The organism is Methylobacterium sp. E-005, from assembly GCF_022829725.1.
Lineage (GTDB): Bacteria > Pseudomonadota > Alphaproteobacteria > Rhizobiales > Beijerinckiaceae > Methylobacterium.
The window spans coordinates 55,814-112,417 of the sequence record NZ_JAKSYG010000209.1 but is presented as its reverse complement, the minus strand read 5'-3'; the positions used below and the strand labels follow the sequence as shown (position 1 = coordinate 112,417).

General features: G+C 69.8%; 48 protein-coding genes. 24 read left to right on the top strand and 24 right to left on the bottom strand.

The features are described from left to right. Positions 1-268: 268 nt before the first annotated feature. The 3 genes from MKK88_RS24670 to MKK88_RS24660 all read left to right on the top strand — a co-directional run bounded on the left by MKK88_RS24670 (position 269) and on the right by MKK88_RS24660 (position 2,925). The gene (locus tag MKK88_RS24670) at positions 269-1,249 is read left to right on the top strand and encodes a c-type cytochrome (protein ID WP_244004448.1); all 981 of its coding nucleotides are present in this window, start codon (positions 269-271) and stop codon (positions 1,247-1,249) included. Positions 1,250-1,389: 140 nt separating this feature from the next. Then, positions 1,390-2,571 carry a multidrug effflux MFS transporter gene (locus MKK88_RS24665; protein WP_279602511.1) on the top strand — a complete coding sequence of 394 codons (1,182 nt, stop codon included), beginning with the start codon at positions 1,390-1,392 and terminating at the stop codon, positions 2,569-2,571. A 93-nt stretch (positions 2,572-2,664) separates the two neighbouring features. Next, a complete protein-coding gene (locus tag MKK88_RS24660; protein WP_244004446.1) occupies positions 2,665-2,925 on the top strand; it encodes a hypothetical protein in 261 nt (86 codons plus the stop codon). 48 nt (positions 2,926-2,973) lie between these two features. Here the strand turns inward: MKK88_RS24660 and MKK88_RS24655 are convergent, their stop codons facing one another. Next, on the bottom strand, positions 2,974-3,498 hold the full coding sequence (locus MKK88_RS24655) for a GNAT family N-acetyltransferase (protein WP_244004444.1): 525 nt from the start codon (positions 3,496-3,498) through the stop codon (positions 2,974-2,976). A 64-nt stretch (positions 3,499-3,562) separates the two neighbouring features. Beyond that, positions 3,563-4,759, bottom strand: a complete 1,197-nt coding sequence (locus tag MKK88_RS24650; RefSeq protein WP_244004442.1) for an MFS transporter — start codon at positions 4,757-4,759, stop codon at positions 3,563-3,565. 62 nt (positions 4,760-4,821) lie between these two features. Between MKK88_RS24650 and MKK88_RS24645 the strand changes: the two genes are divergently transcribed. Beyond that, positions 4,822-5,619, top strand: coding sequence for an AraC family transcriptional regulator (locus MKK88_RS24645; protein ID WP_244004440.1), 798 nt, complete (start codon positions 4,822-4,824; stop codon positions 5,617-5,619). Between the two features lie 61 nt (positions 5,620-5,680). Continuing rightward, the gene (locus MKK88_RS24640) at positions 5,681-6,292 is read left to right on the top strand and encodes an NIPSNAP family protein (protein WP_244004438.1); all 612 of its coding nucleotides are present in this window, start codon (positions 5,681-5,683) and stop codon (positions 6,290-6,292) included. 7 nt (positions 6,293-6,299) lie between these two features. On the opposite strand, the gene MKK88_RS24635 is transcribed toward MKK88_RS24640, so the two are convergent. The 8 genes from MKK88_RS24635 to MKK88_RS24600 form a co-directional block, all read right to left on the bottom strand. After that, positions 6,300-7,406: a microcin C ABC transporter permease YejB gene (locus tag MKK88_RS24635; RefSeq protein ID WP_244004436.1), complete on the bottom strand. Its 1,107-nt coding sequence runs from the start codon at positions 7,404-7,406 to the stop codon at positions 6,300-6,302. A gap of 4 nt (positions 7,407-7,410) precedes the next feature. After that, on the bottom strand, positions 7,411-9,264 hold the full coding sequence (locus MKK88_RS24630; RefSeq protein ID WP_244004434.1) for an extracellular solute-binding protein: 1,854 nt from the start codon (positions 9,262-9,264) through the stop codon (positions 7,411-7,413). Beyond that, positions 9,261-11,174, bottom strand: coding sequence for an extracellular solute-binding protein (locus MKK88_RS24625; protein ID WP_409566702.1), 1,914 nt, complete (start codon positions 11,172-11,174; stop codon positions 9,261-9,263). The genes MKK88_RS24630 and MKK88_RS24625 overlap by 4 nt, the downstream gene beginning before the upstream one ends. Positions 11,175-11,348: 174 nt before the next feature. Further along, positions 11,349-13,433 (bottom strand): hypothetical protein, encoded by a 2,085-nt coding sequence (locus MKK88_RS24620; protein WP_244004432.1) that lies wholly within the window; start codon positions 13,431-13,433, stop codon positions 11,349-11,351. A 259-nt stretch (positions 13,434-13,692) separates the two neighbouring features. Continuing rightward, positions 13,693-16,518 carry a DUF4159 domain-containing protein gene (locus MKK88_RS24615; protein ID WP_244004430.1) on the bottom strand — a complete coding sequence of 942 codons (2,826 nt, stop codon included), beginning with the start codon at positions 16,516-16,518 and terminating at the stop codon, positions 13,693-13,695. Between the two features lie 7 nt (positions 16,519-16,525). Continuing rightward, positions 16,526-17,437, bottom strand: coding sequence for a DUF58 domain-containing protein (locus MKK88_RS24610; protein ID WP_244004428.1), 912 nt, complete (start codon positions 17,435-17,437; stop codon positions 16,526-16,528). Positions 17,438-17,540: 103 nt separating this feature from the next. Further along, the gene (locus MKK88_RS24605) at positions 17,541-18,545 is read right to left on the bottom strand and encodes an AAA family ATPase (protein ID WP_244004427.1); all 1,005 of its coding nucleotides are present in this window, start codon (positions 18,543-18,545) and stop codon (positions 17,541-17,543) included. 140 nt (positions 18,546-18,685) lie between these two features. Continuing rightward, the gene (locus MKK88_RS24600) at positions 18,686-19,234 is read right to left on the bottom strand and encodes a formaldehyde-activating enzyme (protein ID WP_243922707.1); all 549 of its coding nucleotides are present in this window, start codon (positions 19,232-19,234) and stop codon (positions 18,686-18,688) included. 339 nt (positions 19,235-19,573) lie between these two features. Between MKK88_RS24600 and MKK88_RS24595 the strand changes: the two genes are divergently transcribed. The 3 genes from MKK88_RS24595 (at position 19,574) to MKK88_RS24585 (ending at position 25,018) form a co-directional block, all read left to right on the top strand. Then, entirely contained in the window at positions 19,574-22,705 is a 3,132-nt protein-coding gene (locus MKK88_RS24595) for a rhamnan synthesis F family protein (protein ID WP_244004425.1), read from the top strand. A gap of 19 nt (positions 22,706-22,724) precedes the next feature. After that, a complete protein-coding gene (locus MKK88_RS24590; RefSeq protein ID WP_244004423.1) occupies positions 22,725-24,248 on the top strand; it encodes a glycosyltransferase family 2 protein in 1,524 nt (507 codons plus the stop codon). A gap of 275 nt (positions 24,249-24,523) precedes the next feature. Beyond that, positions 24,524-25,018 (top strand): cupin domain-containing protein, encoded by a 495-nt coding sequence (locus tag MKK88_RS24585; RefSeq protein WP_244004421.1) that lies wholly within the window; start codon positions 24,524-24,526, stop codon positions 25,016-25,018. A 712-nt stretch (positions 25,019-25,730) separates the two neighbouring features. On the opposite strand, the gene MKK88_RS24580 is transcribed toward MKK88_RS24585, so the two are convergent. Continuing rightward, entirely contained in the window at positions 25,731-27,008 is a 1,278-nt protein-coding gene (locus MKK88_RS24580) for an FAD-dependent monooxygenase (protein ID WP_244004419.1), read from the bottom strand. 101 nt (positions 27,009-27,109) lie between these two features. Between MKK88_RS24580 and tesB the strand changes: the two genes are divergently transcribed. The 3 genes from tesB (at position 27,110) to MKK88_RS24565 (ending at position 30,227) form a co-directional block, all read left to right on the top strand. Further along, the gene (gene tesB / locus MKK88_RS24575) at positions 27,110-28,009 is read left to right on the top strand and encodes an acyl-CoA thioesterase II (RefSeq protein ID WP_244004417.1); all 900 of its coding nucleotides are present in this window, start codon (positions 27,110-27,112) and stop codon (positions 28,007-28,009) included. 299 nt (positions 28,010-28,308) lie between these two features. Next, entirely contained in the window at positions 28,309-28,647 is a 339-nt protein-coding gene (locus MKK88_RS24570) for a P-II family nitrogen regulator (RefSeq protein ID WP_010683623.1), read from the top strand. An 80-nt stretch (positions 28,648-28,727) separates the two neighbouring features. Continuing rightward, entirely contained in the window at positions 28,728-30,227 is a 1,500-nt protein-coding gene (locus MKK88_RS24565) for an ammonium transporter (protein ID WP_244004415.1), read from the top strand. 239 nt (positions 30,228-30,466) lie between these two features. Here the strand turns inward: MKK88_RS24565 and MKK88_RS24560 are convergent, their stop codons facing one another. Next, positions 30,467-31,636 carry a phosphoserine transaminase gene (locus tag MKK88_RS24560; protein ID WP_244004413.1) on the bottom strand — a complete coding sequence of 390 codons (1,170 nt, stop codon included), beginning with the start codon at positions 31,634-31,636 and terminating at the stop codon, positions 30,467-30,469. 350 nt (positions 31,637-31,986) lie between these two features. Continuing rightward, entirely contained in the window at positions 31,987-32,724 is a 738-nt protein-coding gene (gene trmD / locus MKK88_RS24555) for a tRNA (guanosine(37)-N1)-methyltransferase TrmD (RefSeq protein ID WP_244004411.1), read from the bottom strand. A 75-nt stretch (positions 32,725-32,799) separates the two neighbouring features. Here trmD and MKK88_RS24550 point away from each other — a divergent pair, with 75 nt between their 5' ends. After that, entirely contained in the window at positions 32,800-33,519 is a 720-nt protein-coding gene (locus MKK88_RS24550) for a class I SAM-dependent methyltransferase (protein ID WP_244004409.1), read from the top strand. A gap of 88 nt (positions 33,520-33,607) precedes the next feature. Continuing rightward, on the top strand, positions 33,608-34,399 hold the full coding sequence (locus MKK88_RS24545) for a DUF4239 domain-containing protein (RefSeq protein ID WP_244004407.1): 792 nt from the start codon (positions 33,608-33,610) through the stop codon (positions 34,397-34,399). 131 nt (positions 34,400-34,530) lie between these two features. Here the strand turns inward: MKK88_RS24545 and rimM are convergent, their stop codons facing one another. The 6 genes from rimM to MKK88_RS24515 all read right to left on the bottom strand — a co-directional run bounded on the left by rimM (position 34,531) and on the right by MKK88_RS24515 (position 38,852). After that, positions 34,531-35,220, bottom strand: coding sequence for a ribosome maturation factor RimM (gene rimM, locus MKK88_RS24540; RefSeq protein ID WP_244004405.1), 690 nt, complete (start codon positions 35,218-35,220; stop codon positions 34,531-34,533). Positions 35,221-35,232: 12 nt separating this feature from the next. After that, on the bottom strand, positions 35,233-35,595 hold the full coding sequence (gene rpsP, locus MKK88_RS24535; protein ID WP_020092607.1) for a 30S ribosomal protein S16: 363 nt from the start codon (positions 35,593-35,595) through the stop codon (positions 35,233-35,235). 18 nt (positions 35,596-35,613) lie between these two features. After that, entirely contained in the window at positions 35,614-35,934 is a 321-nt protein-coding gene (locus MKK88_RS24530; RefSeq protein ID WP_244004403.1) for a chorismate mutase, read from the bottom strand. Beyond that, a complete protein-coding gene (gene ffh, locus MKK88_RS24525) occupies positions 35,931-37,505 on the bottom strand; it encodes a signal recognition particle protein (protein WP_244004401.1) in 1,575 nt (524 codons plus the stop codon). Before ffh ends, MKK88_RS24530 begins: the two co-directional genes overlap by 4 nt. 17 nt (positions 37,506-37,522) lie before the next feature. Next, on the bottom strand, positions 37,523-37,741 hold the full coding sequence (locus MKK88_RS24520) for a glutathione S-transferase (RefSeq protein WP_160532604.1): 219 nt from the start codon (positions 37,739-37,741) through the stop codon (positions 37,523-37,525). Between the two features lie 175 nt (positions 37,742-37,916). Next, a complete protein-coding gene (locus MKK88_RS24515) occupies positions 37,917-38,852 on the bottom strand; it encodes a LysR family transcriptional regulator (protein ID WP_244004399.1) in 936 nt (311 codons plus the stop codon). A 136-nt stretch (positions 38,853-38,988) separates the two neighbouring features. On the opposite strand from MKK88_RS24515, the gene MKK88_RS24510 reads away from it, so the two are divergent. The 7 genes from MKK88_RS24510 (at position 38,989) to MKK88_RS24480 (ending at position 47,015) form a co-directional block, all read left to right on the top strand. Beyond that, positions 38,989-40,566 (top strand): MFS transporter, encoded by a 1,578-nt coding sequence (locus MKK88_RS24510; RefSeq protein ID WP_244004397.1) that lies wholly within the window; start codon positions 38,989-38,991, stop codon positions 40,564-40,566. Between the two features lie 94 nt (positions 40,567-40,660). Continuing rightward, on the top strand, positions 40,661-41,227 hold the full coding sequence (locus MKK88_RS24505) for an ATPase (RefSeq protein WP_244004395.1): 567 nt from the start codon (positions 40,661-40,663) through the stop codon (positions 41,225-41,227). A gap of 394 nt (positions 41,228-41,621) precedes the next feature. Next, positions 41,622-42,659 (top strand): Rieske 2Fe-2S domain-containing protein, encoded by a 1,038-nt coding sequence (locus MKK88_RS24500; protein WP_244004492.1) that lies wholly within the window; start codon positions 41,622-41,624, stop codon positions 42,657-42,659. Between the two features lie 304 nt (positions 42,660-42,963). After that, the gene (locus tag MKK88_RS24495; protein ID WP_244004393.1) at positions 42,964-43,200 is read left to right on the top strand and encodes a DUF6894 family protein; all 237 of its coding nucleotides are present in this window, start codon (positions 42,964-42,966) and stop codon (positions 43,198-43,200) included. A gap of 61 nt (positions 43,201-43,261) precedes the next feature. After that, positions 43,262-44,323 (top strand): MBL fold metallo-hydrolase, encoded by a 1,062-nt coding sequence (locus tag MKK88_RS24490; RefSeq protein WP_244004390.1) that lies wholly within the window; start codon positions 43,262-43,264, stop codon positions 44,321-44,323. Positions 44,324-44,469: 146 nt separating this feature from the next. Further along, entirely contained in the window at positions 44,470-46,089 is a 1,620-nt protein-coding gene (locus MKK88_RS24485) for an ABC transporter substrate-binding protein (RefSeq protein WP_244004388.1), read from the top strand. A 512-nt stretch (positions 46,090-46,601) separates the two neighbouring features. Further along, positions 46,602-47,015 carry an EF-hand domain-containing protein gene (locus MKK88_RS24480; RefSeq protein WP_244004386.1) on the top strand — a complete coding sequence of 138 codons (414 nt, stop codon included), beginning with the start codon at positions 46,602-46,604 and terminating at the stop codon, positions 47,013-47,015. A gap of 88 nt (positions 47,016-47,103) precedes the next feature. Here MKK88_RS24480 and MKK88_RS34140 read toward each other — a convergent pair whose 3' ends face one another. After that, positions 47,104-47,271 (bottom strand): DUF2061 domain-containing protein, encoded by a 168-nt coding sequence (locus MKK88_RS34140; RefSeq protein ID WP_244004384.1) that lies wholly within the window; start codon positions 47,269-47,271, stop codon positions 47,104-47,106. Between the two features lie 303 nt (positions 47,272-47,574). Here MKK88_RS34140 and MKK88_RS24470 point away from each other — a divergent pair, with 303 nt between their 5' ends. Continuing rightward, entirely contained in the window at positions 47,575-47,844 is a 270-nt protein-coding gene (locus MKK88_RS24470) for a hypothetical protein (protein ID WP_244004382.1), read from the top strand. A gap of 28 nt (positions 47,845-47,872) precedes the next feature. On the opposite strand, the gene MKK88_RS24465 is transcribed toward MKK88_RS24470, so the two are convergent. After that, a complete protein-coding gene (locus tag MKK88_RS24465) occupies positions 47,873-48,229 on the bottom strand; it encodes a hypothetical protein (protein WP_244004380.1) in 357 nt (118 codons plus the stop codon). 98 nt (positions 48,230-48,327) lie between these two features. Here MKK88_RS24465 and MKK88_RS24460 point away from each other — a divergent pair, with 98 nt between their 5' ends. After that, a complete protein-coding gene (locus MKK88_RS24460) occupies positions 48,328-48,756 on the top strand; it encodes a DUF1810 domain-containing protein (RefSeq protein ID WP_244004378.1) in 429 nt (142 codons plus the stop codon). A gap of 4 nt (positions 48,757-48,760) precedes the next feature. Here the strand turns inward: MKK88_RS24460 and MKK88_RS24455 are convergent, their stop codons facing one another. Together MKK88_RS24455 and MKK88_RS24450 are read right to left on the bottom strand one after the other, a co-directional pair. After that, positions 48,761-51,226, bottom strand: a complete 2,466-nt coding sequence (locus tag MKK88_RS24455; protein WP_244004376.1) for a PBP1A family penicillin-binding protein — start codon at positions 51,224-51,226, stop codon at positions 48,761-48,763. 104 nt (positions 51,227-51,330) lie between these two features. Further along, on the bottom strand, positions 51,331-51,981 hold the full coding sequence (locus MKK88_RS24450) for an HdeD family acid-resistance protein (RefSeq protein WP_244004374.1): 651 nt from the start codon (positions 51,979-51,981) through the stop codon (positions 51,331-51,333). Between the two features lie 195 nt (positions 51,982-52,176). Between MKK88_RS24450 and MKK88_RS24445 the strand changes: the two genes are divergently transcribed. Then, a complete protein-coding gene (locus MKK88_RS24445) occupies positions 52,177-53,436 on the top strand; it encodes an HlyD family secretion protein (RefSeq protein ID WP_244004372.1) in 1,260 nt (419 codons plus the stop codon). Next, complete coding sequence (locus MKK88_RS24440; RefSeq protein WP_244004370.1) at positions 53,433-55,040, top strand: DHA2 family efflux MFS transporter permease subunit; 1,608 nt, start codon at positions 53,433-53,435, stop codon at positions 55,038-55,040. The genes MKK88_RS24445 and MKK88_RS24440 overlap by 4 nt, the downstream gene beginning before the upstream one ends. 13 nt (positions 55,041-55,053) lie before the next feature. On the opposite strand, the gene MKK88_RS24435 is transcribed toward MKK88_RS24440, so the two are convergent. Beyond that, positions 55,054-56,370, bottom strand: a complete 1,317-nt coding sequence (locus MKK88_RS24435) for a transglycosylase SLT domain-containing protein (protein WP_244004368.1) — start codon at positions 56,368-56,370, stop codon at positions 55,054-55,056. Positions 56,371-56,604 lie beyond the last annotated feature (234 nt).

The window sequence follows — 56,604 nt, the reverse complement described above, 5'->3', positions numbered from 1 at the left end:
CAGGCCGGCTCCCGATTGTCGTCCCCTCCGCGTCCTCTGTTCGTCCCCTCGGCGGGGACAGGGCCTCGGCAAAAAGATGCCAGATGGTGACAAGCTTGACGATTCAACGGCACAATTCTGCGCCTGAGCGACGCGGGGGCTCTCGCTGGCATTGTCAGGGACCGTCCGGAACGGCTAAGGCAACCTCGAAATCTTCCAATGTCCGGCGTCCAAGCTCGCTCGCCCGTGATCAGGCGCGCGACGGGTCCGGGCGAGACGCGAGAAGAGCATGAACTCGTTCGAGGTGAACAAGGTCCTGGGCGCAGTCCTCGGCGCTCTTCTGTTCGCGGCCGGATCGGGTTTCGTCGCCGAATTGATCTACCATCCGAAGCCGGCGGGCAAAGCCGGCTACGACCTGCCCGAGCCCCAGCCGGAGGCGGCCGCCGCGGCGCCGGAGGCCAAGGTCGAGCCGATCGCGGTCCGGCTGGCGAGCGCCAATGTCGAGAAGGGCGAGGCCGGTACCAAGGCCTGCCATGCGTGCCACAACTTCGAGAAGGGCGGCCCGAACAAGGTCGGGCCTGACCTCTACGGCGTGGTGGAGCGACCAAAGGGCTCGCATCCGGGCTTCGACTATTCAGCCGGCATGAAGGAGAAGGGCGGTACCTGGACCTACGCGGATCTCGACGAGTTCCTGACGAACCCGAAGGGCTACGTGAAGGGCACCAAGATGGCCTTCGCCGGCATCGCCTCGCCCCAGGAGCGTGCCAACGTCATCGCCTATCTGCGCACGAACGCCGAGACCCCGAAGCCGCTGCCGGCCGTCGAGAAGTCCGAGGCGCCGCCCGCGGCCGCCCCGGCGGCGGCGAAGCCTGAGGACAAGCCGGCCGCCGCACCCGCCGACAAGCCGACCGCTGCGCATCCGGCCGCCTCCAAGCCGTCGGAGGGCAAGGACAGCCCGGCGAAGCCCGCCGATACCAGCACCGCCAAGCCGGTCGAGGAGAAGTCCCCAGGCAGCCCGCGCGCGCCGAGCGAGTCCAGTGATCGCAATGCCCCAGCGCCGCCCGCCGATGCCCATGATGGCGACCAGCAGGGCCAGCCGTCGAGCGTGATCCCCGCCGAGCCGACCGCCCCGACGGCGCCGGCCGCCAAGGAGCCGGCCGCCCAGGCCAACCCCGAGGCGGTGGAGCGGGCCAAGGACCTCAATGTCGGTGTTCCGACCAAGGATCCGAACGCACCGCTTCCGGCCCCGCAGCCGCTTCCGAAGCAGTAGGGACAGGCACGGCCGGGCGCGTGCGCGCGTCCCGGCTCCGCCTGACAGCCGCGTTCCATCGGCATGGCTCCGGGCCCGGCCCTTGCTGTAGGGCGAGGGCGCTCCGGCATCCTGTCGGACTGGAAACCGCGTAGGACCCCTTGGCTGACCGAAGTCCCGAAGTCGCGGAGCGCCGGGCGCCGCTCCCGCTGCTCGTCGCCGTGACCATGACCGGGACGGTGGCGCTGCATATCTTCGTGCCGGCGCTGGCCGCCGTCGCCGTCGATCTCGGCACCAACGCGGCTGGTGCGCAGCTCACCATCACGGTCTACCTGATCGGCCTCGCGGGCGGGCAGCTCCTCTACGGCCCGTTGTCGGACCGCTACGGCCGGCGGCCGGTCCTGATCGGCGGGCTGGGTCTCTACCTCGCCGGGCTGCTGCTCGCGATCCCGGCGCCCAATATCGGCGTGCTGCTGGTGGCGCGGGTGCTCCAGTCGCTCGGGGCCTGCGGCTCCCTGGTGATCGGCCGTGCCATGGTGCGCGACGTCTCGACCCGCGAGGACGCCGCCCGCAAGCTCGCGATCCTCACCACCGCGATGACGCTCACTCCCGCCCTGGCGCCGGCGATCGGCGGTTTGGTCAACGAGGCCTTCGGCTGGCGGGCGGTGTTCGTGGTGCTGGCCGGCCTCGTGGCGGTGCTCGGTGCCCTGGTGCTGTTCACCCTGCCCGAGACCAACCGGCACAAGGTGGCGCTGCCCGGCTTCGTCGCGGTGCTGGCGGGCTATTTCCGGCTCGTGCGGATCCCGGTCTTCCGCGCCTATCTCGTGGCGGGGGCCTGCGGCGGCACAAGCCTCTACGCCTTCCTGGCGGTGGCGCCGTTCCTGCTGGTCGACCGGCTTGGGCGCTCGTCGCAGGAGGTTGGGTTCGATTGCCTGATCGTGGTGTTCGGCATGGTCGGCGGGGCGGTCCTGGCGAGCCGGCTCGCCGCGCGGGTGCCGATCCGGAAAGCCGCGCGGCGTGGCAACCTCCTCTGTATCCTGGCGGCGCTGACGCTGTTGGTGGTGGATCGCACGGGGATGCTCGGCGTCGGCAGCCTGATCGCGCCGCTCTTCGCCTACGCGGTGGGCGTCGGCCTGCTGAGCCCCAATGCGGTGGCGGGGCTGATGAACGTCGATCCGCATGCGGCGGGCTCGGCCAGCAGCCTCTACGGGTTCACGCAGATGACCTTCGGGGCGATCTTCACGGCCGCCGCCTCCGCGTGGCCCGCCACTTCCGCGACGCCGGTGGCGTTGGCACTCCTCTCGGCCGGGCTGATCGCGGCCCTGGCGCTTCGGCGGGCGTGAGGCCCATCCGGGCGCATGACGCGGCCCGGACGACCGTCTCGGAACGGTCTCGGCGGGTTCGGCATTGAGAGGCCCCGACAGGAGGAAAACGCCATGCCGCGCTTACCCATCATCATCCTGGCCACGCTGGCCCTCGGCGGAACCGCCCTCGCGGCCGAGCAGGGTGCCGCCTCGCGGACGCCCGGTCACGAGATGCAGGACCACGGTAGCCGGCCCGGCAGCCCCGGTGCATCCGGCTACGCGCCCGGCCACGAGATGAAGTCCGGCACCTCGGACTCGACCGGCTCGACCTCGCGGATGGGCGGCTCGGGAACCGGAACCTCCGGCACCAGCGGTACCGGCACCCGCCGCTGATCGCCGGCGATCCGCCCCATTGATCGGCCGACCGGTCGGGGCGGTCCGCTAATCCGAGGGGCCGTGCGCTTTGGCGCGCACGGCCTCGACCGGGCCGGAGATGCGTTCGGAAAACCCTGCTTCCAAGTCCAGCCACAGGAGCCGCGCCGGATCGACCGGCCCCGGCAGAGTCAGGCGCCCCGGCGGCACCGGCGTGAAGCCGAACCGGCTGTAATAGGGCCCGTCCCCCACCAGCATTATTAACCCGTCGCCTGCCTGATGCGTCGTCGCGATCGCCGCACGGGTGAGGGTGCCGCCGATGCCGCGGCCTTCGAAACTCGGATCCACCGCGAGCGGGCCCAGCATCACGAAGGGCGTCGCGCCAGTGCGGACCGGTCCCATCCGCACCGAGCCCACCAGAAAGCTGCCGACCCAGGCGGTGACGCCGAGATCGATCCGCTCGGCCGCCCCCTCGCGCAGGCGGTAGGCGGTGCGGGCGAAGCGGCCGGGACCGAAGGCCCGGGCCTGGAGGCGCGCGATGGCGGGGGCATCCTCCGGCCGCTCCGGCCGGACGACGAGGGACAAGGCTGTCACGGTGCGCTCTCGGATCGGACGGCCGCCGCGTAGCAGCGCAGGCCCGGACCCGCAAACCGCCGCGCTATTCGGCGGCCGCCAGGGTAGGCCGGTCACCGCCCTGCGTCAGCCTCAGGAAGCCGATCGCCGACAGCCAGATCACCGCGCCGCAGGCCGAGGCCGCGCCGAGCACCAGCCCGAAGCCGCCGCGATCGTGCAGCAGGGCGATCGCCGGCACCACGAAGCCGCTCGCCGTGAAGCCCACGAAGTAGCGCACGCTGTAGGCCCGGGCCCGATAGGCCGGGGGCACGTAGCGGGCGATCATCGCGTCGTTGATCACCACTTGCCCGTAAATTGCCGTCATGGCGATCACGAGCCCGACGAGCAGCGGCAGGCCGGTGGAGACGGCCGCGATCCCGAGCCCCAGCGGCTGCAGCACCGAGAGCGCCACGAACAAAGCCGGCAGGCTGTAGCGGTCGATCAGGCGGCCCATGGCGAGCTGCATCAGCGCGCCGAACAGGAACACCACCGTGGCGATCGAGCCGGTGAGCGCCAGCGGCAGGGCATGGCCGACGCCCTCGTCGATCACCTTGGGCAGGCTGATCGTCGTCAGGTTGAAGGTCAGGCCGCCCGCGAAGATCGCCAGGGCGAACATCGCCATCAGGGCCCAGGGCCGCGTGACGGGGATCACCGCCGCGCCGCCAGCCTTCTTGCCGCCGCCCTCGCCGTCACCCGGAACCAGCGCCACGAAGGCTGCCCCGCAGGCGAGGCAGATCAGGCCCGGCACCACGAAGGCCGCGCGCCAGCTGATCGTGGCGGCGAGCAGCGCCGTGACGCCGGAGGCCGAGGCCGCGCCGAAATTCCCCCAGACGCCGTTGAGGCCGAGATCGCGGCCGAGCCGCCGGGCGTGGGTCACCAGCATGGCTGAGCCGACCGGATGGTAGATCGCCGAGGCGAGCCCGAGGACGCACAGCCAGAGGGCGAAGGCCAGCGGCGTCGAGGCCGTGGCGACGCCGAGGCACGAGAACCCGTAGCCGAAGAAGAACACCGCCAGCATGGTGCGCCGGCCGAACCGGTCGGCCAGCGAGCCCATTGGCAGGGAGCACAGGCCGAAGGCCACGAAGGCCCCGGTGGCGAGCCCGATCAGCTCGCCGTAGCCGAGCCCGGTCTGGGCCGCGATGGCGATCACCGCGGTCGGGTAGATCAGCAGGACGAAATGATCGAGGGCGTGCGCGACGTTGACGAAGCGCAGGGTGCGGCGGGACAGCGTATCGGAATCCATCGCGGCGTATCCTCCTGGATCGGACCCTGATAGCCTGACCCGATGGAAGTGTCGGGCCGGATATGCATGCGAACGGGCCAAACGCGTCGTCGCCACGCTCCACCGCGGCGGCCGATGACCAAGCGATCCCGCGTCCCATCGCGGTGGTCCGCAAGCCTCTGACGGCGGGGGCCCGGACCGGCCTGCACCACCATATCCGCGCGCAGCTCCTCTACGCCACGGCGGGGCTGATGTCGGCCTCGGCCGAGGACGGCGCCTGGGTCGTGCCGGAGGGCCACGCGCTCTGGATCCCGGCGCGCCTGCCGCACACGACCGTCACCCACGGCTTGGTCGCCCTGTGCACCGCCTATCTCGACCGGACCGCCGTCGCGACGTTCCCGGAGACCTGCCGGGTCATCGCGGTGTCGCCGCTGCTGTCGGCGGCGCTCGTCGCCCTGGCCGAGGAGCCGGTGCTCTACGCGGAAGACGGCCGCGGCGGTCATCTCGCCGCTTTGGTGCTCGACGAGATCGGCCGTGCCCCCGCGACGCCGCTCACGCTGCCGCTGCCGCGGGATCCGCGCCTGCGCCGGGTCTGCCTGGGGATCATCGAAGATCCTGCGTCGGAGGACGATCTCGACGCCTGGGCCGACCGGGCCGGGGCGAGCCGGCGCACGCTGACCCGGGGATTCCGCGCCGAGACCGGCCTGAGCTTCGGTGACTGGCGGGCGCGGGCCCGGGTGATCCGCGCGCTGGCGCTTTCGGCCGAGGGGCGTCCGCCCCGGGCCGTGGCGGCGGCGGTGGGGTATCGGAGCGCGCAGGCCCTGCGCCTGACGGTGGCGCGGGTTCTCGGACCGGCCGGAGCGCGACAGGCGCTCGTGTGAGCCTCGCCGCATGACGCGGGTGTTCTACCTCCCGGCCGGAACCCCCTGGAGAACCCCGGGCATGCTCTACGAACTCACCACGCTGTCCTGCCCGCTTTTGGCCCTGGCCCAGATCTGCGAGCGGGCGCGGGCCTGGGCCGCCGAGGCGGAGGCCGGGACGCTGCTCGGCTGCTGGCGGACGGATATCGGCACGCTCGGACAGGTGATCGTCCTGCGCGGTTTCGATGCGCCCGAGGCGATGACGGCCGAGCGGCGGCGCGCCCTGATGAGCGCCAATCCGTTCCACGGCGGTGACCTGCTGACGGCCATGACCATGGACAGCTACGCGCCGTTCCCCTTCCTGCCGCCGCTCCGGACCGGGGCGCGGGGTGGCGTCTACGAGGTCCGCACCTACCGGCTCCGCCCCGGCGGGCTCGCACCGACGCTGTCGGCCTGGGAGGCGGCGATCGGGCCGGCCAAGGCCTACACCGACCATCTCGTGACCAACCTCTACGCCCTGGATGGGCCGCCGCGGATCACGCACATCTGGGCCTTCGCCAGCCTGGAGGAGCGGGCGCGGCTCCGCGGGGAGGCCTACGCCGCCGGACTCTGGCCGCCGAAGGGCGGGCCGGACCAGATCCTCGCGGCGACCTCGACCATTGCGTTGCCGGATCCGGGCTCGCCCCTGTCGTGATGCAGCCTCAGGTCGCCCGCGCCGAGAAGTCGATGCGCGGGTCGATCCAGACGTAGATCAGGTCCGAGAGCAGGTTCACCGCCAGCCCGAGCAGGGAGAAGATGTAGAGGGTGGCGAACACCACCGGATAGTCCCGGCCCACGATCGCCCGGAACGACAGTTCCCCGAGCCCGTCGAGCGAAAAGATCGTCTCGATCAAGAGCGAGCCGGTGAAGAAGGCCGAGATGAAGGCCCCCGGAAAACCCGCGATCACGATCAGCATGGCGTTGCGGAACACGTGGCCGTAGAGCACGCGGCGCTCGGATAGGCCCTTCATCCGCGCGGTCAGCACGTATTGCTTGCGGATCTCGTCGAGGAACGAGTTCTTGGTGAGCAGCGTCGAGGTCGCGAAGGCGCCGATCACCAGGGCGGTCAGCGGCAGCACCATGTGCCAAGCATAGTCGGTCACCTTGTGCCAGATCGAAAAGCCCTCCCAGCCCTCGCTGGTCAGGCCGCGCAGCGGAAACCATTGGTAGAACGAGCCGCCCGCGAACAGGATGATCAGCATCAGCCCGAACATGAAGCCCGGGATCGCGTAGCCGATGATCACCACGAAGGAGGTCCAGCGGTCGAAGCGCTCACCGTCCTTCACGGCCTTGCGAATGCCGAGCGGGATCGAGATCGCGTAGGACAGGAGCGTCATCCAGAGCCCCAGTGAGATCGAGACCGGCAGGCGCTCCTTGATGATTTGGATCACCGTCACGTCGCGAAAGTAGCTGCGGCCGAAATCGAAGCGGGCATAGTCCCAGATCATCTTGGCGAAGCGCTCGGGTGCCGGCTTGTCGAAGCCGTACTGCCTCTCCAGCTTGGCGATGAATTCCGGGCTCAAGCCTTGCGCGCCGCGATACCGGGAGTTCGCTGCGCCCCCACCGCCCGAGGGCCGGCCGCCGCCGCCGAGATCGCCGCCGCCCCCGGACACGCGGGACATCGCCCCGTCGCGCTGGCCCTGAAGCTGCGACAGCACCCGCTCCACCGGGCCGCCGGGGGCGAACTGAATGATCGTGAAGGTCATCAGCATGATCCCCAGCAGGGTCGGGATCATGAGGCCGATGCGGCGCAGGATGTAGGTGATCATCGCGTCAGTCCCGCCCGATCCGCTTCGCCTTGTCGGCGTCGAACCACCAGGTTCCCGGCGCACCGAGGTCGTATCTCGGTGGGGTCTCCGGGCGGCCGTAGACGTCCCACAGGGCGAGGCGGTGGGTCGAGCCATACCACATCGGCACCCAGTAGCGCCCGGCGCGCAGCACCCGGTCGAGGGCCCGGCACGCGGTGGTCAGGTCCGCCCGGGACTTGGCGTCCGCGATGGCGGTGAGCAGGGCGTCGATGGCCGGGCTCGCGATCCCCGACAGGTTGTTGGAGCCCGTGGTTGCGGCCGCCCGGGAGCCGTAGGTCTCGCGCAGCTCCGCGCCGGGCGTCAGGCCGCTGCTGTAGCGGCGCGGCGAGACATCGAAGTCGAAATCCTTGAGCCGCGTCTGGTATTGCGCGGGATCGACCACGCGCAGGCTCGCCTTGATGCCGAGCAGCCCGAGGTTGCGGATGAACGGCTGCGTCACCGCGTCGAAGACCGGGTCGTCGTCCAGGAATTCGATCGTCAGCGCGCGCCCGCCGGGCAGGACGAGGCTGCCGCCCTGGCGGGTGCAGCCGGCTTCGCGCAGCAGCGCGTCGGCCCGCTTGAGCAGGGCTCGGTCCTGGCCGGACCCGTCCGAGACCGGCGGCGTCCAGGCCTCGCCGAACACCTCGGACGGCAGATCTTTGAATGGTTCCAGCAGGGCGATTTCTGCGGCCGAGGGTTTTCCCGTCGCCTTGAGGTCGGAATTCTCGAAGAACGAGGCCGTGCGGGTATAGGCGCCGTACATCAGGTTCTTGTTCGACCACTCGAAGTCGAAGCACAGCCCGATCGCCTCGCGCACCCGGGGATCGCGGAAGGCCTCCCGGCGGGTGTTGATCCACCAGCCCTGCGTGCCGCTCGGCCGGGCGTCCGGCACCGTCTCGCGCGTAACGCGGCCCTCCTTGAGCGCCGGGAAATCGTAGCCGGTGGCCCAGACCCGGGCGGTGAATTCCTCCCGGAACGTGAAGGCCCCGCTCTTGAACGCCTCGAACGCCACGGTGCGATCGCGGAAATACTCGTAGCGGATCGCGTCGAAGTTGTTCTGGCCGACATTCACCGGCAGGTCAGCCGCCCAGTAATCCGGCACCCGCTCAAAGCCGATGGAGCGGCCGACATCGACCGTGCCGACCCGGTAGGGGCCGGAGCCCAGCGGCGGCTCCAGGGTCGAGGCCTCGAAGTCGCGGGCGCCGTAATAGGCGGCGGAGAAGATCGGCAGCTGCGTCACGAACAGCGGGAGGTCCCGGGCGCGGCCGGCGGCGAAGGTCACGACGAGCCGCGCGTCGTCTTCCGCCCGGGCGTCCGTCATGGGGCGGATCACCTCGGCAATCTCCGGGTGACCCTGGTCGCGCAGGAGCTTGAGGCTGAAGGCGGCATCCCGGGCGGTCAGCCGGGAGCCGTCGTGGAACCGGGCCTGCGGGCGCAGCAGGAACGTGTAGGTCAACCCGTCCGGGCTCACCGTGACGGCGCGCGCCACAAGCCCGTAGACCGCGTCCGGCTCGTCGAGGGCCCGGACCATCAGGCTGTCGAAGGTGAGGCTCATCCCGGCGGCGCCCTCGCCACGCAGCACGTAGATGTTGAGCGTGTTGAACGTGTTGAACGCCTGATTGCCGGTCGTGCCGGCGAGCTGGGCGGAGAAACGGCCCCCGCGCGGCGCCATCGGGTTCACGTAATCGAACCGCTCGAAGGTCGGGGGATATTTGAGTTCGCCGAAGCTGGAGAGGCCGTGGCGCTCCCCGTCCACCGCCCAGCCCGGCCGAATAGCCGCGAGGGCGGCACCGCCGAGGACGATCCCGCGCCGGGTCGGCGTCCAGAGGCGACCCGTCAACGGGGCGCCCCGGTCTTGGCCGCGAGCGCCTTGTCGTACCACCACGTCGTCGGGAAGCCGGAGCTGGCATAGAGCGGCAGGATTGCCGGGTGGTTGAAGCGGTTCCAGCGCAACGTCCGCTGCTGGTTGGAGGACCATTGCGGCACGACGTAATCGTGGGCGAGCAGCACCCGGTCGAGCGCATGGGTGGCCGCGATGACGGCGGGCCGGTCCTTCGCAAAAATCACCTTCTCGATCAGGGCGTCGATGCCGGGATCCTTGATGCCGATCAGGTTGCGCGAGCCGGGACTGTCGGCCGCCTTCGAGCCCCAATACTCGCGCTGCTCGTTGCCGGGCGAGAGCGACTCACCCCAGTTCGTCGTGGTGATGTCGAAGTCGAAGTTGCGGATGCGGTTCTGGTACTGCGCCGGATCGATCACCCGCAGGGTCGCGTCGATCCCGATCACCTTCAGCGAGGCCGAGAACGGCAGGATCACCCGCTCGAAGGTGTTCTGGAATTCCAGGAACTCGACGGTGAGCGGCTCGCCGGTCGCCTTGTTGACCATCTTCCCGCCGCGCAGCTCGTAGCCCGCGTCCCGCAGCAGGCCGACCGCCTCGCGCAGGTTTTTGCGCACGGCTTCGGGGCTGTCATTGACGGGGTTGGTGTAGGGCGTGGTGAAGACCGAAGCCGGGATCTTGTCCTTCACGCTCTCAAGGATCGCCTTCTCGTCGCCCTCCGGCAGGCCGGAGGAGGCCAGCTCCGAGCCGAAGAAGTAGGAGTTGATCCGGTTGTAGAGCCCGTAGAACAGGGCCTTGTTCATCTCCTCGTAGTTCATCGCGAGGTTGAAGGCCCGGCGGACGCGCGGGTCCTTGAACTTGTCTTTGCGGGTGTTGAACGCGAAGGCCTGCATGATGCCCATGCCGCGGTCGGGGAAGGCCTCCTTGATCAGGCGCCCTTCCTTCACGGCCGGGAAATCGTCGTAGGCCGTGGCCCAGTTCCGGGCGATGTTCTCGACGCGGAAATCGTAGAGGTCGCCCTTCAGGGCCTCGACCAGGACGGTGCCGTCGCGGAAATACTCGTAGCGCTCGGTGTCGAAGTTGTACTGCCCGGCATTGGCCGGCAGGTCCTTGCCCCAGTAGTCGGGCACGCGCTCGTAGGTGGTGCTGCGGCCGGGATCGAACTTCGCCAGCCGGTAGGGGCCGGAGCCGAGCGGCGGCTCGAGGGTCGTCTCGGTGGGGTTGCGTTGCTTGCCGTTGGCGTCCTTGGCCATCCACCAGTGCTTGGGCAGGATGCGCAATTGCCCGATCACCTGCGGCAACTCGCGGTTGCCTTTCTCCGTGAAGGTGAAGGTCACCTCGTGCGGCCCGGTCGCCTCGGCCTTCGACACCGTGTGGTAGTAGGCGGCGTAGAACGGGCTGTTGGCCTTCAGGATGTCGAAGGACCAGACGACGTCCTCGGGGGTGATCGGCTTTCCGTCGTGCCAGCGGGCGTTCTCGCGCAGGCGGTAAGAGACCGAGCCGAGATCCGGCGCGACCCGCACCGCCTCGGCGATCAGGCCGTAGGAGGTGAACGGCTCGTCGGAGGATTGGGTCATCAGCGGATCGTAGATCTGCTGGATGCCGTTCTCGAGGTCGCCCTTCAGGCCGGAGACGACGATGTTGAAGTTGTCGAACCCGCCCTGGGCGCCGAGGCGCACCATGCCGCCCTTGGGAGCGGCCGGGTCGGCATAGTCGAAATGCTTGAAGTCGGGGCCGTATTTCGGCTGGCCCATCAGCGTGAGCGCGTGGACCCACTGGCCGGTGGCGGCGGGCATCGACGGCGGATCGGACGGCATCGCGGCCGGTTCCTGCGCACGGGCCGGGGCGAGATGCAGGCAGGCGACGAGGAGCGTCGCGGCGAGGAGGCGTCCGGTCACGGTCTGCGCTGTCACGGGCAGGCTGTCTCCGTTGTGTGGGTTCGCGCGGGGCGCGGGGGGTTGCGGAGGTTCATAGGCTGGGCGAGCCGCGCGCGTCGAGCGCGCTCGCGCACGGACCGTGGTCCAGAAACGAGGCGCGGGATTTCCCTCCCCCGCAGAGGGGGGAGGGAGACGCGCGGTGAGAACCCCTCACGCGGCCCGGCCCCGTCTTCCCTCCACCAGCCACATCGCCAGCAGGGCGGCAGCCAGGGCCGCGAGGGCCGCGAGGCCCAGCGCCAGCGGGTAGACCTCCACGCCGCGGATATTGGCGCTGTCGCTCGGCCGGAAACCGATCCAATCTGCTCCCGAGAGCCGCCCACCGCGCACCACCGCGAGCCGCGGCACGTCGATGGCGCCCCCCGACCCGGCAATCCGGCGGATCGATCCCCCCGACCCGTCCGCCACAGCCTTCAGGCGGTCGGTATCGCTGAACACGTCGGCGAGTTCGCGGGGATTGGCCGGGCCGACGCTCACGAAGGCCACGAGGTTGCCGGACCGCAGCGTGTGCAGGCCGAGGCTTTCGGCGTCGAAGGTCGCGGTGAAGAGGCCCGGCTCCTTGGGCTTGAGCGTCAGCGTCGTCACCTTGCCGGTCGGCCCGGTGACGGTGACCGGCTCGGCCTGATCCGCCATGGTCTGGCGCTCCACCCGGACCTCCCGGCCGCGGCCAGTGGTCTGGGCGCGCAAGGCTTCCTCCTCGAGGGCCGGCTCCTTCATCAGCCAGTGGCCGAGGCGGCGCAGCAGGTCGAGATAGGGGCCGCCCTCCTGGTAGCCCCGCGCCCAGAGCCAGGCTTGGTCCGACAGGAGCAGGGCGACCCGGCCCTTCTCCTCCCGGGACAGGGCAAGCAACGGTAGCCCCTCGGCCCCCGACAGGATCGGCTGGATGCCCGCCCGGGTCCGGGCCTCGACGATGCGCACCCAGTCGCCCCAAGCGGGCGGATTGGCATCCGAGCCCGGCAGGTCGCGGGTCACCGGGTGGCGCTGGCCGACCTGGGTCGGCGTCGCCTTGTAGGGCTTTTCCACGACCCGCCCGTCCGGATCGCCCGGCAGGATGCCGGCGAGTCGGGTGCGGGCGAGGCTCGCCGGGCCGGCGAATTCGGGGCCGGCGGCGATCAGCAGGGCGCCGCCCTCGCGGACGTAGCGGACGATGTTGTCGAAATAGGCCTGCGGCAGCACGCTCTGGTTGGCGTAGCGGTCGAAGATGATCAGGTCGAAGTCCTTGATCTTCTGGACGAACAGCTCGCGCGTCGGGAAGGCGATCAGGGAGAGTTCGGAAATCGGCGTGCCGTCCTGCTTCTCCGGGGGGCGCAGGATGGTGAAGTGGACGAGATCGACGTTGGCGTCGGACTTCAGCAGGTTGCGCCACGTCCGCTCGCCCTGGTGCGGCTCGCCCGAGACCAGCAGCACGCGCAGCTTCTCGCGGATGCCCTCGATCGGCAGCACCGCGCGGTTGTTGACGGTGGTGAGTTCGCCCGGCAGCGGCTCGACCTCGATCTCCACCACGTTCGGGCCGCCATGCTCGATCCGGGTGGTCAGCGAGAACGGCTTGTCGGTGGCGACATCCCGCCGGCCGATCTCCTCGCCGTCGCGGCGCATGGTGACGACCGCGTGGCCGGTGCCGCCGCGCTCCATCACCTCGGCCCGGATCGTCAGGTCCTTGCCGACGATGCCGAAGCGGGGGGCTTCCAGCAGCTTGATCTGCCGGTCACGCTCGTCGGGATGGCCGGTGACGAGGACGTGGAGCGGTGCCTTGATGCCGAGCTGGGCCATCGAGGCCGGGATGTCGTGGACCACGCCATCCGTGAGCATCACGATGCCGGCGAGCCGCTCCGGCGGGACGTCGGCCAGCGCCTGGCCCAACGCCGTGAACAGCTTGGTGCCGTCATCGCCCTCCTTGGCGTCGGGCACGTCGATGAATCGGGTCTCGATGTTGGCGAGCGCCCCGAAGCGACGCTGCAGCTCGGCACGGACCGCGTCGGTCATCTGCGGCCGGTCGCCGAGCTGCTGGGAGCCCGAACGGTCGACCACGATGGCGGCGATGTCCTTCACGGGCTCGCGGTCCTCGTGAACCAGGGCCGGGTTGGTCAGCGCCGCCAGCACCAGGGCGAGGACGAGGACGCGCAGCAGCGCGGTGCGGCCGCGCGCCAGCACGGCGAACACCGCCAGGACGGCGACGATCACCCCCAGTACGGCGATGGCCGCCCACGGGAGGAGGGGGGTGAAGCTGAGGCTCAGCATGGGGCGGAGCGCTCCGGATCCGTGATGCGACGTCTCCCTCCCCCCTCACTGGGGGAGGGTGGCCCCTGCGTCAGCAGGGGTCGGGTCGGGACGAAGTCCCGCAAGGGGGAAGCGACGTTTCCAGACAGGGCGCGGCCGGCATGAAGGACTCTACCCTGTCCTGCACCGTTGCTCCCCGCTCCCCCCCTGCTGCGCAGGGTACCCTCCCCCGCAGAGGGGGGAGGGGGGGCGGTGCTGTGCAGGTCGTCACGGAAAACAATCACTGCCCCAGCCGCTCCAGTAGCGCGGGCACGTGCACCTGATCTGCCTTGTAGTTGCCGGTGAGCGTGTACATCACGATGTTCACGCCCCCACGGAACGCCATCTCGCGCTGGCGCTGGTCGCCGCCCACCACCGGGTAGAGCGGCTCGCCCCGGCGGCCGATCGCCCAGGCGGCGGCGAGGTCGTTGCCGGTGATGATGATCGGGCTCACCCCGTCGCCGGCCCGGGCCGGGCGGCGCTCGGCGCCCTCGGCGGCGGGCGGCAGGGCCTCGACCCAGGTCTGGCCGGTGGCGTAGCGGCCCGGGAAGCTGTCCACGAGGTAGAACGCCTTGGTCAGCACGTGGTCGAGCGGTACCGGCTCCAGCTCCGGCACCTCCAGCGTCGCCAGCATGGTGCGCAGATACGTGGCTTCCGGGGTCGGCGGGCCGCCCGGCCGGGCGGTCAGCGCGTCGCGGGTGTCGAACAGGATGGTGCCGCCGTTGCGCATGAAGGCGTCGATCTTGCGGATCGCGGTCTCGGACGGCTGCGGCCGGTTCGGCGCGATCGGCCAGTAGATCAGCGGGTAGAAGGCCAGCTCGTCCTTGGCGGGGTCGATGCCGGCGGGTTCCCCCGGCTCGAGGGCCGTGCGGGAGGCCAGCATCTGGGTCAGGCCGGTGAGGCCGGTGCGGCTCGCCTCGTCGACGGCGGCGTCACCCGTGATGATGTAGGCAAGCCGCGTGACGAGGGCGGATTCGAAGCCGTTCGGCCGGTTGGCCGGCGGCTGGGCCTCCTCGGCGCGGACGGGCGAGGCCGGCAGGGTCGCCAGCAGGACGAGTCCCACGAGCGCCAGCAAAGCTGGCCGCCCGCGCAGACGGGCCGCGAGGCCGCCGCGGCGCAGGAAGCCGCCGAGCCACAGCCCCGCCAGGGTGTCGAGGGCCAGCAGCAGCAGCGCCAGGGTGAACAGGCTCGGGCGCAGATCGACGGTCTCGGCTCCGGCAAGCGATTCGAACCGGGCGCCGTTGAGGGCGGCCATGTCCAGGGGCTTCAGCCTGTCATCGGGCTTGAGGGCGTTCACGCTGATGCCTCCGTCCGGCGGGCCATAGAAGCCCGGCGGGTGCTCCAGGGTCGCCCGGTCGGCGTAATCGGCCGACACCGCCGTGGCCGAGGCCGGGGGCGAGCCGAGCGCCCCGAACCCGTTTAGCGTCACCCGCGGGGCGAGCACCGGGGCGGCCGCCCGCGAAGCCTCGCCCTGGATCGGGGCCGACGCGCCGGCCAGCGCCACGACCCGCCGGAGCATGTCGATGAACAATCCGGAGAGCGGCAGGTTCGACCACGTCGTGTCGGCGGTGACGTGGAACAGCACGATCGTGCCCTGGCCGCGCTTCTGCGCCGTGACGATCGGCGTGCCGTCCTGAAGGGAGGCCCAGGTCCGGTTCGGCAGGTCGCCGTCGGGCTCAGCCAGGATCTGGCGGCGCACGCCGATATCGGCCGGCGGCGTCAGCCCCGCGAAGGGGCTCTCGGGCGGGAAGGGCGCGAGGGTCTTCGGGCTGTCCCAGGACAGGGTGCCGCCGAGCGTTCGGCCGCCCCGGCGCAGGCGCACCGGCACCAGCGGGTCGTTGCCGGCGGCGAGCCGCGGGCCGGCGAAGCGCAGGAGCATCCCGCCGTCCTTCACGAAGCTCTCGATCCGGGCGGTGGTCTTCTCGTCCAGCGCGCCGACATCGGCCAGCACGAGCACCGAGACCTGATTGTCGAGGAGTTGGTTGATCGATTCCGCCGTGCCCTTGGCGCCGCGGGGCTCCTGCACGTCAGCGAAGGGCGCGAGTGCCCGGGACAGGTAGTAGGTCGGCGCCAGCAGGGGCTGGGCCTGATCGAGGGTCCCGCCGAACACGAGGCCGACCCGGCGGCGCTTGCCGCGCTCGTCCTGCAGCACAACGGCTCCGGCCGAGCGCTCGCCCGCGATCTCCAGCCGGCTGATGCTGTTGCGCAGCTCGACCGGCAGCTCGAAGGTCGATTCCGTCTCGGTGGCATCCCCCGCGAGGGCGAAGTCCCGCTCGGCGAGCGGCAGGCCCTTCTGGTCGAGTGCCCGGATCACGCCGGTATCGCGCCCGTTCGGGCCCGCCCGCAGGACGTGAGTGACGAGCTTGCCGGCAGTCTCGGTGGCGGTGAGCGCCAGGGCCGGCGGCCGCTCGGCCCGCAGCACGGTGAGCGCCGCACCCTTGTCGCCCGCGAGGTCGGCGAGACCCTTGACGAAGCGCGTGTCCTCCGCGCCGGCGACGCCGTCGCTGACCCAGACGAGGCCGGCGCCGCGGTTCTTGTCCAAGAAGGTCTCGATCGACGCGAGATGCGCGTCGCGGGAGGGCAGGATCGGGCGGGGCGCGAGGGCGCGCAGGCGCTCCAGGGCTGCGGCCGGGGTCTTCGCCTCGAAGGCAGCGGGCGCGTCGGCGAGGCCGATCACCGCGACCGGGCGGCCGTCGCGGGCCGCGCCCTCCACGGCGTCGGTGGCGACCCGAAGCCGGTCGCGCCAGTCGTGGGCTGCCGGAAATCCGTTGTCGAGCAGGACCAGCAGGGTGCTGCGACCGCCCCCGGCCCCGATGCCGCCGGCATTCCAGACGGGACCCGCCACCGCCAGGATCAGCGCCGCAGCGATCAGCAGCCGCAGGATCAGCAGCCAGGGCGGCGTGCGCGCCGGGGTCTGCCGCTGCGGGATCAGGTCGGCGACGAGCTTGAGCGGCGGGAAGTTGATCCGGCGCGGGCGCGGCGGGGTCACCCGCAGCAGGAACCACAGGGCCGGCAGGCCAATCAGGGCGGCGAGCGCCAGCGGGGCGGCGAAGGTCAGACCCAGCATGGCGGCCTCACTCCGTGCCGCGGGCGGCGATCAGCGTGGCGAGCCGCAGGGCCGCCTCGCTCGCCGGCCGGTCCGTGCGGTGGATCGTCAACGTCCAGCCCTGGCCGCGGGCGATGGCCGCCAGCGCGGCCCGATGCTCGGCGATCCGGGCGCGGTAGCGCGTCCCCCAGGCGTCGGCGTCACCGATATCGAGGCTCAGGCTGCCCTCCAGATCGTGCAGGACGGCTTGGCCGGTGAACGGGAACGTCTCCTCGATCGGATCCACGACCATCAGCAGATGGCCGCGGCTGCCGCGGCCGGCGAGACTCTGCACGGAGGCCGCGATCCGGTCGGGTGCGGTGAGGAAATCACCGATCAGCACCACCTCGTCGAACCGGGCGGGGCTCGCCTGCGGCGGCAAATCCTGGGTCAGGCCGGCCGTGTCGGCGACCAGTGCCTGCGCCAGCCGCTCGACGATGCCCCGCGACGCGCTCGCCCGGGTCAGCCCGAGAAGGCCGACCCGCTCGCCGCCCTCCACGAAGGCGTCGGCTAGCGCAAGCCCGAGGATGAGCGCGCGCTCGACCTTCGGCGCGGAGGCGAGGTCCGAGGAAAAGCCCATGGAGGCCGAGCGATCCATCCAGAGCCAGATGTTGTGGGCGGCCTCCCATTCGCGCTCGCGCACGTAGAGCCGGTCGTCCCGGGCCGAGCGGCGCCAGTCGACCCGCGCGGCGGCCTCGCCGGTCACGAAGGGGCGGAACTGCCAGAAGCTCTCGCCCGGCCCGGCCCGGCGGCGGCCGTGCAGGCCGTGGGCCAGCAGGCTCGACACGCGCCGCGCCTCCAGCACGAGGCGGGGCATCTTGTCGGAAAGGGCGGTCGCGCCCTCGCTCTCGCGCCGGCCGGGGGTGCGCCTGCCCGTATCGAAGGCGTGTGTCCCGACCATCGTCAGCGCAGCCCTCCGGGGCGGCTCAGCGCTGACGATGGCTCGAAAGCACGCATTTTCTTCATGTCAGCCGGCATCCATCGAATTCGAAAATGCTTCCGGATCAGATCTTCTCCGCGAGCTTGGCGATCAGGCCCTCGATGGTCTCGCCGTCGGCGCGGGCGGCGTAGCTCAGAGCCATCCGGTGCTTGAGCACCGGCTCGGCGAGCGCCTTCACGTCGGCCACCGAGGGGGCGACCCGGCCCTCGATCAGCGCCCGGGCGCGGGCGGCCAGCGTCAGCGCCTGGCTGGCGCGGGGCCCGGGACCCCAGAGGAGCTTGTCCTTCACGATGGCGTCGCCGCTGTCCGGCCGGGCGGCGCGCACGAGGTCGAGGATCGCCTCGACGACGGCTTCGCCCACCGGCAGCCGGCGCACGAGGCGCTGGGCGGTGAGCAGCTGCTCGGTGGACATCACGGCGCGCGGGCGCACCTCATCGATGCCGGTGGTCTCGATCAGGATCCGGCGCTCGGCGGCGCGGTCGGGGTAGCCGACATCGATCTCCAGCAGGAACCGGTCGAGCTGCGCCTCGGGCAGCGGGTAGGTGCCCTCCTGCTCGATCGGGTTCTGGGTGGCGAGCACGTGGAACGGCCGGGGCAGGTCGTGGCGGGCGCCCGCCACCGAGACGTGGCCCTCCTGCATGGCCTGGAGCAGGGCCGACTGCGTGCGCGGGCTCGCCCGGTTGATCTCGTCGGCCATCAGGAGCTGGGTGAAGACCGGTCCCTGCACGAACCGGAAGGCCCGGCGGCGCTCGGCATCCTCCTCCAGGATCTCGGTGCCCAGGATGTCGGAGGGCATCAGGTCCGGGGTGAACTGCACGCGCCGCGCGTCGAGGCCGAGCACGGTGCCCAACGTCTCGACCAGCTTGGTCTTGGCGAGGCCCGGCAGGCCGACCAGCAGGCCGTGGCCGCCGGCCAGGATGGTCACAAGGGCGAGATCGACGACTTTTTCCTGCCCGAAGATCACCCCGTGGATCGCGTCCCGCGCCGCGCCGACATCGGCGAGGCAGCTCTCCGCGGTCGCCACGATGCCGTCGTCGAGGGTGGTGGCCGGGCTGATCCCCTGCGTCATGCCGCTATCCATCTCCTGCCCGGGCCTCCGGAAAGGCCCGCCGGTCAATCCCGTAAGTGTGGGGCTGATGATACCGGGCTGGCAAGGTCGGGATCGCCGCACGTCAATTCGGGGCGCCGAACGCGCCCCGGTGGGGCGGGTCAGATCTTACCCTGGAGGCCCATCGTGTAGTATTTATGCACGATCTTGTCCTGGTTCTCGAGGAGCCAGTCGATCGAGGGCTCGTTGGTCATGGCCTTGCGGATTGCCTCGGTCATGCCCTTGCGCTGGATCTCGAACAGCGCCTTGTGGTCGACCGTCTCGGCCTGGATCACGCCGGGGCTCAGCCAGACCGAGCAGATGATGCCGAGATCGTTGGCCTTCTCCTTCGGGATGTAGCCGGCCCGCACCGCGTCCAGCACGCCGTTGGCGATGGCGAACTGCACCGTGCCCATCAGGATCGAGGTGTACTTGCTCTCGGTCACGCTGACCTTGGAGACGCAGAGCGTCACCGGGCGGACCATGATGTCGGTGTTGAGCAGCGCGAAGACGCGGCTGTGGCCGACGACCTGATCGCCCGTCAGCGTCGCGAGGGCGGTGCCGACCGGCCCGTCGAGCTCGCCGATGATGACCTCGGGCTCGGCGGCGGTGTTCGGCGGCCCGCCCGCCACGAGGGCCTCGCCGGCGCGGAGGATGATGCGTTCACTCATTGCGGTAGGCTCCATGGTTTGCGGCCCGCGCAGGCGGCCGGGCCCCGGTCACGTCGGACGGGGCGGCGTCGCGCATTCGAGAGCGCGGCTCGTACACGAACGGGGCGACTGCAGGATAGGGAAGGCGCGGAGATTCCGAGCCCTGTCCCGCGGATCCCGGGACCGGTGGTGTCGGCGGTCCGGCGGCCGGGTCTTGGCGTCGGCGACCCGGACCATTAGGAAGGCGCCCAAGCCGGGGCGATCCCGCCCGTTATCGCCGGACCGGCTGATTTCCCTGATGTCTCTCGCGGATCGCGGCGTGGGCAGCTGCACGGGTGTCCCGCGTATCCGGACCTGACCATGCGCCTTCGAGATGTGTTCGCCGCCGGATCGTCGGAGAAAACCGGCCTTGCCGGGGCGGCGCAGTCCCTCGCGCGCCCGCTGACCCGGCGTCTCAAGCGCCGCCGCGGCGAGCCCCGACAGGCGGAGCTCGTGCAGGCGGTCAAGGCGTCGGGCCTGTTCGATCCGGCGTGGTACGCCCGGCGCTACCCCGACGTGGTCGGCGAGGGGATCGATCCCGTGGTGCATTACGCGGTCCATGGCGGCCGCGAAGGGCGCTGGCCGCACCCGCTGTTCCACGGCGACCGCTACCTCGATTCCGTGCCGGGGTTGCGGGCCGAGGGCATCAATCCGGTCGTCCATTATCGCAACCACGGCGCCGAGGCGGGGATCCGGCCCAATCCGCTGTTTGATCCGGACTGGTATGCCGAGCGCTATCTCGGCGGCGCGGAGCATCGCGGCCGGGCGTTCCTGCACTTCCTGGCCCATCCCGACACCGATCCGTCGCCTGTGTTCGACACGGCCTGGTACCTGTCCCGCTATCCGGATGCCCGGGCCGCGGGCGGTAACGCGCTCGCCCATTATTACGAGACCGGCCGGAAGCAGGGCTACCTGCGCAATCCCGAGGAATTCGCCGGCCTGTCGCGCCATGTGGACCTGATCCGCCGCGCCGGACTCTTCGACGCGGAGTTCTACCGCACCCGCTGTCCCGAGGCCGAGACCAGCGGGCTCGAGCCCCTGGAGCATTACGTGATGGCGGGCGGCTACCGCCGCTATGCGCCCCATCCGCTGTTCGACCCGGATTGGTACGCCGCGCAATCCCCCGCCGTACGGGCGGATGCCCTCAATCCCCTCGTCCATTATCTGGAGCACGGCGCCGCCGAGGGGCTCGATCCCGGCCCCTGGTTCGACACGCGCTGGTACGCCGAGACCTACCTCGCCGACGACGAGGCCGGGCAGAACCCGCTGGTTCATTTCCTCGCGGATGGCGGGCGCACCACCAGCCCGTCGCCGCGTTTCGATGCGCCCTGGTATCTGGCCCGCTATCCGCGGGTCGCTGCCCTCGGGCTCAACCCGCTGGTCGATTACGTGCTGACCGGCCTTGAGGCGGGGCGGCTGACCCGTCGCGTCCCCGGCACCGCGGTGCCGGAGGCGTCCGATGCCCGCCTGTCCTGCCTCAAGCGGGAGCCGCGCCGGCACAGCCGCACGGCCCTGTTTATCACCCATTGCCCGGAGGGCCGGATCCGCGGCCATGTCGAGCCTTACCTGAAGGCCTTTGCGGAGAACGGGGCCGACATCGTCCTGATCATCGCCGCCGATCAGCACAAGAACGCGGTGCCACAGGCGATCCTGGATCTGTGCGCCTCGGTCTACCTGCGGGAGAACACGGGGTTCGACTTCGCCGCCTGGGCGCATGTCCTGCTGGAGGACACCGATCTCCTCGACGCGGAGACCCTCTACCTCGCCAATGACAGTCTCGTCGGCCCCCTCGACGGGACCGATTTTTCCGCGCTGCTCGCGAAGATCGACGCGTTCCCGGAGGGGGTGATCGGGCTCGCCGACAATTTCTACTACTCTCACCACCTGCAGAGCTTCTTCCTGGCCCTGAAGCGGCGCTGCCTGTCGTCCTACGCGTTCAACCACTTCCTCCTGTCGGTGGCGAACTGGCCGGACAAGAATGCGGTGATCACCGAGTACGAGCTGACGTTCTCGCAGCGTATGCGGGCGGCGGGGCTCGGGATGCGCAGCCTGTTCTCGGCGCAGAACAAGCACATGTCGCTGGTCAACGACCCGCGCAACAACCGCACCCTGTTCGACTGGGAGAACATGCTCAGCCAAGGCTTCCCGTTCGTGAAGCGCTCGCTGCTGGGCGAGCACGCCGCGATCGGCGGGGAGGCCGTGCGGGAGGCAATCGCGGAGCGCGGCTTCGACCTCGACCGGCTCGACGTGACCTACACGTATCCGGGCGCCCGGATCTGGGCGGATCTGCGCAAGCCCCAGGCGCCGGAGCGGCCCCTGCGCGTCTCGTTCGTCGCGCCGATGAACTACGCCAACGGCCTCGGCGTCGCCGGCCGCAGCTACGTCCGTGCGCTCCACCACGCACCGTTCGCCCTGAACATCCACCCGATGGAGCGGCCCTTCCACGTCCACGCCCGGGTGGCGCCGGCGTGGCAGGCCCGGACCTTCTCGGGGCCGGCGGATGTCGCCCTGGTGCACTTCAACGGCGACAGCTGGCATTCGCTGATGAGCGACGCGCAGCAGGCGGTGGCCGCGCAGGCGCGGTTGAAGATCGGGCTCTTCGTCTGGGAGACCTCCCACGTGCCGGGGGGCTGGCTGCCCACCGTCGATCGCCTCGACGCGATCTGGGCGCCCACCGAGTTCTGCGCGGCGATCTTCCGGCAGATCACCGACATCCCGGTCGATGTCGTGCCCTACGTGGTGGAGAACGAGGCCGGCGAGCCGGCGAGCGCCGCCGCCAAGGCGAACCTGCGCAAGGCGTTCGCGATCGACCCGTCCAAGCGGGTGATCCTCTACGCCTTCGACGGGTCGAGCTACCTCGCCCGCAAGAACCCGCACGCGCTGATCCGGGCGTTCCGGGCGGCGGGGCTCGCGCAGGCGGGCTGGCAGCTCGTGCTCAAGACCAAGCACGTCTTCGACCTGCCGGAGGAGGGCAAGAAGCTCCTCGACCTCGTCGGCACGTCGGGCGACGTGGTGGTGATCGACCAGCCGCTGTCGCAGAACGAGCTCGGCGCGCTGTTCGAACTCTGCGCGGTCTATGCCTCGTCGCATTCCTCGGAGGGGTTCGGCCTGACGATCGCCGAGGCGATGGAGATGGGCAAGGTCGTGGTCGCCACCGATTACGGCGGCTGCCGCGACTTCCTCGACGCCACCTGTGGCTTCCCCGTGAAGGCCGAGGTTACCGCCCTCGACCAGACCTACGGGCCGTATCTGCGCGGCGCCGAATGGGGCCAGGTAGACGAGACGGACCTCGCCCGCGCGCTGGCCGACGCCGCCCGGGCGGTGGCAAGTGGCGACGCGGCCCGGATCGGTGCGGCGGCCCGGGCGCGCATCCGCGAGCGCCTGTCCACCGGTGCGGTGGCGGCCGCCATGGAGGCGAGCCTCGGTCGTCTCCTGGCCGCCGAACGAATCTGACGCCCCGGAGACGCGACCTGTGTTGAAGAAAAAGCCGGTCCTGGCGCCGTCGGCCTCCTGGGGGGCGCTCGCGTGGCCGGATGCGATCCTGCCGCTGCCCCTCGACCCGCAGTTCCGCCCCGTGGACGAGCGGCGGCTCGATCAGATCGCCGCCGGGCAGCTGCCGTCCTGCCGCGCCGTGTTCGTGGCCCCAGTGACCTCGGAGCTGCGCCCGGACCTCGTGGCGCAGCTCACGCGCGCCCTGGCCGAGCGGCCGGATATCGGCATCTTCTACGGCGACGACGCCGTTGTGGACGGCGCAGGACAGGTCCGGAGCGTCCACTGCAAGCCGACCTTCAATCCGGCCCTGCTGATGGCCGACGACTACATCGGCTTTCCGCTTCTGATCCGCGCCTCGGTGTTCGCAGGCCTCAAGCCGGATCTCCGTCAGCGCTACGCCAGCGCCACGTGGTTTCGTTTCCTGCTCGGGGCGATCTCCGCCGGCATCGGCATCGACCGGATCCCCGAGACCCTGATCGCCTCGCCGCTGGAGCGGCCGAAGGCGACGCGCACGGCCCGGGGCCACGCCCTGGACCATTGGTTCGAGACGACGGGAATCCCCCTGCGCACCGGAGCCGGGCTGACGCCCGACACGCTGGAGATCCGCCGGACGCTGGACCCGCGCCCGTCCGTCACCCTCGTGGTGCCGACCAACCAGAGTTGCCCGAAGGACGACCAGCGCCGCCCCGTGGAGGGCGCCAAGCCGCACGTCATCAACCTGCTCGACAGCCTCGGCCGCAGCACCTACCCGGCCGACCGGATCCGGGTGCTGATCGGCGACGACGTGGCCGACGACGCGATCTATCGCGGCCGCTCGGACCGCTTCGCCGTGACCCGCCTGCTGACGACGCGGGCGCCGGGGGAGGCATTCAACTACGCGGCGAAGATGAACACCCTCTGGCGGGCCGCCGAGACCGATCTCGTCATCCTGATGAACGACGACCTCGTGGTGCGCCGGCCCGGCTGGATCGAGGCGCTCCTGACCTTCGCGCTCGACCGGGGCGTCGGCGGCGTCGGTGGCCGGCTGCTGTTCCCGGGCGGCCGGATCCAGCATGCCGGGATGACCGGCGGCATCTTCGATGTCTTCGCCCATCCCTGGTACAACCGCGACGCGGCGGAGCCTACCTATTGTAACTGGGCGTTGACCCAGCGCGACTGCTCGGCGGTGACCGGCGCCCTCTTCGCGACGCGCAAGGCCGTGCTGGAGGCCGTGAACGGCTTCGATGAGGATTTCGCCCTCGATTTCAACGACGTCGACCTGTGCCTGAAGCTGCGCCAGCTCGGCTACCGCATCGTCTACACGCCGTTCGCCGAGATGGCGCACCACGAGAGCGCCTCGCGCCAGACCAGCTTTGCCCCGGGCTCGCAGACCGCGCGCTTCCTGCGCCGCTGGCACGACGTGCTGGCGGAGGACCCGGCCTACTCGCCGCAATTGCGGACTGATACCGACGTGGTCGCTCCCCGGGCCGAGGCGACGCGTTGGATCATGGAGCGGCGCGCGTAGGGGGGCACGGGTATCCCTCTCCGCAGAAGGCACAGAGAGACGCGCGAAAACCGTTCCCCGTCGCGCGAGGGCCGCTCTCGTCATGCCGCCACGCGTCCCCGCGAGACATAGACATCAGAATGCCTATTGGGCAGGAATTTCGGTTAAGCAATTTCAGCAAAGATCCCTGTTTGCTTGGTAGAAATCTATAACGCGCAGTTCTCGCGGACCGCGGAATAGACGACAGTGCTGCGCCCCATCGAGCGGGCACTGTCCGCCGCCTGCTGGAGCTGACCGTGAAGAGGATCCTCGCCGCCGCCCTGCTCCTGGCCGCCGCCAGCGCCTACGCGGAGATCCGCCTGCACGAGGGCAGGCGCCCGATTGCCGGCACCGCGATGCGGCCCGGGGTCGCCGCCTTCAGCCCGGCGCCGATCCCGTCGGACTGGGTCGTCTCGGGCAACCCCGTCACCGAGGTCGCGGAGGTCTCGGAGACCCATGACGGGAGCGCAAACGTCTATCTCTGGCGCACCACGGCAAGCACGTTCCGCTGGACCCATCATAGCGACGAGATCATCACGATCCTCGACGGCGACGTCTTCATCACCGAGGCCGATGGCAAACGGCACCACCTGACCCCGGGCGATGTCGCGCATTTCCCGGTCGGGTCGGTCCAGCTGTGGGAGGTGCCCAAGACTCTCCTGAAATCGGCAATCCTCAAGCATCGCGAGCCCCCGCTGGTCGAGGCCTCGCTGCGCTGGATGCGCCGGGCTCGCGCGCTCGTCGCCGGTTGAGGCTCGGGTCGTCTCCGTCGTCGGTGTGAACCCGATCAGCTTGCGCGTGAGGTGGTTGTTCTCGACCCTACTCGGACGCGCGGTTCATGATAGATTTTAACAGAATCAACCATGTTTCTGGGCGGCCGGTGGCAAACGATCCCCGGCTGTGCCGCGACAACGAGAATGCAAAGTGGGTCTATCATCGTGTTAGATCATGTTTCTATTGCCGTCGCTGATTGTTCTGCCGCTGAGGCCTTCTATGACGCGACGCTAAAGCCCCTTGGCGTATCGAAGGTTGGCTCAGATCAATCCGAAGGATGGATTGGATATGGGTTGAGATGCGACGCGGATCATCCAGACAGGATTTATTCATCAATTCGGCGCGGTCCATTGACTGAAGATGCTCCAGGTCGGCACTGGTGTTTTAAGGCACCCGATCGCTTGGCAGTCGATGCCTTCTGGAAGGCTGGGCTAACAAACGGAGGCACCGATAACGGAGCCCCCGGCCTACGACCCGACTACCATCCGTCCTATTACGCAGCTTTTCTAATTGATCCGTCCGGAAATCGAGTTGACGCTGTTTGTCACCATTCGGAATAGAGCCCTCAAAACAAGGCGCAAGCAGTCGCCCTAGCGACGTCCGCCTTCGGGATATTGTCGCTCACAGGCAGACGGACCTAAATCCACCCCTCTCGGTCACCGCTCCGGCCAAGCCGATGGGCACAGACCCTCAGAGCGCCTCCCCGCGCATCAACCGGGGCCGCGTTCCACGGGCTGCCGCCGCCTCGCCGATGAAGAAGCGCTTGAGCCCCGGCAGTCGGTCCACGATCCCGAGGCCGAGATCCCGGGCCAATCGCAGCGGCAGGGCGTCGTTCGAGAACAGGCGGTTCAGCCCGTCGGTGGCCGCCGCCATGGCGAAGCTGTCGAAGCGCCGGGCGCGCTCGTAATCGCGCAGGACATCGGGGCCGCCGGGGTCGAGACCGAGGCGCAGCGCACCGGTCACCGCCTCGGCGAGGGATGCGGCATCCGCGAGGCCGAGATTGAGCCCCTGTCCGGCGATCGGGTGGATTACGTGGGCTGCATCGCCCAGCAGGGCGAGGCGCTGGGCGTGGAAGCTTCGTGCGAGACCCAAGGCCAGGGGATGCCGGCTCGGCCCGTGTTCCAGGGCGAGCGCACCCAGGTCGAGGGTGAAGCGGCGCTCGATCTCGGCCAGCACCTCTTCGGGCTCCCCGGCAAGCAGCGCATCGGCGGCGTCGGCGCGCTCGGTCCAGACGATGGAGGAGCGATGGCCAAGGGTTCCGCCGTCCCGCAGCGGCAGGATTGCGAAGGGGCCCGCGGGCAGGAAATGCTCGAAGGCCCGCCCACCGTGCGGCCGGGCGTGGCCGATCGTCGCCACGATGCCGACCTGCGGGTAGGACCAGCCGACCCATCCGATCCGCGCCGCCTCCCGCAGACGTGAGCGCGCCCCGTCGGCGGCGACCAGCAGATCGCCCCGCAGTCGCCCCCCGATGGTCAGCTCCACGCCGATTGCGGTGCCCTCCGGCGCCGCGCGCACCACACCGGCCGTGACGAAGCCCACCCCCACATCCCGGCAAGCTCCTGCCAGCGCCGCAGCCAGCGGCTCGGCCTCGACCATGTGGGCGAAAGGCTCGCCGTCGATCCGGTCCGCCTCTGCCTCCTGCGCGGAGTCTTGGCCGAAGGTGAGAAACACCGGGCGCACCGGATCGGCGAGGCGGCTGTCGCTGATCACCATTTCGGTGATGGGCTCCGCCACATCGGTAAGCCGATCCCAGAGGCCGAGCCGCGCCAGCATCCGCCGGCCCCCCGCCGCCAGCGCGTAGGCCCGACCGCGATGCCGTGCGGGATCGGCACCGGACGGATCGATCACCGTGACGGCGAGCGCTGGCCCGTGGGCCTGCTTGAGGGCCAGCGCCAGGGCGAGGCTGGGGAGGCCGCCCCCGGCGATCAGGAGTCGGCGGCTGCCGGGGCGGGGCGTCTCGGCCATCATCGGGGCAGATCTCCGGTTTGCCTCCCGGGCGGGAGACGTTGGCTTGGTTCGTCCGAAAGGCCTATGTCGCACGCGGGCAACGAACGGAAACCCCGCGCGCCATGACGGATGCCAACACCGACGCGATGACGGATGCTGTCGCCGAACTGATCGCCATTCTCGACCTCGAACGGCTGGAGGTCGATCTGTTCCGCGGCCAGAACCCGACGACCGGCTGGCGGCGGGTCTTCGGCGGGCAGGTGGTGGCACAGGCTCTGGTCGCTGCCACCCGGACCGTGCCGGACGATCGTCCCGCCCATTCCCTCCACGCCTACTTCATGCTGCCGGGCGATCCCCGCACGCCGATCGTGTACGAGGTAGAGCGCATCCGGGACGGGCGCAGCTTCACCACCCGCCGGGTCAAGGCGATCCAGCACGGACGGGCGATCTTCGCCACCACGGTCTCGTATCAGGTGGTGGAGGAGGGGCTCATCCACCAGCCCACGATGCCGGGCGTGGCCGGCCCGGAGGGGCTCCTCGACGGCAAGGCCTTGGCGGCCGCCGGCGGCAGCGGCATGCCGGAGGCGATCGCCGCCTATTTCGGCCGCGAGCGGCCGATCACCCTGCGGCCGGTCGATCTGGACCGCTACATCTCCGCCGGGAAGGGCGGCCGGCCGCCGGAGCCGATCTTCAACGTGTGGCTGCGTGCGGCCGCCACCCTGCCGGACGACCCGGCTCTCCACAGGGCAGTGCTGGCTTACGCCTCCGACATGACTCTGCTCGACGTGTCGCTGATCCCGCATGAGCGCTCGGTGTTCGATCCCACCATCCAGGCGGCGAGCCTCGACCACGCCGTGTGGTTCCATCGGCCGGTGAAGATCGACGACTGGCTGCTTTATGCCCAGGACAGTCCGGCCGCCGGTGGCGCACGGGGCTTCGCCCGTGGGCAGATCTTCGATCAAGCCGGTCACCTCGTAGCCTCTGTGGCCCAGGAGGGTTTGATTCGACCCATCAGGGATTAAAACGGCGATCTCAAGCGTATGTTGCGAACCTGCAACAGGGCTTGATGCATCTTCTTGTGCAGAATGCACAGATTGAGGGCACCTAAGCCCTGTAATGTGCGCGCCTCTTGATCGTCGGGGGTCAATTCATGGGCAAATCAGCGCTGCAGGAAAAGGTTCCCGGTTAAGCTTATCTGGCACGGTCCTTGAATAGCGGCCTTCGACCGCGGGCCATCCCGAGCCTGCGGGCGACTCTGGCCGGGTCGCCCGCGGATCGGGTGACGGCAACGGTTCCCAGTCTTTCGAAGGGGGCGTCGCCCATGAAAATCGTGATGGCCATTATCAAGCCGTTCAAGCTCGAGGAGGTGCGCGACGCGCTCACCGGAATCGGCGTCCACGGTCTGACGGTGACGGAGGTGAAGGGGTATGGCCGGCAGAAGGGCCACACCGAGATCTACCGCGGCGCGGAATACGCGGTGAGCTTCCTGCCCAAGCTGAAGATCGAGGTGGCCGTTGCCTCGGACCTGACGTCGAGCGTCATCGACGCCATCGCGGGGGCGGCCCGCACAGGCCAGATCGGCGACGGCAAGATCTTCGTGATGCCGCTGGAGAAAGCCGTGCGCATCCGGACCGGCGAGACCGACGCCGACGCTCTGTGAGCCGCGGCCCGGCGCGACCGGGCCAGCGCATCGAACACCTTTTCAAGCAACACGGATTTGAGACCCGGAGCCACGTGCCCATGAAACTTCGTCATGCCCTCATGCTCAGCTTGGGAGGGGCGGCGATCGCCGCCCTCCTGATCGAGCCGTCCCTCGCGCAGACGCCGACGGCGGAAGCCGCCTCGCCGCCGCCGTCGCCGATCCCCAACAAGGGCGATACGGCCTGGATGATGATCTCCTCGGCCCTCGTGTTGATGATGTCGGTGCCGGGCCTCGCCCTGTTCTACGGCGGCCTCGTGCGCACCAAGAACATGCTCTCGGTGTTGACCCAGGTCTTCGCGATCGTGTCGATCGTCGGCCTGCTCTGGGTGTTCTACGGCTACAGCCTCGCCTTCACCAACGGCGCCGGCCTCAACGACTTCGTGGGCGGCTTCTCGAAGGCCTTCCTGAAGGGCATCGACGCCAACTCAACGGTGGCGACCTTCTCCAACGGCGTCGTGATCCCCGAATACGCCTATCTGTGCTTCCAGATGACGTTCGCGATGATCACCCCGGCGCTGATCGTCGGCGCCTTCGCCGAGCGGATGAAGTTCTCGGCTCTGGTGGTGTTCACGATCCTCTGGGTCACGGTGATCTACTTCCCGATGGCCCATATGGTCTGGTACTGGGGCGGCCCGGACGCGGTCGGCAATGCCGCCAAGGCGCTCGCTGCCGCCACGGACGACGCCTCGAAGGCCACCGCCCAGGCGGCGCTGGACGCGGTCAACAAGGATGCCGGCTTCCTCTTCCAGAAGGGCGCCCTCGACTTCGCCGGCGGCACCGTCGTGCACATCAACGCCGGAATCGCGGGCTTCGTCGGCTGCCTGATCATGGGCAAGCGCATCGGCTACGGCCGGGACCTGCTCGCCCCGCACTCCCTGACCATGACGATGATCGGCGCCTCGCTGCTGTGGGTCGGCTGGTTCGGCTTCAACGCCGGCTCGAACCTCGAGTCCAACGGCACGGCCGCGCTCGCCATGCTCAACACCTTCGTGGCGACCTGCGCCGCCGCGGTGGCGTGGCTGTTCGCCGAGTGGGCGCTCAAGGGCAAGCCGTCGCTGCTCGGCATGCTGTCGGGCGCGGTCGCCGGCCTCGTGGCCGTCACCCCGGCTTCGGGCTTCGCCGGCCCGATGGGCTCGATCGTGCTCGGCCTCGTCGCCGGCGTTGTCTGCTTCGTGATGTGCTCCACGGTGAAGAACGCCCTCGGCTACGACGACTCGCTCGACGTGTTCGGCGTCCACTGCATCGGCGGCATCCTGGGCGCCCTGGCGACCGGCATCCTGGTCGACCCGAATCTCGGCGGCGTCGGCATCCCCGACTACACCTCCAAGCCGGGCGAGCTGGCGGTCGGTGCCTACGACATGATGAGCCAGCTCATCATCCAGGCCGAGGCCGTTGGCCTGACGCTCCTCTGGTCGGGCATCGGCTCGGCGATCCTCTACAAGCTCGTCGACCTGACGATCGGCCTGCGGGTGACGCAGGAGGAGGAGCGCGAGGGCCTCGACATCGCCGATCACGGCGAGCGCGCCTACAACTACTGAGCGTGTATGGCGCGGTCCTTCGGGACCGCGTCCGTCAAACGAGAAAACCCCGGCTCGAAAGGGCCGGGGTTTTTTTTATGACGCTCCTCCTCCGGCCGTCATCGCGAGCGCCGCGAAGCGACCCATGGAAGCGACCCAAGAAAGCGCTACGATCGCAAGTGGTGCGCCGCCCTGGATTGCTTCGCTGCGCTCGCAAGGACGGCGAGGATTTGGTCGCCGACTGAACAGACGGCCGCCCCTCACGCGGCCTGCGCCAGCGCCGCCTTCTCTTCCGCGAAAGCCCAGTCGAGCCAGGGCGTCAGCGCCTCCAGATCGGCGGTCTCCACGGTGGCGCCGCACCAGATCCGCAGGCCCGCGGGGGCGTCGCGATAGGCGCCGATATCGATGGCGACGCCCTCGCGCTCGAGCCGCGCGACGAGCCCCGCCGCGAAGGCCGAGACCGCCGCGTCGCCCCGGGCGAGCACATCCGGATCGGCGAGCACCAGGCAGACGCCGGTGTTCGAGTAGGTCGCGGGATCGACCGCCAGCGGCGCGATCCAAGGGGTGCGGGCCACCCAGTCGTAGATCGCCTTGGCGTTGGCATCCGCCCGGGCGTGCAAAGCCGACAGGCCGCCGATCCCCTCGGCCCAGGCCAGGGTGTCGAGGTAATCCTCCACCGCCAGCATCGAGGGCGTGTTGATCGTGTCGCCCTTGAAGATGCCCTCGATCAGCTTCCCGTCCTTGGTCAGGCGAAACACCTTCGGCAGCGGCCAGGACGGGGTGTGGCTCTCCAGCCGCGCCACGGCGCGGGGCGAGAGGATCAGCATGCCGTGCGCGGCCTCGCCGCCCATGACCTTCTGCCAGGAGAAGGTCACGACATCGAGCTTGTCCCAGGGGAGGGCTTGAGCGAAGGCCGCCGAAGTGGCGTCGCAGATCGTCAAACCCTCGCGATCGGCGGCGATCCAGTCGCCGTCCGGTACCTTCACGCCGGCTGCGGTGCCGTTCCAGGTGAAGACCACGTCGTTGTGCCGGGTGTCGACCGCCGAGAGGTCCGGCAGCACGCCGTAGGGCGTCTGGTGGATGCGCGGATCGATCTTGAGCTGCTTCAGCGCGTCCGTGACCCATTCCTTGCCGAACGCCTCCCAGGCGGCGACCTCGACGGTTTTCGGGCCGAGCATCGTCCACATCGCCATCTCGACGGCGCCGGTATCGGAGGCCGGCACGATGCCGATCCGGTACTCGGCGGGCACCTGCAGAACGGAGCGCGTCAGGTCGATCGCCCGGCCGAGCTTGGCCTTGCCCACGGGCGACCGATGCGACCGGCCGAGGGCTGCGTCGGCCAGGACGGCGGGGGTCCAGCCCGGGCGCTTGGCGCAGGGGCCGGAGGAGAAATGGGGCACGCGCGGGCGCTGCGTGGGGCGGCTGGTCATCGCGAATCCATCCTGCAGAGGGGCGCTCCTCAGCGGGGAAGAGCACCCGGCCTCGCGCATGCGCCGAAACCGGCCGCCTGGCAAGCGCTTGTCAGCGTTGCAATCTTCGCGGGGTGGCCCCGGCCGGGACAGGCTCTCCCGCCGCAGGGAACAGTCGATTAAGCCTGGCCCGTTAGGCTTAATGCTGTGCCGCGTAGCGTTTGAGGTACATCGATGACTATGCACAGCGCCGCGATAGTGGCGGTCTGGTCTGCTCTGCTTGTGGTGATTGGGGCCTTAACGGCCCATATCGCGCTCCCGAGCCGCCTGCGCCGACCGGCGCGGCAGGCCCTGCAACGCGATCCGCTGGATTATGACCGGGACGGTCCGGTGATCGACTTGGAGGCGGCCTGAGCGCCGGGGAGGTCCGGCCGCCGCTCGGCGGTGAGGCGCTCGGCCTTCGCCCGCCGCCAGCGGGCGATGGCCGCATGGTTGCCGCCGGAGAGCACGTCGGGGATCGCGCGGCCCTCCCAGTCCCGGGGCCGCGTATAGTGCGGGTATTCGAGGAGGCCGCCCTCAAAGCTCTCCTCCACGCCCGATTCCGTCTTGCCCATCACGCCGGGCAGGAGCCGCACGCAGGCGTCGAGCACCACCAGGGCGGCGATCTCGCCCCCCGAGAGCACATAATCACCGATCGAGACCTCCTCCAGGTTGCGCCCGGCGATCACACGCTCGTCCACCCCCTCGAACCGGCCGCAGACGATCAGCGCGCCGGGACCTTCCGCGAGGCTGCGCACCCGTCTCTGGGTCAGCGGCCGGCCGCGGGGAGACATCAGCAGGCGCGGGCGCGGGTCGTCGGCTTGGCCGGCGGCGTCGATGGCGGCGGCCAGGACGTCGCAGCGCAGGACCATCCCGGCGCCGCCCCCGGCCGGGGTGTCGTCCACCGCCCGGTGACGGCCGATTCCGTGCTCGCGGATGTTGCGCGTCTCCAGACTCCAGGTGCCCCGGGCGAGGGCGTCGCCCGAGAGCGAGATTCCGAGGGGGCCGGGAAACATCTCCGGGTAGAGCGTGAGGATGGTGGCCCGCCAGGGCGTGTCGGTGCGCGTCATGGCGCTTGATCGCGCGTGGGGTGCGGCACGGTCAACGCCGCCGGCACCGATCGGGCCTGCCCGGTGTTACCCGCCATGATCCGGATCCTGGCCCTTCTCGCCGTCCTCCTCGCCGGGCCGGCCCGCGCGGCCGAGCCGCTGGCACCCCCCGGTGCCCCGGCCGACGCCTTCCCGAAGCCCGACCGGCCGGTCGCCGAGATCGTGGCGCCCCGCTGGTCCTCCGAGTCCGCGCGCGACAAGGCCGGCGAATTCGCCGCGGTCGCCCGGGGGATGGGGTTCAAGCCCGACGAGACGGTCGCGGATATCGGGGCCGGCAGCGGCTACTACGTGGTGCGGCTGAGCCCCCTGGTCGGGGCGAGCGGCCGGGTGCTCGCCGAGGACGTCACCCCGGATTACCTCGCCGCCCTGGAGACCCGTGTGAAGGGGCTCGCCAACGTCACCGTGGTGCGGGGCGAGCCGCACGACCCACGCCTGCCGCCGAATTCCGTGGACGCGGCGATCCTCGTGCACATGTACCACGAGATCACCCAACCCTTCGGCCTGCTCTACAACCTCGCGCCGGCGATGCGGCCCGGCGGCCGCGTCGGCATCGTCGATGCCGACGACATCCCCTCCCGCCACGGCACGCCTCCGGCGCTCCTGCGCTGCGAACTCACGGCCGCCGGGTATCGGGAGACCGGGTTCCATCCGCTGAAGGACGGGGCCTATCTGGCGGTGTTCACGGCGCCCGCTCCAGATCGGCGCCCGGCGCCGGGGACGATCCGCCCCTGCCGGGATGGGGCGAGCCGGCGGTAGGGCGAGCCGAGCCGCCGGCGACCTTCACGCTTTCTCAGCCCAAGGTTGTCAGCATCGTGGCCCCGTCGCCCACCATGCAGGCCGCCGCATGCTTCTCGGACTCTGGCTCGATCAACCGCTTTGGGCGATCTTCGGGGTGCTGGCTCTGCTGTTCGGCGTCCTCAGCGCAATGCTGTACGGACTGTCGCATCTGCGCGGGACGCGCCCAATGATGCGTCGCCTCAATGCCGGCATGGTACCCACCTACTTCACGGCGCTCGCAACATTGCTGGCCCTGCTGACCGGCTTCGTGGCCAACGATGCCTGGGAGCGTCAGCGTTCGGCCTCCCGCGCCCTTCAGGCCGAGCGCGCCGACGCCCTGGCGGTCTACGATCTCAGCCTCGCCTCGGCCTCCGACATGCGGAACATCCGGGCGGCCCTCGTCGCCTATCTCGACGCGGTGATCGAGCGGGAATGGCCCCGGATGAGCGAGGGCGGCTACGCTCCGGAGGCCGGAGCCAATCTGCGAAAGCTTCTGGAGACCGTGTCCGATCCGAAGATCACCGCGGAGGCGGGGGCGCCGACCCATGCCGCACTTCTCAACGCCGCCATGGCGTTGCGGGGCGACCGCGGCGACCGGCTGGCGCTGAGCCAGACCGCCAGCGACGGCACCAAATGGCTAACCCTGCTGATCCTGGCGGCGCTGACCCTGGTGGCTCTGGGCCTTGTCCACACGGAGAGCCGGGCCGCCCAGGCGACGGTTCTGACAACCTTTTCGCTGGCGATGGTGACCACCCTCGGGCTGATCGCCCTGCACGAGCGCCCCTTCGACGGGCCGCTGGCGATGAGCGCGGAGCCGCTGGTCATCGCCCGGGCCGCGGTGGCGGTGCCAGCGCCATAGGCGTCCTTTCGGTTCGGCCAATGTTCCAAACCATTCCCCCATCCTGACGTGCCCGCTGGCGCGGGGACCTCAGGATGGGGGGAATCGCAGGGTCGGAGGGCGAAGCCGCGGCGTCGTCCAGCCTGGAACGTTCAACCCGGATCGTCAGCCGGCTTCTCGCCCGGCGGTGCGAACAGATCCTCCGGGGGGACGATCGTGACCCGCCGCTGCGCCATGTCGAGCACCGGCACGAATGCCTTGGTGAAGGGCAGGAGCGCGGTGGCGCCGCCGCCCGGCGGGCGCAGTTCCAGAAGATCGCCGCCCCCGTAATTCGGCACGGCGACAACCGTCCCGATGACGGTGCCGGCTTCGTCCAAAGCCGTGGCGCCGATCAGGTCGGCTGCGTAGACCTCGTCCTCGTCCTCGGGGGCTGCCAAGTGGTCACGGGGGACATAGAGGGCAACCCGGTTCAGCGCCTCGGCGGCCGACCGGCCGGACACGCCCTTTACCCGGGCGATCAGCATATCGGGGGACGTGCCCGGGGCGGGGCGCACCTCGGCCAGCGTCAGGCTGCGGCCGTCCGCGGTCAGCAGGGTGCCGTAGGTAGCGATCGCTTTCGGTTCAGCGGTGTAGGATTTCAGGCGGATTTCGCCGTTGAGCCCGTGCGCCCGCCCGAACTCGCCCATCAGGACGAGGTTCGGGTCGGTCGGGGGAGGCGCCGGCTTCGGAGCCGGCGCCTTGGGCGAGGTCGCGGCGTCGGGCGCGATCGCGCCGACCGCCGCGTTCAAGCGGCCCCGGCGGCCGCCGTCGCGGGGGGAGGGACCTGCGGGGCGGCGCGCCATGATACGCGCGCCTTAAGCGGCCGCGTCCTCGGCGGGGGCGGCGGCCTTCTCGGCGCGCTTGGCGGCCCGCTCCTTGGCCTTCTCGCCCGGCTCGGCCTTCTGCGGGTTGTTGCGGGTCGGACGCTTGGCGAGGCCGGCCTGGTCGAGGAAGCGCAGGACGCGGTCGGTCGGCTGCGCGCCCTTGGCGAGCCAGCTCTGGATCTTCTCGTTGTCGAGCACGATGCGGGCCGGATCATCCTTGGCCTTCATCGGGTCGTAGGCGCCGACCTTGTCGATGAAGCGGCCGTCGCGCGGGGCGCGGGCGTCAGCGACGACGATGCGGTAGTAGGGGCGCTTCTTGGCGCCGCCGCGGGTGAGACGGATCTTGAGGGCCATTGTTTGCTACTTTCGCGATTAATCGATCTTGGAATCGTGATCTGCTTTGATCGATTGGTGGTGCCGAATGACTTCCTTGACCACGAAGGCCAAAAACTTCTCGGCGAAATCGGGGTCGAGCTTGGCTTCGACCGCGAGCTTGCGGAGCCGGGCGACCTGACGGGCCTCCCGGTCCGGATCGGAAGGGGGGATCCCCTTTCGGGCCTTGAGCTCGCCGACCCGCTGCGTGCAGCGGAAGCGCTCGGCGAGAAGATGGATCAGCGCGGCATCGAAGTTGTCGATGCTGTCGCGCAGGCGCGCGAGTTCGGGATCGACGGCCTGCGCCGCGAGCACGTTCATTTCTTCTTCCCCGGCATGAACCCACCGAGGCCCGGCAGCTTCGGACCGCCGAGGCCCGGAAGACCGGGAAGCTTCGGCATGCCGCCCCCGCCGCCCAGGCCCGGCGGCATCGGCGGCAGCTTGCCGCCGAACTGCTTCTCGATCTGCGCGATCTGTTCCGGCGTCGGCTCCGGCATGCCGGGGGGAAGGCCGGGCATGCCGCCCGGCATCCCGCCCATCCCACCACCGCCAAGGCCGAACATCGAGCCGAGCGCCTGCCCGATCCCGCGCTTGCCCGAGCCCATCGCCTTCATCATGTCGGCCATGGTCCGGTGCATCTTCAGGAGCTTGTTGATCTCCGAGACGTCGACGCCCGCACCCGCCGCGATGCGCTTCTTGCGGGAGTTCTTGAGGAGATCCGGGTTCTTCCGCTCCTGCGGGGTCATCGACGAGATGATGGCGCGCTGACGCCTGAACATCTTCTCGTCGAGGTTGGCGCCCTCGACCTGCTTCTTGATCGCGCCCATGCCGGGCAGCATGCCCATCAGGCCGCCGATGCCGCCCATCTTCTCCATCTGGCCGAGCTGCATCGACAAGTCCTCGAGATCGAACTTGCCCTTGCGCATCTTCTCCGCGGTGCGGAGCGCCTGCTCGTGGTCGATGGTCTCGGCGGCCTTCTCGACGAGCGAGACGATGTCGCCCATGCCGAGGATGCGGTTGGCGACGCGGGACGGGTGGAACTCCTCCAGCGCGTCGACCTTCTCGCCGGTGCCGACGAGCTTGATCGGCTTGCCGGTGACGGCGCGCATGGAGAGCGCCGCGCCGCCGCGGGAATCGCCGTCCATGCGGGTCAGCACGATGCCGGTGACGCCGAGCCGCTGGTCGAAGGCGCGGGCGGTGTTGACCGCGTCCTGGCCGGTGAGGGCGTCGGCGACGAGCAGCACCTCGTGGGGCTTCGTCGCGGCCTTCACCTCAGCGGCCTCGGCCATCAGGCCCTCGTCCACCGTGGTGCGACCGGCGGTGTCGAGCATCACCACGTCGAAGCCGCCGAGACGGGCGGCATCCATGGCGCGCTTGGCGATCTGCACCGCCGACTGGCCGGCGATGATCGGCAGCGACTCGACGCCCACCTGCTTGGCCAGCACCGCGAGCTGCTCCATGGCGGCCGGGCGGCGGGTGTCGAGGGAGGCGAGCAGCACCTTGCGCTTCTCGCGGTCGGAGAGGCGCCGGGCGATCTTGGCGGTGGTGGTGGTCTTACCCGAGCCCTGCAGGCCGACCATCAGGATCGGCACCGGGGCGGGGGCGTTGAGGTCGATGGTCTCGGCATCGGTGCCGAGCATGGCGACCAGCTCGTCGTTGACGATCTTCACGACCATCTGGCCGGGCGTCACCGACTTGAGCACGACGGCGCCGACCGCCTTCTCCTTCACCTTGTCGGTGAAGCCGCGCACGACCTCGAGGGCGACGTCGGCCTCCAGCAGGGCGCGGCGCACCTCACGCATGGCGGCGGTGACGTCGGCCTCGGTCAGCGCACCCCGGCGGGTGAGCCCCGAGAGGATGCCGGACAGGCGGTCGGACAGGCCTTCGAACATGCTCTGACGCCCCGCGCTTACTGTTCGAGCCCGGCGCGCTCGACGCGGCGCGCCTGGAGGGCGGCCTCGAAGCTGCGCAGGGCCTTGGCGAATTTGTCCCGGCACTCCGGGTTGCAGAAGCCCACCACGGCGCCGTTGTAGAGGGTCAGCGAGTCGGCCGAGATCGGCTTGCCCGACCACGGGCAGGTCTCGTTGATCGCGTCCTCGATCTTCAACGTTTGCTGATCTGGCGTCATGCGGGTGCCTCGGCCGGCGGGGCCCGTCGTGGCGGATTGGCCAACACCCATCGCGCCCGAGGGCGCAGACGCGCTGTCGGGCGTTGACCTCCGGTCTCACGGGACCGGTCGGCTTGGCATTGGACGATCTGCTTCGGATCGGGAGCGCGGGGCGTAGCCGCGCTGGCAAAGAAAGTCAATTTTCGGGTCGATGCGGCTGCGCAGAGCAGGGGACGTGGCAATCGTCGGAGAACAACCGCTCCGCGATGAAATCGACGGTGACCCGTACTTTGGGGGAAAGGTGCCGGCTCGACGGCCAGATCAGGTTGAACTGGCCCGGGGCGTCGAGATGGTCGAGGAGCACCGGCACCAGACGCCCCGCCCGCAGCGCGGCGGCGGCCAGGAAATCGGGCATGCAGCCGATCCCGAGGCCCGACAGGACCGCCCCGTGCAACGCCTCCATGTTGTTGCAGACGATCGCGTGGTGGATATCCGGCCCGGCTGCGTCACCGGCCCCGGGCAGGGGCCAGACCTGGACCTTCCCGGAATTGGGATACCGGAAGCCGATGCTGCGATGGCCAGCGAGGTCCCGCGGGTCTTTCGGGATGCCGAAGCGCGCAAGGTAGGCCGGCGCCGCGCAGAGCAGCAGCCGGAACGGCCGCAGGGTCCGCACCATGATCCGGCTGTCCGGCAGCGGGCCGCTCCGGATCGCGACATCGACGCCTTCCTCGATGAGGTCGGCGATCCGATCCGAGAAATCGAGATCGAGCTCGATCTCCGGATAGCGCGCCATGAAATCCGGCAGCACCGGCAGCAGCAGGTGGTAGGCCACGATCGGGCAGGACATCCGGACCCGCCCCCGCGGCGCCCCGCGGGTCTGCAGGATCCCGGCATGGGCATCGTCGAGGTCGTCGAGGATGCGGCGGCAGCGTTCGTGGAAGGCGCGCCCCTCCTCGGTCAGCCGCAGGCTGCGGGTCGAGCGCTGGAAGAGCCGGACCCCGAGCTGGTTCTCCAGCTTGGTCACCGCCTTGCCGACCGCCGAGGGCGAGAGGCCGAGGATGCGGCCCGCGGCGACGAAGCTGCCGAGATCGGCCGTCCGCACGAAGGCCGAGAGGCCCGTCAACCGATCCATCGCGGCTCCATTCGAGCGTCCCGTTCCGAAGTGTCCGGAACCGGCTCGGCCTTATCAGCCATTCGAGCCTGAATAGACTGGATGGCGCGCCGGATCGACGGTGACGCTCCGAAACTGACGCTCGGACCCATCCCCCATGACCCGACCTCACCCGGCGCCGCACGGCGGCGCCACGAAGCCGCTTGCCCTCCTTGCGGTCTGCCTCGCCGCCGCGGCGATGCCGCTGACCTTCACGGGCACAGCCGTCGCCCTGCCGACCGTCGGCCGCAGCCTGGAGGGCGGCCCCGTCGCCCTGGCCTGGGCGACCAACGCCTTCATGCTGACCTTCGGCTCGACGCTGCTGGTGGCCGGTGCGCTCGCCGATACCTTCGGGCGCCGGCGCGTGTTCCTGGCCGGCACCATGGCGTTCGCGCTGGTCTCCCTCGCCCTGGTGTTCGCGCCGACGATGCTGGCCTTCGATCTCCTGCGCGGTGGCCAGGGCTTTGCGGCGGCCGCCGCCTATGCCGGCGGATCCGCCGCCCTGGCCCAGGATTTCGAGGGACGGGCGCGGCTGCGCGCCTTCAGCGTCATCGGCACGAGCTTCGGGGCCGGCCTCTCGCTGGGCCCGATCGCGTCCGGCCTGATGATCGAGGCGTTCGGCTGGCGCAGCATCTTCCTCGCCGTCGTCGCCCTGACGACGCTGGCCAGCCTCCTGGGCCTGCGCGCCCTGCGCGAGAGCCGCGATCCGCAGGCTTCCGGGCTCGATTGGGCCGGAGCCCTGAGCTTCACCGCGATGCTGTCCCTCTTGACCTGCGGCATGCTGCTCGTCCCCGGCCGGGGCTGGGACGACCCCGCCGTTCTCGGCTGCCTGGCCGGATCGCTGCTCTGCCTCGCCGTGTTCGTGGCCACGGAACGCCGGGTCGACCGTCCGATGCTCGACCTCGCCCTGTTCCGCTATCCGCGCTTCGTCGGCGTCCAGCTTCTGGCGGCGGCGCCGGCCTACGGCTTCGTCGTGCTCCTCATCCTCCTGCCGCTGCGCTTCGTCGGCATCGAGGGTTTCAGCGAGGTGGCGGCGGGTGGCCTGATGGTCGCCCTCTCGGCCCCGCTTCTGGTCATCCCCGTCGTGGCGGGGGCGCTGACCCGCCGGTTCCGCCCCGCCACGATCTGCGGCGTCGGCCTCCTGCTCTCGGCGGCGGGCCTGCTCTGGCTGGCCCTGACGCCCGTCGGCGCAGCCCCGCTCGCTACGGCTTTGCCGATGCTGCTGATCGGCACCGGGATCGGCCTGCCCTGGGGGCTGATGGACGGGTTGGCGGTCAGCGTCGTGCCGAAGGAGCGGGCCGGCATGGCGACCGGCATCTTCTCGACCGTCCGCGTCGCCGGCGAGGGCGTGGCGCTCGCGGTGGTGGGAGCGGCCCTGTCCATGCTGATCGCCCGTCAGATCGATGCGGCCGGACTGCCTGGGCAGATCGTCCCGGCGGCGCAACGTCTGGCCGGCGGGGATCTCGGCGGCGCGCTCCACGTCCTTCCGGCCGCCGATGCGGGGCGGCTGACCGCCCTCTACGGCGCGGCCTTCGGTTGGCTTCTCGTCGCGCTGGCGGGCATCACGGCCCTCACCGCCCTGGTGGTCTTCCTGTCCCTCGGGATGGGAGAGACCGGAACTGCGGCAGCGACCGGACCAAGCCGAGACGGGCGCAGTGACAGAGGCCTCGGCGGCGACGCGCCGACCTCGGCCTGACTCGACGGCGCCGGGCGGATCCCGGCCGCCTCCTTTACCGATCGTTAAGCATGATCGGATTGTCTGCGAAGCAATTTCGTTCAGGACGCCGCCCATGTCGGAACCCGCCCGCTCCCTGCCGTCCGAGTCCGGCAGCCGCCCCGCGCCGGGGCCGCTCCGGGACTGGCTCTCGGCGATGAAGACCCACAGCCCGGCTGAGGCCGCCCGTCGCGAGCCGAAGGCCGGTCATGGCGCCGCCGAGACCGCGTGGTCGCCGCGGGTGGTGGCGCCCGCCGGACCGTCACAGGCGGCCGAGCCCGAGGATGCCGACATCTCCGAGCTGATGGCCGAGAACCTGATGCTGAAGGCGAAGCTCCGCCTGGAGGCCGACCGTCAGGACGAGCTGCAGGCGATCCTCGCCGAGGAGATCCGCACCTTGCGCGCGCATATCCAGGACGAGATCGGCTCCCTCGACGAGTTGCGGGCGGAGCAGGCGGAGATCCGCGCGGAGCGCGAGCGCGTCAAAGCGGAGCGCGAGGCGATGCAGGCCGAGCGCGAGCGGGCCGCGGTCGAGCGTTCCGCCCTGTCAAGCGAGCGCGACGCCCTGCGCGAGGAGCGCGACCTATGGCGCGCCCGGACCGAGGCTTTGGCCCAGCCCCTGTTCCAGATGCAGAAGCGCTGACCCTGAAACGTCGAAGGGCCACCCGAGTGGGTGGCCCTTCCATTGCCGAACCGTGTCGTCCGGCGGAACTGTCCCGAAATCGGGTCTCTGACGCGTCTTAGAGCGACGCGCCGGAGGCGACGGTCCAGGTCCGATGAGCCGAGACACACGGCTGATGACAATGAGACACTGGATCACCTCCTTTCGTTCGTTGCGGGTGAAGCGAAGGTAGGCGGTGCGAGCCGGCTTGTGAAGCCCCGGGCCTGCGCCCGTTTGTCCTCCCCGGACCGGCGCTTTCGCGCATCGGCCGCCGGGCGTATGACGGGGCATCCCGTCCGAAGCCCGAGCCGCCTTGAACGCGCCCTTCACCAACCCGCCGCGCCCCGCCGACGAGGCCGCCCTCGATCCCGACGCGATGCGCCAGCCGCTCGGGGATGCGTGGTACTGCGTCGGCCAGTCCCGCAGCCTCGGTAAGGCTGGCGGTAAGACGGGCCTCCGCGCCGTGGAACTGAACGGCGAGCAGATCGTGCTCGGCCGCGCCCCGGACGGAACCCCCTTCGCCCTGCGTGACCGGTGCCCCCACCGCGGTATGGCCCTGTCCAAGGGCCGGTTCGACGGCGACAGCCTGATGTGCCCGTTCCACGGCTGGCGCTTCGGCACGGACGGGCGCTGCCGCGATGTGCCGACCCTCTCGGAGCACGATGCCGCCGATTTCTCGCGCATCCAGGTCCAGCGCTTCCCCATCCGCGAGAGCGCCGGCTTCCTCTGGGTGAACCCCCATCTCGGCCCGGCCGGCGGCGATGTCCCCACCCTGCCGGAGCTCGATTTCACGCCCGCCGGCTCCGTGGTGGTAGAACTCGTGGTCGAGGCCTCGTTCGATCTGACCACCTTGAGCCTCGTGGATCCCGGCCACGTCGCCTTCGTCCACGATTCGTGGTGGTTCCGACCCTCGAAGCAGCTCCGCGAGAAGGTGAAGACCTTCCAGCCGGTCCCCCACGGCTTCGTCATGACGAGCCACGCCACCACCACGAGTTCCCCGGTCTACCGGCTGCTCGGCGGCGTGCCGGAAGTCGAGATCGAGTTCCGTCTGCCAGGCATCCGGCTGGAGCGGATCCGGGCGGGCGCGAAGCGGGTCGCGAACTACACCTTCGCGACCCCGCTGACGCCGGACCGGACGCTGCTCACCAACGCCCTCTATTGGAGCATGCCGGCGCTGAACCTGCTCAAGCCCGTCGCGCGGCCGCTGATGCGGCAGTTCCTGACCCAGGACCAGCAGGTGCTGCAGCACGCGCAGGACGGCCTCGACCGCAAGCCCACCATGGTGCTGTTCGGCCAGGGCGACCTGCCCTCGCAGTGGTACTTCCGCCTGAAGCGCGAGGCGCTGGAATCGGCCCGGGACGGGCGGCCGTTCCTGAACCCGCTGGAGCGACGGGAATTGCGCTGGCGGTCCTGAGCCTGCGGCTCGGCTGCGGCAGGCGGGCTACGATCTTCACACTTCGCGTGCCGAGGCGCTCTGTCCGCCCCCGTGCTGCGCGGGGAAATGCCTGTTGTCTCCATGGGGTCGGCGGCAGGCTCAAGGTGAAGCCGGTAGCCGTTCCGAGGGCGTGAGACTTGCGGACAGGAAGAGGGACCGCACAGGTCCTGGGCGGCGGATCAAGCCGGCGAAGCAACTGATCCATCCCGAAATTAAGTTCCTATTAACCATGACTAGAGCAATCATACCAACGCAGTACCTCTCTCCGAGACACTTCGCGCCGATGCCTCGCTTCTTCATCGATCTTCACGACGGCTCGCAGCCGATCCGCGACGATGTCGGCTTCGAGCTGCCGGATCTGCCGGCCGCCCGCGCCAAGGTCACCCGGATCATGTCGGCGATCGCCCGCGACATGCTGCCGGATGTCGAGCGCCAGGATTACGTCGCCTGCGTGCGCGACGGCGTCGGCAAGATCGTCTACCGGGCGCGGCTGTCCCTGGCCGCTGAGGCGGTGGAGTGAGGCTTGCCGCCGCAAGGCCGGGGAACTTGACCGGAGCGTGCCACCCGCCATCTCGGGGGACATGAAACGGCGCAGCCTGCTCACGGTCGCGAGTGCGGCCACGGTCATGACGCTCGGCGGCGTCGGCTATGCCGCCCATCGGCGCGGCCGAAATCCCTATTATCGCGGGCCCACCTCGGACCATTTCGACGGGCTGCGCTTCTTCCTGCCGGACCAAGCGACCGACAAATCGCTGCCCGACGTGCTCCGCTGGCAGGCCAAGCGCGCGCGGGAGCCATGGCCTAAGAGCTTCCCGAGCCCGTTCCCGGCGGATCGCCCGCCCGAGCGCGTCGGGGGGCTGCGGGTCGTGCTGATCGGCCACGCGAGCTACCTCGTACAGGTCGCAGGCCGCAACATCCTGATCGATCCGGTCTTTGCCAAGCGCGCGAGCCCGGTCCGCATCGCGGGGCCGAAACGCGTCAACCCGCCGGGCATCGCCTTTGCCGACCTGCCGCCGATCGATGCGGTGCTGATTACCCACAACCATTACGACCATCTCGACGGGCCGGCCGTCGCGCGGATCTGGCAGGCGCATCAGCCGCTGATCGTGGCGCCGCTCGGCAACGACGCGATCCTGCGCGGCTACGACGACACGATGCATGTCGAGACCCGCGACTGGGGCGAGTCCGTCGATCTCGGCGACGGGCTGCAGGTTCACCTCACACCGGCCAACCATTGGTCGGCCCGGGGCGTCCGGGACCGGCGGATGGCCCTGTGGTGCGCCTTCGTGATCACCTCGCCCCGGGGCGTGCACTACCACGTCGGCGATACCGGCTTCGGCGACGGATCGCTGTTCCGGGACATCCGCGCCCAATTCGGGCCGCCCCGGCTGGCGACCCTGCCGATCGGCGCCTACGAGCCGCGCTGGTTCATGCGCGCGCAGCATGTCGACCCCGCTGAAGCCGTGCAGGCCTTCCGCCTGCTCGGCGCCGAGCAGGGACTCGGGCATCATTGGGGCACGTTCCAGCTCACCGACGAGGGGATCGAGCGCCCCGTCGAGGCGCTGAATGCGGCGCTGGGGGCTTCCGGTCTTGCGCCGGAGCGGTTCCTCGCCCTCAGGCCCGGGCAGATCTGGCAGGCCTGAGGGCGGACCGTCCAACTGCCGTCCGATTGGGCATGATGCGTGCATGATACTGTATGCAGCATGGGGTCGTGGCGCTGAGAACGCCGTCGCGCCTGGCGAGCGGGCGCCGCTCCATGCGGCGCATCCGCTTCCAGCCGAGAGACACGATGGACCTGATCAAGCCGACACGCCGCTCGCTGATGGTGGGAGGGGCGGCACTGGCCGCCTTCGGAGCCCCGGGCCGGGCCGGCGCGCAGGGCGGGACGCCCGGTAGCCTGACCTACGGCATCTCGATGACCGACCTGCCGCTCACCACCGGTCAGCCGGACCGGGGCGCCGGTGGCTACCAGTTCACTGGCCTGACCCTTTACGACCCGCTGGTCGCCTGGGAACTCGACGTGGCCGACCGGCCCGGCAAGATGATCCCCGGCCTCGCAACCTCCTGGGAGGCCAACGCCGCCGATCCGAAGGTCTGGACCTTCCACCTGCGGGAGGGCGTGACCTTCCACGACGGCTCGGCCTTCGACGCCGACGCGGTGATCTGGAATTTCGACAAGGTGCTCAACAAGGAGGCGCCGCATTTCGACCAGCGGCAGGCCGCCCAGGTGCGCCCACGCCTGCCCGGCGTCGCGAGCTACAAGAAGCTCGACGCCAAGACCGTCCAGGTGACCACCAAGTCGCCCGACAGCCTGTTCCCCTACCAGATGCTCTGGTTCCTGATCTCCTCGCCCGCGCAATACGAGAAAGTCGGTCGCGACTGGGCGAAATTCGCCTTCGAGCCCTCGGGCACCGGGCCGTTCCGCATGGGCCAGCTGGTCCCGCGGGTGCGCCTCGAACTCCTGCCCAACGTCGGATACTGGAACCCCAAGCGGGTGCCGAAGCTCGCCAAGCTCACGCTCACCTGCGTGCCCGAGGATCTCGCCCGGGTGAATGCGCTGCTCTCCGGCACGGTCGACCTGATCGAGGCGCCCGCGCCCGATGCCGTTCCGCGCCTGAAGGCCGCCGGCATGCGCGTCGTCGGCAACGACACGCCGCATGTCTGGAACTACCACCTGTCGATGCTGGAAGGCTCGCCCTGGCGGGACCTGCGCCTGCGCAAGGCGGCCAACCTGGCGATCGACCGGGCCGGCGTCGTCGAGCTGATGGGCGGCTTGGCGCAGCCGGCCGTGGGACAGGTCCAGCAGTCGAGCCCCTGGTTCGGCAAGCCGACCTTCCAGATCAAGACCGACGTCGAGGCAGCCCGCAAGCTGGTCGAGGAAGCGGGCTTCTCGGTAAAGAACCCGGTCAAGGCCACGGTCCTGATCCCGACCGGCGGCACCGGGCAGATGCTGTCGCTGCCGATCAACGAGTACGTGCAGCAGAGCTGGGCCGAGATCGGCATCCAGGTCGAGTTCAAGACGGTCGAACTGGAGGTCGCCTACACGGCTTGGCGCCAGGGCGCGGCCGACCCGAGCCTCAAGGGGATCAGCGCCGGCAACATCGCCTACGTCACCTCGGACCCGTTCTACGCGATCCTGCGCTTCTATGATTCGAAGCAGATCGCCCCGAACGGGGTGAACTGGAGCCATTATCGCAATCCGGAGGTCGATGCCCTTTGCGACAAGGTGAAGGCCAGCCTGGACACCGATGAACAGAACAGGCTGCTGGCGCGCATCCACGAGATCGTCGTCGACGATGCCGTCCAGGTCTGGGTGGTACACGATACCAACCCGCACGCCCTGTCGCCGCGGGTGAAGAGTTATGTGCAGGCCCAGCACTGGTTCCAGGATCTCGCGACACTGGCCTGAGCGCACCGGATAGCCCGGGCAAGGCCGGCAGGATTGGAATGTCCGGGGCACGATCCCCGCGAGCACGTGGTGCGACGTCAACGCACCAAGGCGTGTTCCAGGACGACCCTGCCTGTCGGCGCCGTCCTGGCCGCCTCCCGCGCGAGCGTCGTTCCCGCAACGGCGCAGCGCAACGATCTCGGGCCGGATGGCGCCAGCGTGGACCTGCGCTCCCGCGGCCAGCGGGGGCGGGATTTCCGGCGCGAGCAAGATCGGCGCGAGGAAGATCGGCGCGACGGGGCCTACGACGATGACCGGCCAATCGTCCGCCGCGGTTGCGGCGATTGTTTCGGACCGCCGACAGCCGAGTGAGGATTGTTCAAGACAGGAGGGGTCGGCATCCGCCGGCCCCTTTTCACATGGACGATGCTGTCAGGGTCTCCCGAAGATCCACAGCCTGCTGATTTCGCACTTGCAGCAAAGCGAATCGCCGCCTAGGAAGAATTTGCATCACAATTCGGGAGAGTTTGGCAATGACCCTTCGTGTTCTCAGTGGCTTCGCCGCGGTGGCCCTCGCCGTGTCCAGCCTGTCGGTTCCCGCTGCGCTGGCCAAGCCCGTGAGCGGTGCGAGCGCCGTCAAGATGATCGATACCGACAGTGACGGTACGGTGGACATGAAGGAAGTCGAGGCCGTCGCCTCCGCCACCTTCGACCGTCTGGAGAAGGATTCCGACGGCACGCTCGATGCCCGTGAGCTGAAGGGTCGTCTCAGCAAGGTCGGCGTGAAGCAGGCCGATCCGGACAGCGACGGCACCCTCGACAAGAAGGAGTACCTCGCGGCGGTCGCCGAGCGCTTCAAGATGGCTGATCCGGACGGCGACGGCACCCTGGACGCCAAGGAGCTGAACTCCAAGGCCGGCAAGGCCCTGCTCGCCCTGATCAAGTAAGCACGCTGGCACACGGCGCGACGTCCGAAGCCCCCGTGGACCTCGCCACGGGGGCTTTCTCGTTCGGACGCGCCGCTGCCTTAAGGTCTCAGGCCCGGCCCAGCGAGACCAGAGCCCAGCCGCGCTCGTGCAAATAATACAGCGCCGTCTTGGTCAGGGTCTCGGTCGAAGCGATCGAGCCGGCGATGAGGACGTTGCCGGTGAACAGGTACGACAACATCAGCGTGTCGAGGCTGCCGACGACGCGCCAGCTCACCGCCTTGGCGATCGAACGAAGACGGGTTTCCCCATACTGTCCGGTTGGGTCCCGCCGAGCCGATCGATCCTTCGCCGGCACATCATCGCCCATCATCTGTCCCCCCGCATCTGCGCGTTGAGCAAACGCGCGACGGCCCGACCTGTTTTGGGGCTGGGGGTGAGGATATTCGAGGACCGCGAATGGCCACGGCGCGATCCCATCCGGGCGGTCGCTCGATCGTGTTGCGGCAGTCAACATGGGTGAATGCGTCTCCCTGTAAATCGCCCGAAAACCAACCTGTGAGGCAGGAGGGAACGAGCGATGCACGAGCCTTCGATTCGACAACCCGCGGGTTGCCCGCCCGAGTTCTGGGAGACGGTCGCCGGGACGGTGACCGCCAAGGTCGAACCGGTCATTGGCCGGGGCGAGAAGCAGCGCAGCCCGGTGATCGACTACCTGCGCGATCTGGAGGCCCTGGCGCGACGTCAGTGCAGCAGCCGCGACACGGTCCAGATCATCGCTTCGGGGCGGCGGCTCCTCGGCGACCGAAGCGAGATTGGCCCTTCGGACGGCCCGTTCGCACAAACCTGAATGCGGCCGCCGGCCGATCTGAAACCGGCTATCTAGGAACTGGTCTCATCCGGGAGTGGATCAGAAAGATCGCTGCCGCGACCGCCCAGGCCGCGCAGGTCGGCGCCACCCATTGCTGGAGGTTCGGCAGGGACCAGCCGTACAGGAACTCGGCGCCGAGATGCGCCTGGACGGCATCCCAGCCGGCATGCTTGATGTCGTGCTCGCGCTGCCCGGCCTCCCGGCCGTAATAGTAGGTCGAGACCAGAAGCGCGGCGGTCCCCTCTGGCCGCGGGGTGCGCAGCAGGATCAGGGCGGCTGCCATGCCGGTGGTCTCGAGGATCGCCGTCAGGGCATGACTGGTCGCCGGGTTCGCGACCATGAAGGCGACGAGCGTGCCGAACATGGCCGGCGCTTACACCAGGGCGGCCGGCCCGTCACCCATGACGCGATGCGATGCGGCGCCGAGCCGCCGCGATCGGGCGAGCGGAGCTGTGAGCCACGATGCAGGACCGGTACAACCTCGATCGCTTCGTCGCCGCGCAGACGGGCGTCTTCCACTGCGCCCTGGCGGAACTGGAGGCGGGCGAGAAGCGCAGCCACTGGATGTGGTTCATCTTCCCGCAGATCGCCGGCCTCGGCTCCAGCCCGATGGCGCAGCGTTACGCGATCGGCTCCCTTGAGGAAGCGCAGGCCTATCTCGGGCATCCGACCCTTGGAGAGCGTTTGCGAACCTGCACGGCGGCGGTGAACCGGGTGTCGGGCCGCTCGGCGCACGCGATCTTCGGTTCTCCCGACGACATGAAATTCCGCTCCAGCATGACCCTGTTTGGGGCCGCCGCGCCCGACGAACCTCTCTTCGCCGCGGCGCTGACACGGTATTTCAACGGCGAACCGGACTCGAAGACTCTGGCCAAGCTCGGGAAGGGCTGAGCCCTCAGCGACCCCAGAGGCCCACGCGCTCGGCGCGCGCCTGCTCCTCGGCGCCGAGCAGATCGGGCGGGGCATCCTCCGAGGCGCGGGCCCCACCCGCCGCCAGGATCAGCCCGGCGAGATCGTCGCCCTCGATCTGGCAGCGAGCGGTGGCGCCGTCGGAGAGGCCGGTGCAGACCACCTCCCGCCGACGCAGATAGCTCGCGAGCTGGCGGGCGAGATGGCCGCGCTCGCCCTCGACGCCGAGCAGATGCACGACCCGCCCGCGCAGGTTGAGGGTCCCGGTGTCGATCACCTCCGGGACGCCGCGCATCTCGCCGGCCGCCACCGGGGTCGCCGCCGGCGCCGGAGCGGGAACCGCCGCCCGGGCCGGCTCTGCCCGCTCGGCCGAGGGGCGCGGCCGGCCCTTGGCCAGTTTCTCTGCCGCCCGCTGGACGAAGTCGTGGAAGATGCCGGCGGGCATCTCGCCGCCGAACATCCGGTTCATCGGAGAGTCGTCATCGTTCCCGACCCAGATCCCGACCACGAGATCCGGCGTCATGCCGACGAACCACGCATCGCGGAAGTCCTGGCTCGTGCCGGTCTTGCCGCCGATGATCTGGCCCGGCACCCGCGCCGCCCGCCCGGTCCCCGATTCGACCACAGCCTGAAGCGAGTCGAGCATCATGGTGCGCGGCTCCTGGGCGAGGCCCGCCGTGGGAGCGGGGTCGGTCTGGACGTAAAGCGGCTGCGGTGCCGAGCCGCGGATCGCCTGGATGCCGTAGGCCTGGAGCGGGGTGCGGCCGGAGAGGACGGAGCCGTAGGCCCGGGTCATCTCCAGCAGGCTCACGGCGCCGGAGCCCAGCACGAGGCTCGGGACATTCGGCAGATCGGACTGGATGCCGAGCTTGCGTGCGGTGGCGATCACCGCCGGGATGCCGACCTCCTGGCCGAGCTGCGCCGCCACCGTGTTGATCGAGAGCGCGAAGGCGGTCCGCAGCGGCACCGATCCGCGATAGCGGCCGTCGTCGTTCTCGGGTTCCCAGTCGCCGATCTTCACCGGCCGGTCGACCATGAGGGAATCCGGTGTGTAGCCCTGCTCGTAGGCAGTCAGATAGACCAGCAGCTTGAACAGGGAGCCCGGCTGGCGCTTGGCCTGGACGGCCCGGTTGAACTGGCTGTCCTCGTAGTCCCGCCCGCCCACCATGGCGAGGATCGCGCCCTCCTTCGAGAGCACAACCATGGCAGCCTGTCCGACCTTGCGGCGGCGCCCATCCTTGTCCAGGCGCCGGGCCACGACGCCCTCGGCGAGGCTCTGAAGATCGAGGTTCAGGGTGGACCGGACGGTGAGATCGCCGTCCTTGCCCGCCAGCCGCTTCACGTCGCCCGCGATCATGTCGAGGAAGTAATTGGTGCCCGGCGGTGCCTCCGGGGGCGTCTTCAAGGTGACGCTCTGCCGGCGGGCCGCGTCGGCCTCGGCCTGCGTGATCGCGCCGGTCTGGACCATGGCCTGGAGCACCACGTCGGCCCGCTCCTTGGCGCCACCGAGATTGCGGGTGGGCGCGAGCTGCGAGGGCGCGCGCACCAGCCCGGCCAGCATGGCGGATTCGGGCAGGTTCAGCGCCCTGGCGGGCTTGCCGAAATAGCGCCGCGCCGCTGCATCGGCCCCATAGGCGCCGGCGCCGAAATAAGCGGTGTCGAGATAGCCGAGCAGGATCTCGTCCTTGCTCATGGTCGATTCGATCCGCAGCGCCAGGATCGCCTCTTGGACCTTGCGCCAGAGCGTCTTCTCCTGGTTCAGCGAGGTCAGGCGCGCATATTGCTGCGTGATCGTCGATCCGCCCTCGCGCACGCCGCCGCCCAGGGCATTGCGGTACGCTGCCCGGACAAGCCCGCGCAGGTCGATGCCCCAGTGGCTGTAGAAGCGTCGGTCCTCGATCGCCACGATCGCCTGGGCGAGGTGCGGCGGCAGGTCGGCGGCGGTGAGCTTCTGGCCGCGGAAGCTGCCCCGGGTGGCGAAAACGCGTCCGTCATCGGCCTCTACCGTGATCGCCCGCTGGCCGCTCTCGACCACCGCCCCGCCGAGCGGCGGCAGGGTGACGAGGGCGGCGAGCAGGAAGATGCCCAGTGCCAGAATCGGGAGCAGGATCGCCGCCCCGGCGACCAGCAGGATCGGCCGGCGGCCCGAGCGCGCGGCGAACGGCGATGCGGCGCGGGCTCGCGAAGGCACCGCCACTGGATCCGGCGAAGCGGGCGGGGTGCGGCTCCGGCGCGCGAACCGGTCCCGCGACCGCGCCGCCGCAGCGCGCGCGCCGCCGGCGATGCCCAGGCCGCCCGCGGCGATCAGGGACCACAGGCTGCGGATCAGGTCGCCAGCGGCGCGCCGGGCCTCCTGGGCCGCCGCGCGCGGATCCGGTGCAGCGGCAGCCCGCCCGACCTCGTGAACTGATGGCCTGTCGGCCGGGGCGCTCTCCGGCGCGTCGGGCGTCATCGTGCGGGGTTCCAGAGCCGATCCGAGTGGCCGCTGACTAGTCTAGGCGTTATCGCCGGTCCTGTCCTTCCGTCTCCACGACGCAGTCCGAGCTTCGGGCCGCGTTATCGGCTGGATGAGGGCAGAGACTGTCCGGCGGCATGCCGGCTGCGCAGCTGGAACGCGAGGATCAGAAGCAGCACGCCGAAGGCGAGGGTGTAGCCGCCGATCCACCATGTCAGCACCAGGGCCGACATGCCCGGATTGATGATCAGCGCGATCCCGAACAGGATCGAGACGAGACCGCCCAGCACCAGCCACCAGCGCCCGTAATGCAGGTGCAGGCGGAATGCCGCCGCGATCATCAACCCCCCGGTCACCATGGCCCAGGCCGCGAGCAGGAGCACGAAGGCCCACACGGCAGCGCCGGGCACCAACACGGCGGCGACCGCCACGACGATGTCGACGATGCCCTCAAGGAGCAGGAAGCCCCAGCGCTCGTGGTGCTGCGCCGCGCGGATCGCACCGAGGATCGCGAAGATGCCGTCGGTCAACATGTAGGCGGCAAAAAACAGCACGAGGGAGAGGACGAACGCGCCCGGGGCGACGAAGGCGAGGACGCCGAACAGGATGGCGATGAGGCCGCGCAGGGCGACGAGCCACCAATTGCGGGCGAGCGCCGCACTCATGGCGTCGAGCCGGGCGACGCCGACGAGCGGGACGCCGCTGGGGGAGCTTCCTGTCGGGCCGCGCCGCGGGGCAGAACTGCTGGTCATGGCAAGCCTCCGAGAACGTGATGCCGTGAACGGCAGAGGTTTCGGGCCCAGAACGCCGCACTGCGGCAACCGTTCCTGAGCGTCATCGCTCCGTCATGGAACCTTGGGGCCACGGCCGGCTTTTGCACGGCGAGGCGGGCGATGTGCAGCGCCCGGTCGCCGTCAGGTGACCGGCCCATCGGGCGACGACTTCCCATGCTTGACGATCAGCGGCAGGCCCCAGAGGCCGAGGCGCGCGCGCGGCCGGCCGAGGGCCGGACCGGAACCGGCGGCCGCGATGCCCCGGACCGCGATGTCCTGGATCTCGGCCCGTCTGAGACGGCGCGCAAGCCCGGCTCGGAGGATGAGGACCCGTCTGCCCAGGCTGATGGGGACGGCGACGCCGCGCAGGACGGCGGCGACGATGCCAACGGCGAACAGCGCCGGCCCAACATCCTGCGGCGGCACCCCTGGGCTTTCCTGCTCGGCGGCCTCGCGGTTATCGCCCTCGGCGTCGGAATCTTCTTCTACTGGCTGCTGTACATGCACCCATACGAGAATACCGACGACGCCTTCGTCGATGCCCGCAGCATCGCGATCCAGCCCAAGGTCGGCGGCTATCTCGTCGACGTTCCTGTCACCGACAACCAGCATGTCGAGGCCGGCCAGATCCTGTTCCAGATCTACCAGCGCGACTACGTCATCGCGCTGGATCAGGCGAAGGCGCAGGTCGAGGCTGATCAGGCCGCGATCAAGAACAGCGATGCCCAGATCCAGGCCCAGAACGCCAATATCGACGTGTCGAAGGCGCAGGTCGCGACCGCCGAGGCGGCGTTGAAGTTCGCCCAGGAGGATGCGGCCCGCTACAAGGACCTCGCGGAGCGCGGATCGGGCTCGATCCAGCAATCGCAATCGGCGACCTCCACGCTCCAGCAGCGGCAGGCCGCGGTTCAGAGTGCCAATGCCAGCGTGGTCGCGGCGCAGAAGCAGATCGGCTCACTGGAGGCCCAGAAAGCCTCGACCCAGGCGCAGCTCGCCCGCGACAGGGCTCAGGTCGAGCAGGCTGAGCTCAATCTCGGCTACACCACGGTCCGCTCGGTCCAGTCCGGCCGCGTCGTGCGGCTCACCGGCGGCATCGGCCAGCTCGCCCAGGCGGGTCAGAGCGTGGCGATGTTCGTGCCCGACGACATCTGGGTCACCGCGAACTTCAAGGAGACCCAGATCAACGATATGCGCCCGGGCCAGCCGGTGGCCATCGAGATCGACGCCTATCCGGGCCGCAAGATCCACGGCACCGTGGCCTCGGTCCAGCCGGGTTCCGGCACCGCGTTCAGCCTGCTGCCAGCCCAGAACGCCACCGGCAACTACGTGAAGGTGACGCAGCGCATCCCGGTGAAGATCATCGTCAAGGATTGGCCGAAGGACGTCGCGATCGGCCCGGGCATGTCGATCGTTCCGACCGTTACGGTACGGTGAGCGCCGTGGCCGGGACATCCTCCACCGGCAAGGCGCCGGGCGGGCACAATCCGTGGCTGATCGCGGGCGTGGTGGCGCTCGCGACCTTCATGGAGGTGCTGGACACCACCATCGCCAACGTGGCGCTCCGCTACATCTCGGGCGGGCTCGCGGTCGGCCCCGACGAAGCGGCCTGGGTGGTGACCAGCTACCTCGTGGCCAACGCGATCACCCTCACGGCCTCAAGCTTCCTGGCCAAGCGCTACGGCCGCAAGGCCTTCTTCATGTGGTCGGTGGGGCTGTTCACGATCTCGTCGATCCTGTGCGGTTTCGCCTGGAGCCTGGAATCACTCCTGTTCTTCCGCGTCCTTCAGGGGCTCGGCGGCGGCGGCATGGCGCCGCTGGCGCAGTCGATCCTGGCGGATTCCTTCCCGCCCGAGAAGCGTGGCCAGGCCTTCGCGCTCTACGGCGTTGCCATCGTGGTCGCGCCGGTGATCGGCCCGACGCTCGGCGGCTGGCTGTCCGACAACGCCTCTTGGCACTGGTGCTTCCTGATCAACGGCCCCGTCGGCGTCCTCGCCCTCGGGTTGATGTACTGGCTGATCGAGGACAGCGCGGCGGCCAAGAAGGAGCGGCGCGCCCTGGTGCGCAAGGGTATCCGCTTCGACATCGTCGGCTTCCTGCTGGTCGCCGTCTTCCTCGGCTCGCTGGAGGTGATCCTGGACGAGGGCCAGCGAAAGGACTGGTTCGGGACCTCGACGCTGATGAACGTCTCCGGCGTGCTGATGGTGGTCTCGTTCATCGCCATGATCCCGTGGCTCCTGAACACGAAAAATCCGGCGGTCGATCTGCGCCTCATCGGCAACCGCCAGTTCGGATCCTGCTTCGTGGTGATGATGTTCACCGGCGCGATCCTGATCTCGACCACGCAGTTCATCCCGCAGATCACGCAGGAATATTACGGCTACACCGCCACCCTGTCGGGCCTCGTGCTCGGCCCCGGCGGCATCGTCACCGTGGTGATGATGTTCCTCACCGGGCGCGTCTCCGCCTACATCCAGCCGAAATGGCTGATCGCCACCGGCATGATGATCGTGGCGCTCGGGATGTACGACCTGACGCGGCTCAGCGGAACCACGACCTTCGCGTTCTTCGCCTGGTCGCGCGTCTATATCGGGCTGGGCCTGCCGATGGTGTTCCTGTCGATCACCTCGGCCTCCTACGAGGGCATCCGCAAGGATCAGACCGATCAGGCCTCGGCGCTGATCAACGTGGCCCGCAACGTCGGCGGCTCGATGGGCGTCTCGCTGGCCCAGAACATCCTGGCCTATCGCAGCCAGTTCCATCAGAGCCGGCTGGTCGAGAACATCAACCCGACCGAGCCCGCCTATCAGGAAACGATGCGGCAGGCGACGCAGTACTTCTCCGAGCACGGCTATGTCGGCATCGAGGCGCAGAACCAAGCAACCGCCTGGATCGGCAGCGTGCTGAGCACGCAGGTTGCCTACTGGGCCTATATCGATGTGTTCTGGGTGCTCGGGCTGGTAGCCGCCTGCGCGGTACCCATCGCGTTGAGCTTGAAAACCATCAAACTCGGCGGCGGGGCGCCGGCCGGGGGGCATTGAGGCGGTGCAGCCCTCACACCCCGTCCGGCGGCAGCGCCTCCGTCACCTCGACGCGACGGGTTCCGGCCGCCTGACCGGTCTCCGCGGTGCTGGCAACGTCGGTCGGTGCCGGCACCTTGTCGAGCGCCTCCGCGACGGCGGCGACGCCCTGGTAGCGGTTGAGGCGGCGATCGATCATGCCATCGAGCCGGTCGTGCAGTTCCGACACGGTCAGGCTCCGGCGCTTGCCGCCATCGGCCTCGGTGAACAGGTTGCGGTTGGCCCGGGCGGCGCTGCGGAAGGCACGGCCGGCAACTTCATCGGGCTTCTCGGTGGAGAGCGACAGGAAGCGCCCGGCGCTCGCCGTGCCGAGGAAATGCGCGAGGTAGAGCTCGGTCGTGGTCAGCGCACGGCCGACCCGGGCCTCGATCCGCTCGCGATCGCGCTTGATCAGTTCGGCCGCCATCAGGGCTGCCACACGCGGATCGTTGCGCAGGCCGAGAACCCGCGACCGCATGGAGCCGGCGACCGTGATCCCGGCGCCCCGGCCCTTCACGGCGGCGGCCTCCTCGGCGAGCCCGTAGCGGGCGCCGTAGTCGCGGATCATCTCCAGCCACGTCCGGGCGACGAACTGGAACAGACCCTGCGCCGAGGAGGTCGCGGCCTTGGCGTCCGTGTCGAAGCTCGATTCCTTGTCGGCCAGCGCCATCATGTAGACGGGGTCGACGCCGGCCTCGTCGGAGGCCTTCACGATCGTGTCGACCACCTTGCGCGGTACGGAACGCTCGCCGAAGCGCACGGCATCCGCGCCCTGCTCCTGCGTCACCCGCGGCAGAGCGGCAAGGTCGTCCTGGATCAGCGCCGTCGTCGCCGGCTCCTGCTCCGGCACCGGCAGGCCGTTCCAGCGGGGCGCGGCGGATACATCCTGCGGCGTGTCTTGCTGTGTCTCCTGCGGCGGATCCTGATCGAGCGTCGAGCGGAGGGACATGTCCTGGGCCGACGGCTCCGGCGTCACCGTCTCCTGAATCGGCGTCCCGGCCGCGAAAGCCTGAGCGGCGCGCGGGCTGGTGTCGACCCGGTCATGGGCCTGGGCCGGAGGGGCGAAATAGGCGGGCGCGAAAGCGGCCTGCGGCAATCCAAATCCGGCCACGAGGCCCAGCGCCACGGTTCCAGTGACTTTCCCGGTCACCTGACGCAACCGGCTCCGGTGTGCGCGGCGTGATGACCGGCGCTCCATCGTGCGGCCGGCCCGCGGCAGCCACACCACGGCTTCATCCTCAAAACGGCTCGCATTCGGCACGAGTCGGCTCGCGTCGTCGGCGCGCTGCGCCGGCTCCGGGAAAACCCCCATCTTTGGTCCTTCTCAGGTCGGTCCTTGCGTCGGCCCGGCGTCTGGCGGCCGGGCTCCTTTGAGCGGCGGCCGTATCGGCGCCGGCCGTGACCAGAATGGGACGACCCCGTGATCCAAGCGTGGCACGGTCAACGAAGGGTTAACCGTGCGGATTAGGGGCGCCTTAAGGACGCGCACCCTGGCGCTCTGCGCTGGTGCCCCTCCGGATTCGTTTCAGTCGCGGATGGCGCCAAG

Excerpts from the sequence above, each read along its gene's own strand:
- tesB (WP_244004417.1), top strand. The coding sequence starts at position 27,110 with ATGACGGATGCCAACACCGACGCGATGACGGATGCTGTCGCCGAACTG.
- MKK88_RS24570 (WP_010683623.1), top strand. The coding sequence starts at position 28,309 with ATGAAAATCGTGATGGCCATTATCAAGCCGTTCAAGCTCGAGGAGGTG.
- MKK88_RS24490 (WP_244004390.1), top strand. The coding sequence starts at position 43,262 with ATGAAACGGCGCAGCCTGCTCACGGTCGCGAGTGCGGCCACGGTCATG.
- MKK88_RS24450 (WP_244004374.1), bottom strand. The coding sequence starts at position 51,981 with ATGACCAGCAGTTCTGCCCCGCGGCGCGGCCCGACAGGAAGCTCCCCC.
- MKK88_RS24635 (WP_244004436.1), bottom strand. The coding sequence starts at position 7,406 with ATGATCACCTACATCCTGCGCCGCATCGGCCTCATGATCCCGACCCTG.
- MKK88_RS24500 (WP_244004492.1), top strand. The coding sequence starts at position 41,622 with ATGCGCCAGCCGCTCGGGGATGCGTGGTACTGCGTCGGCCAGTCCCGC.
- MKK88_RS24550 (WP_244004409.1), top strand. The coding sequence starts at position 32,800 with ATGATCCGGATCCTGGCCCTTCTCGCCGTCCTCCTCGCCGGGCCGGCC.
- MKK88_RS24620 (WP_244004432.1), bottom strand. The coding sequence starts at position 13,433 with ATGCTGAGCCTCAGCTTCACCCCCCTCCTCCCGTGGGCGGCCATCGCC.
- MKK88_RS24600 (WP_243922707.1), bottom strand. The coding sequence starts at position 19,234 with ATGAGTGAACGCATCATCCTCCGCGCCGGCGAGGCCCTCGTGGCGGGC.
- MKK88_RS24495 (WP_244004393.1), top strand. The coding sequence starts at position 42,964 with ATGCCTCGCTTCTTCATCGATCTTCACGACGGCTCGCAGCCGATCCGC.
- MKK88_RS24615 (WP_244004430.1), bottom strand. The coding sequence starts at position 16,518 with ATGCTGGGTCTGACCTTCGCCGCCCCGCTGGCGCTCGCCGCCCTGATT.
- MKK88_RS24605 (WP_244004427.1), bottom strand. The coding sequence starts at position 18,545 with ATGACGCAGGGGATCAGCCCGGCCACCACCCTCGACGACGGCATCGTG.
- MKK88_RS24565 (WP_244004415.1), top strand. The coding sequence starts at position 28,728 with ATGAAACTTCGTCATGCCCTCATGCTCAGCTTGGGAGGGGCGGCGATC.
- MKK88_RS24470 (WP_244004382.1), top strand. The coding sequence starts at position 47,575 with ATGCACGAGCCTTCGATTCGACAACCCGCGGGTTGCCCGCCCGAGTTC.
- MKK88_RS24460 (WP_244004378.1), top strand. The coding sequence starts at position 48,328 with ATGCAGGACCGGTACAACCTCGATCGCTTCGTCGCCGCGCAGACGGGC.
- MKK88_RS24610 (WP_244004428.1), bottom strand. The coding sequence starts at position 17,437 with ATGGTCGGGACACACGCCTTCGATACGGGCAGGCGCACCCCCGGCCGG.
- MKK88_RS24650 (WP_244004442.1), bottom strand. The coding sequence starts at position 4,759 with ATGGATTCCGATACGCTGTCCCGCCGCACCCTGCGCTTCGTCAACGTC.
- MKK88_RS24435 (WP_244004368.1), bottom strand. The coding sequence starts at position 56,370 with ATGGGGGTTTTCCCGGAGCCGGCGCAGCGCGCCGACGACGCGAGCCGA.
- MKK88_RS24510 (WP_244004397.1), top strand. The coding sequence starts at position 38,989 with ATGACCCGACCTCACCCGGCGCCGCACGGCGGCGCCACGAAGCCGCTT.
- MKK88_RS24560 (WP_244004413.1), bottom strand. The coding sequence starts at position 31,636 with ATGACCAGCCGCCCCACGCAGCGCCCGCGCGTGCCCCATTTCTCCTCC.
- MKK88_RS24580 (WP_244004419.1), bottom strand. The coding sequence starts at position 27,008 with ATGATGGCCGAGACGCCCCGCCCCGGCAGCCGCCGACTCCTGATCGCC.
- ffh (WP_244004401.1), bottom strand. The coding sequence starts at position 37,505 with ATGTTCGAAGGCCTGTCCGACCGCCTGTCCGGCATCCTCTCGGGGCTC.
- MKK88_RS24445 (WP_244004372.1), top strand. The coding sequence starts at position 52,177 with ATGCTTGACGATCAGCGGCAGGCCCCAGAGGCCGAGGCGCGCGCGCGG.
- rimM (WP_244004405.1), bottom strand. The coding sequence starts at position 35,220 with ATGGCGCGCCGCCCCGCAGGTCCCTCCCCCCGCGACGGCGGCCGCCGG.
- MKK88_RS24595 (WP_244004425.1), top strand. The coding sequence starts at position 19,574 with ATGCGCCTTCGAGATGTGTTCGCCGCCGGATCGTCGGAGAAAACCGGC.
- MKK88_RS24640 (WP_244004438.1), top strand. The coding sequence starts at position 5,681 with ATGCTCTACGAACTCACCACGCTGTCCTGCCCGCTTTTGGCCCTGGCC.
- MKK88_RS24505 (WP_244004395.1), top strand. The coding sequence starts at position 40,661 with ATGTCGGAACCCGCCCGCTCCCTGCCGTCCGAGTCCGGCAGCCGCCCC.
- MKK88_RS24480 (WP_244004386.1), top strand. The coding sequence starts at position 46,602 with ATGACCCTTCGTGTTCTCAGTGGCTTCGCCGCGGTGGCCCTCGCCGTG.
- trmD (WP_244004411.1), bottom strand. The coding sequence starts at position 32,724 with ATGACGCGCACCGACACGCCCTGGCGGGCCACCATCCTCACGCTCTAC.
- MKK88_RS24670 (WP_244004448.1), top strand. The coding sequence starts at position 269 with ATGAACTCGTTCGAGGTGAACAAGGTCCTGGGCGCAGTCCTCGGCGCT.
- MKK88_RS24660 (WP_244004446.1), top strand. The coding sequence starts at position 2,665 with ATGCCGCGCTTACCCATCATCATCCTGGCCACGCTGGCCCTCGGCGGA.
- MKK88_RS24455 (WP_244004376.1), bottom strand. The coding sequence starts at position 51,226 with ATGACGCCCGACGCGCCGGAGAGCGCCCCGGCCGACAGGCCATCAGTT.
- MKK88_RS24645 (WP_244004440.1), top strand. The coding sequence starts at position 4,822 with ATGCATGCGAACGGGCCAAACGCGTCGTCGCCACGCTCCACCGCGGCG.
- MKK88_RS24520 (WP_160532604.1), bottom strand. The coding sequence starts at position 37,741 with ATGACGCCAGATCAGCAAACGTTGAAGATCGAGGACGCGATCAACGAG.
- MKK88_RS24485 (WP_244004388.1), top strand. The coding sequence starts at position 44,470 with ATGGACCTGATCAAGCCGACACGCCGCTCGCTGATGGTGGGAGGGGCG.
- rpsP (WP_020092607.1), bottom strand. The coding sequence starts at position 35,595 with ATGGCCCTCAAGATCCGTCTCACCCGCGGCGGCGCCAAGAAGCGCCCC.
- MKK88_RS24530 (WP_244004403.1), bottom strand. The coding sequence starts at position 35,934 with ATGAACGTGCTCGCGGCGCAGGCCGTCGATCCCGAACTCGCGCGCCTG.
- MKK88_RS24465 (WP_244004380.1), bottom strand. The coding sequence starts at position 48,229 with ATGTTCGGCACGCTCGTCGCCTTCATGGTCGCGAACCCGGCGACCAGT.
- MKK88_RS24545 (WP_244004407.1), top strand. The coding sequence starts at position 33,608 with ATGCTTCTCGGACTCTGGCTCGATCAACCGCTTTGGGCGATCTTCGGG.
- MKK88_RS24515 (WP_244004399.1), bottom strand. The coding sequence starts at position 38,852 with ATGGATCGGTTGACGGGCCTCTCGGCCTTCGTGCGGACGGCCGATCTC.